We start from the raw sequence: 57,671 nt of genomic DNA, 5'->3' as shown, positions 1-57,671 counted from the left end.
TATAGGCGAGAGCTGGAAGAGAAAATTTACTTATATCCCTTGCAATCTCTTTTGCTTTATTTAACGACTCTCCTCGAGGGGTAATGTAGTTAACCAAGCCTATTTCTTTTGCTTCTTTAGCTGTAATCGATTTTCCTGTGAACATCATCTCTTTTGCTTTCCCTTCTCCAATTAATCTAGGTAAGCGTTGGGTTCCTCCAGCCCCAGGAAATAAACCTAACGTAATTTCCGGTAATCCAATTAAAGACTGTTCCTCTATTATCCTTAAGTCACAAGCAAGTGCTAATTCACATCCACCACCTAGTGCTAACCCATTAACAGCAGCTATAGTCGGTTTAGACAGATTCTCTAGTTGATTAAGAGGTTGGTGCAATTCTAATGATTTCATCTCGGCATATTTTTCACCTTTGCCCATCCAATCTGGAAATTCTTTTATATTCCCTCCTGCTACAAAGGCCTTTTCTCCACTTCCAGTTATAATTACGACTGAAATACCATTATCAATTTCTATTTCCTCTAATACATCTACTAATTGTTGAACTACTTCTAAACTTAAAGTGTTGACTGGTGGATTTTGAATTGTAACGACAGCAATACTTCCTGCTTTATTACAAGTTACTACTCGTTCATTCTTCATAAAAAATCCCCTTTTAAACTACCTAATTTTTCACAACACCAAGCATCTTTACTTCACTCACCATCAGCCTAAATTTCCGGATATGGTTCCGCTTTTAGAAATCCATCAATTTATTGTATGAACTGTAGAAGCATAAAATGAGCAATCCTTTCTTGGCACCATTTTATAATCTCAACATCTTTTTAAATTGTTCTTTTACTATATTAATTGGCTTCATATTTCTTTGGTTTCCGTTACGCAGTTTCTGAAGCTGGGGTGACTCGTAGGAAAAATGAGATAAAGAGACTGATATATGAGGTACATTAAAGGAGAACAATTTAAGCAAGACACTATTTTAGTAACCATTTGTATTTAAGTCTTCCTTAACTAATTTGTTGTAATAACAAATAAATCACTTTATCACTTGTTTGCTCTCTCACTATATACCTAACAGTCACTTCCTTTAAATGACATTCCTTTTTTCACGTTTTGTTTCTGCTTGGATTTCTCCTCTTATTTGTTTTATCTGCTCTTTCAAAAGTAACAATCTTTTTATTTTGTGGGTGAATTGTGGGTGGGTTCGCGGGTGGATTCGTGGGTGCCCCACAAAATAAAACAAACCTAAATAACTTAGGCCTGTTTTATTTTTTCATCTGTTCTTTCCTATTTAAAATATCCTTTTTAAAAAACAACCTATCTCGAACCATCTCTTTAATCGGTACTAACGTCCCCGACTTCACCAACTTATTTAAATTCTGCCTTGAGCATTCTAAAATCTTCAATGCCTCTGAAGTATTCACTATTTCATCATTTACGAATTTTATTAGTTCTTCCTGAGATTCAAATTTATACATTTTTCTTCTCCTTTATATACAAAATAACCATGTTGATTATCATTAGAATTATCGCTAGTATGGTACCGACGATACAGATATAACCCCAAGTGTTTAAATTATTATAATCAAGAATTGGTACAATAAACACTAAAACAATGACTACAGGTAGATTCGTCCAGATAAATTTTTTCATAATAATATGGAATGTGATATAATCTTAAATGCAGGAGAGGTTTCCCTCCCCTGTGTGCTTATTCTGAGTCGTTTCCTTGGTCGGGGCGACTCTTTTGTTTTTCCTCTTTTACCTTGTAGTATGTATCTACGATGTTTTTAACACCTGCGGTTACTTAAGAGAAAACCGTTGCTGTTGTAGCTATACACCTAAGATTATTATCCAATCCACTTTGTTCACCTCCTATTCTTTATACTCTTATAACACACTATAAGTTGACTTAAGTCAACAGTATTCAAGAATATTTTTCCTGTAAATCTAATTTTATCCTATGAAATCGACATATATCTGTTATACTTAATATCGCAATATATTTTAGGAGGAACTAATTTGAAAAAGTATCTATTATTACTTGTCTCTGTATTTTTCTCCCTAGCACTTGTGGCTTGTGGCTCAGAAGAAAAAACAGAAGAAAAGAGTGCGCCTACTGCCTCAGACCAAAAAGGTATTAAAGAAAGCAATTCGAAAACTAATGAAAAAACATTGCTAACTAAAGTTGGAGAAAAGCAAAAATACAATGCTCAGGGCGGAGTTATTGAGCTTATGAAAATTAAAGAAATTAATCAAACTATTGATGTAGCTCCAATTAAAATGACTGTTCAAAACATCAAGCTATTTGAACTATCTGACCTTTCAGAACAAACGTTAAATGCGGCTAAAGAAGTCTATCAAGCTACACCTACTAACGATGGAAAACTACATTATATTCAAGTTATTTATACTGTGGAAAATACCTCAGATGAGAATATTAGCTTCTCTAATTTTGATAAGATAGTGCTAAGTAATGGCGAACAATTAGAAGCAAATCGTAATTTCATTACAGAAAAAAGCACTTCCTTTGATTACTTTGGGAAAGTTAAACAAGAACGTGTCCTAGGTTTGTTCTTTAATGGAGATCCAAAAGATATTACTAATGTCAAATTCATTACAAGTTCAACATACCAGCAAAAGTCGTATGATACGATTACTGATGGTCAACAAGTTCAATTTGATTTATAAAATAGCAAAGCCCTCTCATTCGAGAAGGGCTTTTTTATTTTATGGTACCTCTACATATGTTCAATTAGCTGTAATATAGAAGACACTAATTTTTGAGTTTTTCACTTTATATTGCGGTGAATCATTCACCGCTACCTTATCAATAAAAGATGAAATATTTATATATCTTATTTACGTAATTTATGTTATGGTTTCATATGTTAATTAATTACAATTCTTTCAAAAAGGAGTATACATAATGAAAGCAAAGAAACTAATAACGCTAGCTTTACCTGTTATGTTAATGGCAGGCTGTACTACTGAAACATACGGACTAACGCAATCAGAGTATAAACTGGTAGATAAGCATTTTAAAGCTGATAAATTAATAGAAGATATGAATAGAATGCACTATAGTGATGAACAAATTGAGCAACAACTAAGAGGTGCATTAGCAACAATCAAGTCTGAACAAGAAGAAGCGAAAAAGAAGTCTAAGCCGAAAGAAGAAATCCAATTAGACTCCTATAGTAAAGAAGAGAAATCCGATACAGGCAAATCTAAGAAGGATATAGATAATGTTGAGGGGTATCCTACAGATACGGTAGGTAAGAAAGACGTAAGTACAAAGAAACTATCAGAAAAAGAATATGTCACTCGTTTATTTGAGTTACGTCTGGACTTACAACAAGAATTAGATCGACTAGATAAAGAAATTAAAACAATGTTTGATGATGGTGGAGAACTTACAAAACCTACTATAGATGCGATCACAGATACAAGACTGGTACTAAATGAGTTAGAAGCTGTAAACCCACCTGTGTTCTGCAACTAAAAAGTTGTGCGAAATGCAATTTTTTTTGTTAGCACCCCAACTCATTTTATAAATTCATATAAGAATGTTTTAATCGATAACTTTCCCCTGAAAATGTTAACAAATAACTATGATGAACCAAACGATCTATTATGGCAGTTGTTAATCGTTCATCGTGGAAAATACTATTCCATTTACTAAACTCTAAATTTGTTGTGATAATAATACTTTGTTTTTCATAACAACTGGCAATGACTTGGAAGAGGAGCTGCGCTCCTTCTTGGCTTACCGGTATATATCCCCATTCATCACAGATTAAAACCTCTGTTTTTTCTATTTGATTCATCATTTTATATAGCTTACCTGCATTTTTTGCTTCAATTAATTCGTTTACTAATGCAGCTGTTCGATAAAACTTTACACTTTTCCCTTGATTACAAGCTTCTACACCTATAGCGGTAGCTAAATGTGTCTTACCTGTTCCTACCCCACCATATAATACAAGGTTTTCTTTTCGTGTTGTAAAATCAGTCGATTTAAGGTCTTCTACACTTAATTGTTTTGGTAGTTCCACTTCAGTAAAACTATAATTTTCAAATGTCTTTATCACATCGAATTTTGCTTGTTTTAACAACCTATTCTTTTTCTTAATTTGCCTGTGCTGTACTTCTAGAGCTAACAGTTTCTCCAAAAACTCTTGATGTGTAGCTGCTTGAATAGAAGGATATTGTTCCACTATACGGGTTCCTAACTTTAATTCTCGGCAATAGAATTCAATTGAATTTTTCATGTAGCGTCATCCACCATGAGTTTGTCATAGCGTTTAAAGTCTATTTCAAATACTACTTTTTGTTCAAGTTCCGATGGAACTGGTACATCCACACATTTTGGTAATTTTCCATTTAACCGATACCAAGTTGTTAAAATGCTATCAGAATCTTGACAACCACCTTGTAGTGTTTGAATTAACGCTTCTGTCGCTATCGATGCATCTCCATCTTCATGTATCATCTGAGATAATACATGTATTGCACGCTTTTTCTCTGCTGTTTGCGTTAAATATTCTTTCCATGGATGTGGTAATTCTTCATAAAAAGCTAAATTTTGAATGGACTTAGGACGCTGTACCATTAATTTCAAATAAGGAATCCACTTCATTGATTCTAATCCTTCTCCATACAAACGTGGATGGCTTACAATTTTTTGATAGTTCTCATTTAAAATTTCAATTTGCTTATAAGTAACTTTGAGCCATACTTCTCTTTGAGCAAATTCAGGTGCGGTAGAATAAATGTTTTTTGCATAGCGAACTTTCCCGTATTTATCAGCTTTCGCTTTTTGTAAACGGTGAACATCAAACGCTACCTGTGGTAAAGGGATAAAAGCTTGGTGATCTACCTGAAACAACTTATCGATATGTTCTTTTTTACGATAATGTCGGCGATTCATATCATGATCACAACGTTGTAATAATTCCTGATTATATGCTTCTAAATCTGGAATAGATGGTATCGGAACAAAAAAATTACGACGTATATAACCGACTTTATTTTCTACATGACCTTTCTCATGGCCACTGTTTGGATTACAAAATACATGTTGAAAATTATAATGACATGAAAACTTTTGAAATTGTTCTGTCAGTATACGTTCTCCCTTTTTTGGAATACTTGTTACTGCCGCTGATAAATTATCAAACCAAATTTGATGAGGTACACCTGCGGTGTATTCAAATATTTGCTTTAATCCCTGTAAGAGACATTCTTGGTTTTGTGCTGGCAACACTTGTACATAACTGGCATTGCTATAAGGAAAGGAAACCGCTAGATAGGAACCTTTTGTTTCTATTCCTTTTTCATCTAGATAAACAAGATGGCCAAAATCTGCTTGCGCTTCTCCAGGTGAATGCTGTAAGGGGAGATAACCTTCACAACTCTGATACAATTCTTTCTTTTTCCGAGATACATAATATTGAACAGTCCGTATAGAAACAGAGAGGTCTCCACCATATATTTCAATCAAGCGTTTGTAGACACGAGCTCCGGTATGTCTTTGCTTTACTGGAACCTTTTTATCTTCTTTTAACCATTGATCAATTTGTACTTTGTAAGGATCTAATTTGCTTCCGTGTACTTTTCTTGAGGTTGGAACGGTATTTGGGTTCTCCAGATACGCATATTTTTGCACAGTTTGAAAACTATGCCCTGTTTCTTTTGAAATGGCTCGTAGAGACATCCCTTTATACTGGTGTAAATATTTGATATGATGTTGTTGAATCATTGTAAGCATCCTTTCTCCTCCTTCTAACTGTCTTTTCTCACAATTAGAAGGTTAGTGGAACGAGAGGGGTGCTGACAATGATTTTTTATTTATCAGCCTGTTAACCTTTTATTTTGCATAATGCACTACTTTCATTTTGCACTAAACACCACCTAAGAAGCATGAAGAATTCCATGAGTATGTTATAAAATCGGGTATAAAAGATAGTAGAGAAGGCTTAAACCGAGTAGAAGAAGATGTTAGAAAGTTTATGGTTGGTGGTATTAGTACTGCAAGACTAAAAGAAGTTGTAGAAAAAGGTATGCGTGATATAGACTCTGGACCTGAAATGTGGGAAACATCATTCGAAGATTTTGAAAAAGAATTCCCTGGAGTACAACAGAAAGTAATGGATAAGAAACAGAAAGAAATAAAAGACGCTAATGAAGGAACTGTTAATATCTCCGCAAACGGTAAAGAGTTAGTCGCTGATTGGGGTACATATAGAAATGGTGAATTTAATTTAGGTTTTGACTTAAAGAAAGATGGTACATTCTTAATGTATGAGAGTGAAGACAAAGAAGAGCGTAAACAAACTCATATGTTGGGTGAATGGAAGTACGATGGGATTAAGAAAATAATGACTTTCACGTATAAGAAGTTTATAGAGCATGGTTCAGAGAAAGAAGGTATAGACTTACCACCATATGCGGAATTCAAGATAAAATCCTTTAACGGTGATACATTTGAAATGATGGAATTAGAAAGTGAAGTAGTTATGAAAGCAAGGAAACGCTAAGAAAACAAGTAAGCAGGATAAAGACGTAAACAATAGAGTATAGAGTGAATCTATTAAATAAGAATTAAAGGAGTAGGAGAAATGAAGAACAAGAAACTAATATGTATAGCACTCCCAATCATGTTATCAGGGATAGGTTGTTCAAATAATGACATAGAAAAAGAAAAGAAAACTGATAGCTTACAAGTAGCAGAGTCAGAAAAGAAAACTGAAACAAGATCTGATAAGGATGTTATAAAATCGTTAAATGAAGAAGTAGATAAACTACATAAAGAGAAGGACGAGTTAGAAAAGAAGATACAAGATGAAAAAGCTAGTAAAGAAAAAATAAGTAAAGAGAAAGACGAGTTAGAGAAGAAAATACAAGATGAAGAAGCTAGTAAAAAAGAAGCAAGCAAAGAGAAAGATGTAATTAAAAAGGAAGACAAGATAGAAGACAATACGAGATTCAGTACTATAAAAGAGTATCAAGAGACAGTGTATAAACTTGCTAATAAGTTTGAATCTGAATTACGCGCAACGAAACCAATAATTGAAAAAGATAAAACACTATTGACAAATAAAGACGAATTAAAAGCGCAGTATGATAGAGTACAAGTACAGGCTGACAAGATAAAATCCCTTCACCCACCTCAGGAGTACACAGATTTACAAATCGGACTGATAGATTCCTTAATAGTATATCAAAAGGCAATAGACGGCATGTTTTCAGGTTTAGACGAAAGGGATAAAGAAAAGGTTAAAGGGTATGAACAATCTGTAATGGATGGTTTGGCATACTTTAACGATTCACTAAACGCAATAAAAGAAATAAAGGAATAAGATATGTCCTTTATTTTAGGAGGTACATCTTCATGAAGTTTGTACGCTCTATATTTAACTCATTTCATTTACTGAGTAAAATCATAAATCCAATACTTAAGGCATTATCTAAAAGTAAATTCTAAACATCCTAATAAAAAAAGCCGACTCCTTTAATGAAGTGACCCCCGAAAGTTAGACAGGTCGTTTCATTAGGCAGCCTCTAGGGCATGAGCCCGGTATTGTACTGGGCTCATACCCTTTAATTTTGCCTTAATTCTTTTATGATTATAGTATTCTATATACTTTGCTAATTCTTGTTTGAAATGTGTTATACTTTCAAATTCTTTTCGATACAGAAATTCCGATTTCATGATACCGAAGAAATTTTCAATAACGGCATTGTCATAACAGTTTCCTTTGCGAGACATACTTTGAGTTATGCCACAATTCTTAAGAGAATGACGGTATTGTTTCATTTGATAGTGCCAACCTTGATCAGAGTGAATGAGGAGTTTATCCGGATTGGTTACACAATAAAGGGCTTGGTCCAACATCGTTGAAACAAGGGAATAGGTCGGTCTTGAACCAATTGTATACGTGATAATTTCACCATTAAATAAATCCAACATTGGTGATAGGTATAACTTCTCCCCAAATAACTTAAACTCCGTAATATCTGTAACCCACTTTTCATTTGGTTTTTCAGCTTGGAAGTTGCGATTTAAAATATTTGGCGCAATTTTCCCAACTGTCCCTTTGTAAGAGCGGTATTTTTTCATACGAACCAGACATTTTAACCCTAATTCTTTCATAAGGCGATACACTTTTTTATGATTTACTTTGTGTCCACGATTCATAAGTTCATCACGAATACGACGATAACCATAACACCCATCGTGTTCATTATAAATAGCTTGAATCAGTTCTTTTACCTCCGCATTTGGATCAGGACGATTAAAACGTTTCATCCAGTAATAGTACGTACTACGTGGAATGTTTGCGAGTTGAAGTAACTCCTTGATAGGAAATTCATGCCTTAACTCGTAGATTACTTGCGCTTTGTCTTGTTTGGTGATTTTTCTTTGTTTTGAACTAAGGCATTCAACTTTTTTAAATATGCATTTTCCATACGTAAACGCTCATTTTCCGCTTGTAAGGCTTCGATTGATCCTTCATCTACTGGCTTTATTTTTTTAACTTTCATGGTTGGACGCCCCTTTTTCTTTGATTGTAGGGCATCCAATCCTCCTGTTTCATAAGCTATTTTCCATTTCCGAAGTGTTTCATAAGACGGTATATTGAAAAGTGCCGCTGTTTCTCTGATAGATGTCCCGTGTTCATTCATATAATAAAGTACATCTAGTTTATACTGGGCTGGGTAGAATGTATAGCACTTTTCAAAGGCCTTTTCACCTGAAGACTCATATCGTCTAATCCACTCACGAAGTACGCTAGGGTTAACTCCTATAGATTTAGCAATTGTTTTTCCACTTTCTGTACCATCTAAATATCGTTTCACCGCTTGGATTTTTTCTTTTGAAGAAAATTTAGCCATAAAAAATGCACCTCCAATTGTTAGACTGTGTCTAACAATTGGGGTGCACTTCACTTGTTCATGAGACAGGTCTTTAGACCAGTCTATCCACCCTGCAATTCCACACATAGTGTCTACCTTCTCTCAAATAGTATAGAAACCGACTAAAATCAAATATCAGTCGGTTTTCCGTAAAAAAATCCGACTAAAAACATCTTTTAGTCATGTTTATATAATAAAATGAATTGAATAAAAAATCAAATAATTCAATCGATAAAGAAATCACTCTCCCCTTTCACTTGAATTCTCATCATCCGATTAAAAAATTATTACCTTAAACTTTCATTTTTATCTTAAGTGATACAGTTGCATTCTATTATAGTTATATACTAGAAATAAGAATGGTGTATGTTATTCTATAAGAAGCAACTAGGGGACTTTCTATTAAGTTTAAAAAAATGACAAGTAGAATGATAAAGAATGTAATGAAAGAAAACTTCGCTAAATATTTCAAGGATAGGGTGTAGACAATATAACGATTCTCCTTTACTACTGAGTAATATGTTGTTGTTTCTGAACCTTTACTTATTTATAATAAAAAGCTTATACAATTGCATAAGCTTTTTATTTCTTGCTATATTAGATATAGGGGTATCTAATTAAATTAGATTATTTAGGCACCCTCTTCCGAATCCCATACTTCAATAAATTCAAAACCTTTTAATTCACTTTGTTCAATAAGAGCCTTCAACTCGTCTGAAATAAAGACAACCGTCGGATGAATTTTTCCATTTATGTAAACTTTAAAAATCATTTCATTTTGAACTATATTAAAATCAAATGCGAACTTTTCACAGCCTACTATAAGGCCTGTAATCAGTTTTTTAAAGATTGCTTTATCTCCATCAATTGCATCTAGTACATTCAACACGTGGACCAAGTAATATACCTCACTAGTTGAATTGCGTAAGAGTGGTAAAAATTCAACATTATCACCAATTAAAGGTTCAAGTACTTGCTTGGCTTTTTCACTAATCATTGGTGTACCAGTTCCTCCCCAAAATTTAGGTAAATCACTATGATTATCTCCTTCAATACACTCTATATATATTTTTCCCCATGAATTTGTTAAATGAGTTATCGAATTTATTTTTCCATCAATATATTTTTTGTGGTCTTCTTCAAAATTTAATAACTGGAAAGACTCATAGTTATCTAATACACTCTTTAATACCCATATTTTCATGCTTATTCCCCTTAACTATTCTTTTATCTTCTAAAGTAAAATAGAATATTACGTAACAAAAAATCGGTTACTACTATTTACTTTGTGATTCTAAAATATATCTTGAATATAAATTACCATCACTTTCTATACTTATTCATAATAAAAAGCTTATACAAGTGCATAAGCTTCTTATTTTTTACTCTATTAGATATGGATTCACATTACTAATCTAATTAAATTAGATTAAATTTCTTTACGCACCCTCTTCTGAATCCCACACTTCAGTAAATTGAAAACCTTCTAATTCACTGTCTAAAATTGCATTTTTGAATTGATCTGATACTAAAAGATAGTTAGGATGTACCTTCCCATTTATATTCAATTTAAAAATCGGTTCGTGCTGGACAACATAAGGAATAAATACAAATTTTTTACATCCTATTATTAAACCTGAACTTAACTTATCAAAGATTGTTTTATTAGTATCAAGTGCTTCCAACACCCTTAAAACATGCATAGCATAGTATTTTTTGTTTGTTTGTTTATGAATTAATGGTAAAAATTCAATATTATCTCCTACCATAGGTTCTAAAACATTCTTGGCTTTTTCACTAATTATTTGTACACCAGACTTTCCCCAAAAAATAGGAGAATCGCTTGATTTCCCTTCATCTGTTACCTCAATAAACTTAGGCGTCCACGAATCTGACAAACTTACCATAGAATTAAAACCAGTTTTAAAATATTTTTTATCCTCTTCATAGTTCAATAATTGAAAGGTTTCATAATCATCAGTCGAGCTTTTTAATTGCCAAATCTTCATATATATTCTCCTTTATTATTGCCATTTATATAGTTATTTCTTGGGTTCATTTAATCGCAAATTACCCTCTAATAAATCTCTTCTTATCCCATGTAACACTTCAGCTATATCAGCTTGAGTACCACCCATTTCTATAACAGAATTCAACCTTTCTGTTACTTCTCTTATATACTCTTTTGAGTGGCTACCTATATGTAAAACTTCAGTAGTTACATAATCATTTATTTTATATGGTAAAAACACCCCATTGACCGCAGCATCATAACTTATCCCTATCTCTTGTAATAATTCCTGAGCTTCCACAGCCCTAATATCATTCCAAGGTACTATGTGATGTGCCGCATTAGGATATGGAGGTGTGTCAACTCCTGCATCTTTAAGTTCTGCACGTAATTTTTGAGATGCTGTATAAGAATCAGGATATTCGTTTTTCACCTCTACTCTATCAAGAACCTTATCTGCATATTCCTGAATTACTTCTTGAACATCTTTAACTTTACTTCTTGCACTAGTTTTGGAAAACATAAATGTTTCACGAGCTTTGCGTAAAACTTCAAATGTTTTTATTTGATTGCTTCCAAATCCACTTGCACCTGCAAATGCCAACCGATCCGTCAGTGGCAATTTATTTACGAAAGAAGACATTCCTGTAGAGAATTTTGCTCCTTTTGCTAATGTAGTGACTTTACTTATCCCCTTATCACCAATAAGTCCAAGTCCAATTTGTGTAAAAGCATAACTTCCCCACTTAGCACGACTTTCAGCGTCTCCATTTATTACATCATTAATAAACGAATCTGATAATGTGTTCCACATAGCAGGTAAGGTTTCATTTAAATGCGTAACAGCGTACCCCATGTTCTCCCATGTTTCCCATTTACCAAGTGCCACAACACCATCTATTGTATCTTCAACTGCTTGACCCGTACCTTCTAAAATACCATCTATAATTTTTTCAGAAGTAGATTTTTCAGGAGGTTTCTTGCACACCGCTTCCTCTTCCATTGATCCTTCCTTTAAAAGATTATCAACTTGACGTTTTCTTTCATCAGCAATTTCTTGGATCGAAATGGTCCAATCCATATTTAATCCTTGTGTACTAAACGTACCACTTACAGGACTAAAGCCTTTTCCACTTTGGACTTCAGCAAGGCCGGCAGTAATACTAGCCACTAGTTGAAGAGCTGTGTTGTAGTTATTACTGGACGTATAGTTAAATTCATATAGATGCTCTAATTTTTCTTGCAGTTTTTTTCTCATCTCCACTAAAACAATAACCATAGCATCTATTCCAGGCAACACTGTAGCAATACTAATCGATTCTATACTTGAGATCATTCGATTAATTTCTTGAATTTGCTCTCTTATTTCTTGTTCAATGACATCTGTGGAAGCAACTTGTGATTGAAAATCGCTTGGAAATGCATCATTTTGACGGATTAATTCTTCACATAAATAAATGATACCTTGTGCTAAAGGACGAAAAGTTTGGACAAAAAATATTTTTGCACTACTATATGTTTGCCCTTGTAAAACTGTATCAGTTGCAAAGGTATCAATTGATTGGATTGCTTGCTCCATAGCTTGGATAGTAGCGACACATACAGCATTCATGCTTTGGGTTTGATTTTGTACTTCCCCTAAATACATATTTAAACTCATGCTTTATCCTCCCTTTTTAATCGCTGTTGCCGATAGATAAGGTCGGTTTCTAAATCAATAAGATTGCGTCTTTCTTTAAGTAATGTTTCTTTTTGATTTTCCAATTCCAATGTTAATTTCCGCTCAATATGTTGCGACTCTTGAAGCTTATTCATAAAAAAATGAGAAACATCTTTATCACCATGCCATGTTTCTAAAACCCTATTAAATAAACGGGTTTTTTGATTTCTCAATTCGTGAAAGTCCATTTCTGCTTGTCCCTGGATTTGAATCTCTGTTTGATTTCGATCCTGTTTTTCAAATACTATCCGTAATTCATGATTAAGTTCATTTATTTGCTTTTCCACATCTTGACTCATCTTATTCTTCCTACCCTTCTCCCTTTACCGTAGGTTGCCACATTAGCGAAATGTCTTTTGTAGTTCGTTATCCATTCTTTCAAAATCCTTAGCTACTAAATGAATATTATCAATTGCTTGTTGAAAGGCCCCACAAAATTGTCTAGTCAAATCTAGCATTTGTTGATTCGCTTCTTGCGCCTGAGCATTAACAGATAGTGTAGTACGGCTCGCCTTTGTTATAGAACGATTTGTCGCACCTTGAATTGTATCCGATGCATTTTTCATTTGTGTAGCAATTTGTGTAGCCGTTTGAAAATTACTTTGAAAGTTTCCCATCATTTAAACCCCTTCTAGTTCCAAAATCATCAAGAAAATTATACCATGTAAGAATATTTCAATGTATCAAATATTTCTAGTAAGGAATTGATAGCTCTTAATGATAAGAATGAAGCTTTTCATACCGAATTTCAATTAAGGATCGCTTCAACAGATGTAGTTGAACTAGAACTATTAGAACAAATTGAAGAGATTGACCGAATCAGAACAAATACTGAAGTTACAAAGCAAGTTATGCCACTAGCAGGTATGGGTGCAATGAGGAACAAATATTTTTATGGAGTTTGGTTTAGGATGGATTGGAGATAAAGGAGCAGGCCAAATTGGAAAAGTAACTTCCCTTGGAGACTCTGTAAAGTTAACGAAATTTTCAGGTGATACACCTTATATTTCAAGCCACTTACCATTAAAAGATCGATTTGCTTTTGCTGGTGGAGATGGTTTGCGATCTAGATTTGACACACCAGACTTTAAACAAGCTGAAGAAAAACTCTCTACCTATCAATTTGCTAGTAGTGGAAGAATTAATAGTAGCAGAACTAATGGTGGCAATGTTCCGTATAGTTTTGATTCATCACTTATGGAGCACCTTTTTCATGGGGAACTAAAACAAAAATGGTGGGGACTAAAAGCTGTTGGATATCACCATGAAAGTATGATGGGTGGAGGAGAAATAGTTAGAATTACCCATGCACCAAATTCTGCGGGAGTATATAGAGCAAAAGTAAAAGTAGACGGTGAAACAAAAAACGCGCTTTCTTCATTTTTCCCTAAGGATTGGGATAGAGTACAGGTACTTGATTCTATCAAAGAAGCATACGATAATAAGATTCAAGTCGATACAGTTAGATATGTAGGACAAACATCCCACGGATTTAAAGTAGAAATGATTATACAAAATAATGAGATAATAACAGCATATCCTGTTTATACTAGGAGGCAAAAAATGAAATATACATACGAATTTTATCGTGATGGACTTGGCGGATTAAGAATACGTTTGCCAAAAGAAATTTCTATAATTTCTCATTTCTTGGAAGATATTTTAGATGATGAAGCAGATGAGTATATACAAATTTTAGATAAAGTAGTAGACCAAAAAGTTCCGCAATATGAAATAGAAGGGAACGTAGCAGCAGTCTACATTGAACCTAATTACACCAGTGCTATTAACTTATTTATGAGTGCTCCAAATAACCAATGTAAAATTGAGACCTCTGAATTTAGAAAACTACTTGTGTTGTGGCGAGATACATTGGTAGCAGAAGGGAAAGATATAGAAGTATAAAAGAAAACTACCTTCTGTGATATTTAGATCATAGATGCTAAACTCAATAAAATCAAAGGTAGGAATATATTAAATATATTCCTACCTTTTTATTATGTGGCGAGACTCCACATCCATTAACTTAAAAATTTTTTATTTAACAGGAATTGTACTTGCAGGAATATAAAAGATTTTACAATTAAGATGGCTTCCTGCCATCTCTTGTTCGAGGCCAATTCATCTCCCACCTACTCACTGGACTGTGACCCTTCACGCTCCTTGAGGAAGGAGTCTTCTTGGCTAAAATGATAAAATGTTAAAAACAGTTTTAAAATGAGTTTCTTTTTCACCTTGTAAGCTGTAGAGCTTTCATATATTCCCCTTTTCTTTCAAGGGCCTTTTTTGCATCCTTAGCCGTTAATGCAAAATCTACTGCAATGTTCTGTAATAACTCCTTATTAGCTTACCTGAAGAAATCTCTTAGTTGTTGATTTGCTAACCTTTCTTGTTTACTATCAATCAATTAAAAAAAGAATTTTTTTGTTTAAGGGCTACTTTAAAATCTTAAGTTGATGGATGTGTGAACGAACCGCTACTAAAATTCTTGCTTTTAAATCATTATTACTGTATTATATTTACATAGAAATATAAGGATTATAGTATATAAAAAGCGATCAAATCTATAAGTAAGATTTAAATCCTTTTCCAAGTCAAAAAGACTTTGCCAAAATCTAATATAATTTATGCTTGTCTTTTTAATATGTATCTAGTAATAACATATTTTTTATCAATAGAATTCTGTTTTCAATGATAGGAATTAGTGTTCTAAACAAGGAACCATACAAAGTGATCTGAAAAACCTGAGAGATATTGTATGTAGTTTGCTCATCTCCCGGTACTACAATAAAAGAGCCTTACCTCTCTAGGCAAGACTCTACTAGTTTAGTTGTATAATATTTACGTAATAACTAAGAAACAGAAAACATATAACACCAAATAGCAGCACCCTATTACTCCTCCTACAGCTAATACCTGTTTAACCCAACTCTTAAATTTTTGATTACTGTAAATCGCTTGCACTCTTTCCATATTTCCTCCTATTAAGGACAACCCTTATAGACTCTCACCTTGCTATGGTAACATTAAAAAATGGCTAATAGAGGCCTAATGTATAAATATGCAATATTGCATACATAAATGTATTGTTATAATTGTAAACGCTTACTATAATAAAGTTATAAAGATTCACCAAATCTTAATACGAAAAAAGGGGAGCAAATAATATGGAAATCGCAATGGCAGTTTTAAAATTTCTAGGTGGAACAATCCCATTAATTCAAGAACTTCTAAAGGCATTTATGTAAATTCACTATTTAGCAATTATTTATAAAAATTATCATACAAATGATCTGTATATCAAAAATGAATTGATTTACAGATCATTTGCGTGAGCAAGTTCCCTTTAACATGACTAAGGGACTTTTTTAATTTTTAAATATGACTAATGTCTCCCATTTTATCGTACTGATTACCTATACGAGGTTTTAAAAGAACCACCTTGACTAAAATGATAAAACAAGAAATCGAAATGAGCCCCTTTTTTATTTTGTAAGCAGTAAAGCTTCCATATAATGCTCTTTTCTCTCAAGAGCTTTTTTTGCATCATCAGCTGTTAATATATAATCTACTGCAATGCTCTGTAATAGCTCCTTATCCGCATTTGGCAACTGAATCGTTATCTCTTCCACACTACTCTTATTATTTCCATTTATCTTATTAAATTCTTGAATACTTCTTGCCAGCTCTGCTAATTTTTCCATATGCACAGGATTGTTTACATCCAAAAATATATTACTTCTAAAAACTGCCGTAACGTATTTCTTTACATTTTTCTTTTCTTTTTCTGCTTCTTCTTTTTTATCAAAAACAATATTTCCCATATACATTTGTTCAAACGTAAATATATCGTTATTCTCTTTTCCAACATAATATGTATTGAACTTTTCTTTTACATCATTCGCTTCTTTTTTGATTTTATAATTATCACTATCTACTTTTGGAGAGATTCGTCCATCCAAAGCTAGCTGAAACTGCAAATACGGTTCATTTACTTGCTGTACATGAGCTATCCGTACATCTGGCCCCAGTAAATCTTTATAATTCCCCGGTATTTCAACTTCATTTAGTTTAATAGAAAAACCATACTGCGATTTTGTATAACTTTGAGCTTTTTGTTCAATTTCTTTATCCGATATATCACATGATGTTAATAGTATTAAACTAAACATCATATTACATGTTATTTTTGTTATTTTCATATGGTATCTCCTTTTATGCCTACTTCATATGCAGAAATACTAATATAGATTTCCGATAAAGTCACGAAGTTTAACAAAAAGAAGAGCAGTTTTAAATTGCTATGTTTATACAATTTTATATGAACCAGAGTTAAAATTAAAGGAACTAAATCGTGCGTTTTCTCTTTATTCAACCATTTAACTTACTAACACTTTTCATAAGGTATTTACACACTGCATTTAGGTAAAGAAATACAGAAATGTGTTTTTTTCTTTGTACTATCTAAATTTATGCTCCCTCCATGTTTTTCTACTATATGCTTAGCAATAGTTAATCCAAGACCTGATCCCCCATTATTTTCTCGAGAATCATCTACTCGAACAAATGCATCAAAAATACTTTGTTTCATATCCTCAGGTATTCCAATTCCATTATCTATAATGTTTATATATACTTTGCTTTCATCCTCAATTAACGATACAAACACGGTCGTACCTGCCGTATTATACTGTAGAGCATTAGATATTATATTAGAGATAGCACGGTATAGTAACCTGTTGTTAATTGGAGCAATCATTTCTTTAGAGGGTATTTGATATTGAAGGATTAAGCGCTTCGCTTGAAATAAATCATAATATTCTACAAGCAATTCACGAATAAACTCAGATACATCAGTTGGATGTACTTCAAAAGGATAATCAGAATGCTCTAATTTAGACAGTTCAAAAATATCTTCAGTTAATACCGCAATGATTCGAATCTTATTATATATTACATTCAAAGTTCTTTCTCTTTCACCTTTTTCTGTAATGATCCCTAGTTGTAATGCTTCAACATAACCTTGAACGGTTGTAATTGGTGTCCTTAAATCATGAGACAAATCTACAAGCATCTTCTGCTTGGTTTCTTCCAACCTCTTCTTCTCTTTCTCTATTTTATCGAGTTTTTCCGACATAACATTAAACGAATCCTGTATTTGCATTAACTCAAAATATGTTTCATAGTTTAACCTTTTATCATATTTCCCACTAGCAATTTCCTCAAATCCAGTTGCTAGTTTATCCAATGGCCTGGTTATTTTCCTAGCAATTTGCCTACTAAATATATATACATTCATAGAGAAAAATACAAAAAATAAAACGATTGTAGAAAGTAATATCTTATAAAAAACATATACGTATTCCTCATTTTTATCAGAAAACGTATATTCATACTTTATTGCTTTTTTAGGAACCTTAACAAGGCAATATAATGTTTCACCTTTTTTCGTTACAAATGTTGCTACAGATGAATAATAAGGAAGTTGATCATTATCAAAAAATAAAGTAGTAAATTCTCTTTGTGAATATGATAAAAGCTTATCCTTCTTTTCCCCTTTGGTATAGATAACTTGTAAATTTTCATTAAGAATTTCTACCCAACCACCAAATGATTCTATTGATTCTGAATTAATAGTTTTAAAGTTTTCACGCACTACTTCACTTGCTTTTAAATTATTTAGCTCTCCTAGTTGCTTTTCTGTTTGGTACATCAAAAATATAAATAAGGTTATCACCGTGAAACCTATTGCTAGTGCAAATATAACGTAATTTTTAATTAAGATATATAAAACTTTATTTTTCATAAAGTTCTTCCTTCCTAGCAAATCTATACCCAAGTCCCCGTATCGTTTTTATATAAACTGGATTCTTAGGAGAATCCTCTAATTTCTCTCGCAGTCTACTAATATGAACCATAATCGTATTATCATCTGCACAGTAATAATCCGACCATACATTTTCAAAAATTTGTTTTTTAGTAAATATTCTCCCTGGTTCTTCCATAAAAAGTGTTAAGATTTTATATTCCGTAGCACTGAGAGAAATGGATTCGCTTGATTTATAGAGTGTACAAGAATGATGATCTAATACTAAATCACCCATATGAATTTGCTTCTCCTTACCTTCTACAGCCCTATCATTAAATTCATAGGACCTTCTAAGATGAGCTTGAACTCTAGCTATAATTTCTAAAGCACTAAATGGCTTTGTAATGAAGTCATCTGCTCCAATCCCTAAACCTATAATTTTATCTACTTCTTGAGATTTGGCTGACAATATAAGTATTGGAAATTGTAACGTCTCACGAATTTTTTTGATTAATTGGTAACCATCCATTTTAGGCATCATAATATCAACAATAGCTAAATCAATATGATTTTCTTCTAGACACTTTAAGGCAACTTCACCATTTGAAGCCTCTACAACAAAAAAATTTTCCATTTCTAAAAAAAGCTTTAAAAGATCAATAATATCTTTGTCATCATCAACAATTAATATATTTTTTTCATACTCTCCCTCGCATCAGTCGGAATTTTCAAAAATCTATTTAAGGTTATTGTAAGATAAATGAAAGTGACATGAAAGACTAACCGTTTAATATACAGATATGAATTAAAAAAGGAGGCATTATCACATGAAAAAACTTGTTGGAATTGCGTTAGCAGCTACCATTGGAATTGGAGGTTTAGGAACTTTTGCTACTACTAAAACTCACGCTGCAGTAAACAATCCAGAATCAACAAAATCGGTTTATCAAGTATCTGATGTGCAAGGTGAATTTATACACATTAAAGTGGGGAAACCTTGGTCAATGACGCCAAGCGGAAATCAATACAAATATGTCTTATTTAGTGAAAATAAAATTTATGTCAACCCTAAAACTGGTGTAGTAACAGCATATGAAGAAGGAGCAGCTGAAGGCAGAGTACTCGATAAAAATGGAAATGTTGTTGCTATTTGGTATATTACAGCTTTTAAATAATGAAGGGTTAATTTTACAAGGTTGAAAAGAGCATCTTTAAGTTTATTATGAAAGTAGTAAAAGAATTTCAAAACTTCTAATTACACTAAAATAAAAAAGCTTATCCTTTAACACGTAATGATAAGCTTTTTTATTATTGTTTTCATTTTTTGTTTTAGGAAGTATTTCTTTAAGTTGATAGCAATGCGGTGCTATCCCATCACTATAAAGCTAAAACTTTATAGTGCCCCCAAAACAGAAACAACGGGTTGCATTTATATAAATAGCTTTTAAAAAATTAATAATTTTGTTTAGGGATACTTTAAGTTTTTAGCTTGAATGACATATAGTGTTAACTCATACTGAGTGATTAGACTATTAAACTTAAAAGTGTTGTTTTTAGCATTCTAAATAATCGGGTTCAATGTATTTTTCTGTTTCAGGAGAGCTTTTAATTTCTATTGGATATTTCTTAAAAGCTACAACAGTGATCCTATCTTCTTGAACTAAACTTCTGGATTCATTTATAGAAGAGAAACCTGTTCGCGTTAAAAAATTGTATAGAGAGGATTTTGTCATCCAAAAACTAGTAACGTTATCTAATGATGCCCATTTTGATTTTAAACGTTCTTCTATTGATGAGTTAGCAGAGTGTTCTAGCATTGTGTGTCCCTTATATTCATAATTTTTATAAAGTACTGATACATTAGGAGTACAAGTGATATGAGTATCAATTATTACAAACCTTTTGCATACTTCATACACTTTTTCTAAAAAGGGGAATACATCTGGGCAGTCTAAATGATATAAAATACCAGAGCATAAAACAATATCAAATTGACCATATTTTTCAGCACTTAAATTTCTTACATCATCTTGATAAAAGGTTAAGTTTTCCAAACTTAATAAATCTTTAGCAAATATAGCTTTTTGTATGTTTGATTCTCTTCCTTCTATCCCTACAACAGTTGCTCCTTGCATAGCAAACTCAATAGCGTAATGCCCCTCTAAACAAGCTAAATCTAAGATTCGAAGATTTTTAAAATCACATTGTGTGATATCTTGAATCATTGTCACAATTTTTTTTAATGCAGGATTTGGTTGTCGAATATCTCTTGTATATAGAGTATCCGTTAATTTAATATCATAAGCGGTCCATTCACCATATTTACGAATAATGTTTTCTTTTTCGAGAACAAAATCTTTCATGATACGATTCGCCACCTTTAACATAATATTATGTGTAATATATATCTTTATAAGATCAATATATGCGTGTATAACTTGTATTTAGACGAAGGTAAACATTTTAATCCAAACAAGAGAAGATGATTCATGTGAAACAATTTACTAAATTTCCTCTGACATTTTTAGTTATGTTCCTAGCCAATTTAGCGAACTATTATTTTATCCTATTTATGTAATAATAAAGGCCTTCCTAATTATAGGAAGGCAACGTTCTAAAATGAAAACCTATATTTGATTACTAATTAAATTACCTCAAACTGATAATATACACTTTTCCCATTCTCCCTAGTTACTTTAATTTCAGCAAATCCTTTACCAATGACATCCATTCTAACCTTTCCATTGCCCTGTACTGTATATTTGACAACTTTTTCTCCATCTATTGTTGTATACTTTGCTGCAACTCCATCTTCTGTTCTAGATTGACCAACACGCCAACAGTCACTGCACTTTTTTGTGCTCTTAGATATCATTTCATTTTTTACATGTACGCTGTTAGTAGATGCATCAGCAATACCATTTGTACTCAACAAAATTATGGAAGTTACTAAACCTATTCCCAGTTTCTTTAACATTATTTCATCCCTCCTGTGATAATTCATAATTTTATATTAAACTGAGATTCTTTCAGGTAACTTTCATTTACCTTACAATAACCTTAAATCCCTTTCTGTAGATATCGAATTCTTTGGAAGAAAGAATTCACATAGTTTATATTGATTTTTTAAACATGGCCATGTTCAGGTAAAGGTTTGAATATGTTTTCAATGTGGATTGGCCCTACATTATTAGCTATATGTACCTTTCCGTTCATTTTCTGCCATTAGTTCATGTGTTAAATAGAAGCAACTTTTCCAAAGTGAAAAAATAGAGAAATAACAGGTGTCCAATTTATGGATTTACTTGAAATAAAGAAATATACTTTCTATAAAACACTGAAAGAATATAAAGAAAACAAAGTAGCAGCTAACTTATAACGAATTGGAGCTGAAAGTTTCTTATATTCTATGTACTAACAGTTTAGTGTAAATAGAAAATCCTATTTTATAAGATGTGTTTATGCATATATCAAGGGATGATACGAGTAAATTTATATTAATAAGCTTCGTTTAACGCAGATGAAGACAAATAAGAAGCGTCTCTTTTCTTTCAATTATCCTAATTTTAAAAACTTTAAATTGGATTCAATCTTATTTATTTGATTTATAAAATAAACATAGTTTTTGTTACATCTTTTTTTTGAGTTCTAAACTAGATTGTATTAAATTTAGATATAACCATATACTGTGTCAAAAATAAATTATCACAATATAAATCCTCTACTAAACTTAATAAAAAATTCTCTTCAAATATTTGAAGAGAATTTTTTATTAATATTGCATTTCTTAACGATTTCTAGAAAATTATATCATATTTTGTTTTTTTACAATATCTTGTTATTGGGTTGATTTATAATTTCCTTTCACATATATTATTTTCACAATGACCAACAGGAACAATCATACGTCTTTTTGCAATAAAATCATAAGTTCGCTGGCCAATACCCATAAATTTCCCTAAATACAGAAAGATAAGTATTCCCCACATAATCGGAACCCTTTTACAAATTTGTATTATTGAATCAATACCTGACACGTATTTTTCCTCTTTTAATTTTCTAGAATGCATACGTTTTTCTAACGTTGTAAGAGGTATTCCAATTTCAGCTTTTGAATTAGAATATTCCCGAAAAGATTTAAACATAAGTAAGTTAAATATATCGCCCTTTTTTAACTTAGTAACAACGTTTTTACACATAGGACAATACCCGTCGTAAAGTACTATAATTTTTTGGCTTTTTATCATTGTATTTTATTGTAGTTTTTGTATTCGTTTATTAAATATATCCTTAATTTTATTATTTACATTAATTAATTTATCTTTTAATTTAATGTAAGACTTATCATCAAATAATATTAAATCTATTGTAATCATTGCTAATCCAAACGCAACTAAGCCCATTAATACCGCTATCATTATATGAAACATAATAGAACATATAGCCATTAGCCACTTTGTTCTTTTATTCCAAATTAAAAAAGGAAAAGCTAGCTGAAAGATCACTGTGGCATATGTACCTACTGTAAAAATTATAGGATTTTCATAAATTAAAGGGGCAATGCTTGGTAAACTATATTCTTTGACTTGTGTTACATAGTATAGTGCTGTACCATGTACCCACATCTTACCTTGAACTTTAAACAAACCAGAAGCAAAGTATAAGACCATTAATTGTACAATACATGCAAGCACACCGAAATTATGAAGTAAAGCTAAATAACGATTATTTTTTTCTTTTGCTACATTGTTACTTTTCATTGCATCATACGAAAAATATGCAATAGTATTTACAAATAAAAGATAAAATAAACAAATTATTAATATATTGTTTCCTCCATCAAGAGCATACGGATTTCTTTCATATAGTGACCATATCCATATAAAATTTAAGATTCCAATGAATCTAGTTTTATATCCGATAAGATATAAAACCCCTATTAAAATTCCAGTGAAAAATATAATATTAAAATAGACAGGTGAATTAGATAATGAATAAATTGAAAAGTTATCTATTTTTATATCCTGGCTAAAAACCTCCCATGGATAAACTCCATTGGCTCCCCATAAAAAATCCTTTTGAAATATCTGTAGAACATAAAAATATAATATATGTATCCCAAAACCTATCCTAACTAAACTAGCACCAATAAGGTGTTGTTCATTGCTAAATGATTTCAAAAAACCATTAAATTTCTCTGAAAAACTAACAGATTTCTCCATTAAACAATCCTCCTTTTAAAAAGACACTACCTTTGTATACGGTAAGGTTGGTATATCTAAATAAAGTACATTTCCTTCTTTTCCTTCTTTTCCTTCTTTTCCTTCTTTTTTCTCTTTTTTACTTTCTTCATCATTTATTCCAGTAAATTCTTTAAAGCTACTTATCACTATCCTATTTTCTACATTTACAAATTTAGCATCTGGATAAGATTTTTTTAATGCATCACAGGCGATCCTATGAAGAATTAAAAGATCTGATGGTAATTTATTCAAATCAGATTTACTTATATTAATATCCTTTTTATATTCTTCAGGGTCCCTATTATATTTATTTACTACTTGTCCAATAACTGAAGAGTTTGTGGCTGATATTAATCTCATTGGGGTAAATCTATTTTTATGTACCGCTGTTATTAAAGGTTCACTCACATTTACCCAGTCCGTAAAACTTTTCTCTCCCTGTTCGTTTATTATTTCACCTCTTGTCCATAGATGTTGGTTGCTACTAATTGGATTAGGTGCAAATAGCCTCCAATTTTGTTTAAAAAGCGGATTCATATAATTATTAATTTGTGAAAAATACATTTGTTTTATTGGTGTTTCAGGAGCATTATAAAAAAAGTGATTGTAAAATGTACTATAAAAATTGCAGACAATAAGAAAAACCAGCTGGTAAAAACAATGTTTTTTTTAACCATATTCATTATTAACCTCCTTTAACTATTTCGAGAAAAAAACCATTAAACATTATATTTGTAATGTTTAATGGTCTTCAGATTAACTTTTATCTTCCGAATGCTTCTTGGAAATTTTCTCTATCTAATTTACTCATCCCAAATTTATAACTAGTATCTACACCTGCTCCTTTGTTTCTCGCAGCACCTTCTTTAACGTTATCAACAGCCCAATCAAGCGCTTTCCCTACACCCCAACATGCTACTGCTTCTCCAGCAAATCGTCCAATTTGAGCCCAGCTTCTTTCTTCAATGTCGCCTGATTTTTCGACAGTAGCTGATTCCATGTTTTTAGGTGTATATGAAACATCCGAATTTGCCGACACTGCAGTCGCTGATAATAAACCTAACGCCATAGTAGTTGTTAAAATAATACCTTTTTTCAATTTAATTCCTCCAATTACTTTTTTTGTTTTTAACACATTTCATATATTACCATATTTTAAAATATTTGCAATATTTTTTATTTAGATAACATTTTATATATATTTAACGTTCCATTTCCGTATAAGCTAGTATCACCTCTTTTATTAACCCCATATTTATAAAGAAATCTAGTAGATTTATTAGGTTGTTTTTTTAAATGATACTTGTCAATAATCAATGCTAATGCTCCCGAGACCTTCGCAGATGCTATTGAATTACCAGAAGTAAAAAAATAATCATTATCTGGCCATGTACTCAAAATTTGTTCCTTCTTAAATAACCCATATTTGTTATAATCATCAAGGTTGTTTTCCTTTAACAACCTAAAATCTCCACCTGGAGCAGCAATATCTATAAAACCTAAGCCATAATTAGAAAAAAGAGATAATTCATCGGATGGACCCACAGAGGCTACTGTGATTACCTTAGATAAGGCAGCAGGAACATCTAATATTTCACCTATATAATTTACATTATCTTTCTTCATTTTTTGTTGTAAAAAGCTTGTCATTTGAATTTTATCCTTTACATTGAGAGCATCATTACCAGCTGCAGCTACAATAACACTTCCTTTTTTATGCGCAAAATTTATTGCTTTTTGGTATGCCTGTATCTCTGCTAAATCCCCAGTTTGTTTTTTTCCATCAATAACTTTAGCACCTTTAACCAGATATTCTCCGAAACTTAAGTTTATAACATCATTATTGTCCTTTGCTGCTTCTACAATTGCTTTAATAACCCAAATTAGTTCTGAGGATTTTTTACCAAAAATTCTATAAGATTTTATTCCAATTCCTGGAGCAACACCTTTAACGATACCATTTGCTGCAATTTGACCTGCCACATGCGTACCATGACCTAAATTATCATTTAAATAATCAGGATCTCCAGTTTCATAGGGTTCGGCTCCTTGAAATCCGCCCATAGGAACTAAGTTTTTAGATCCTGTAACTATATTGTTTTGTAAATCTCGATGATTTACATCTATTCCTGAATCAATGATACCTACAGTCACATTTTTAGTACCTGAAAATAATTTGTAGCTTTCTCCATTATTAGTTATTTGTTTCATGTCCCACTGTAAATCCCAAGCTGAACGTTCTTCAGGTTTTTTTGAAACGGTTACATTTTTCTCGGTTTCTAATTCCTTTAATCTTAAAGAAGGATTATATGTTTCAACTAGTGGACTCTGAGCAATCTGGGCTACAGTTTTTGACGAAGCTTCTATTTGAAAAAGCCCAAGTTCCCTTACTTCGTAAATGATTCTCCCATTGGTATTATCTATTAGTCTCTTAATATCACTAAAGTTTTTTTCATCTTTTAATAAAAAAGTATAATATTGATGTTCTGTCGCATTAACAACCTTATATGGAAAATAAGTTATGAATAAAAATACTAAAATTATAGATAAACATAATTTTTTCATATTTCTCTCCTTCGTCTTCTATTAGAAATATATAAATTTTAGGTATTATGTGTATTAATTTAATGTATAATAAAGTTAAAATATTGAAATTTCAGGAGGTTTCTTAATGAATATACTTTTGGTTTTATTTTTTATAATTTTATTTATAGTCGCTTTACTCAATTTACTAAAAGAGTTCAAAAAAAAGAAAGCTAATACAGCATTGATTGTATTTGAAATTATAGTTATGATTGGTGCTCTATGGTGGTTGATTAAAACTTTTAAATAATCAGAAAACAGATGATAGAGAGTGTCCTAAAGATAAAAGCTATATTGTTAACAAGATTAAATATTTACTTATACAACATTCCTCCTTTCAAAGATTGTGAATTGTTTTGTAAGAAACTAGTAATAATTATATTATACTTTTACATTTAATTACATATTTAATTTGGAAAATATATAAATTTTAGTTTTTTTTGGGATTTTTTCTCTTTAGTATATTAAAATTTTAATTACCTAATTTATACGGTTTTTAAAATAAGAGATATTTGAATTGAAGAAAAACAAAAAAATGCCTCCTGTATAAATACAGGAGGCATTTTTCATTAATTGCTTAAAGCGCATATCAAAATTCTCTAGTTTACTTCAAATTTATTTTATACTTTCAACTTTTTTAGTAAACATATGACATTTCCTATTGAACTACCCCCACTTTCACTTCGTTTAGAAGTGAGGGATTCCTAAGTAAAGAGTTCTATCGAACTCTAATTGATTAGGCTAACCCCGCAGTCCTTGCGGTTAGAAGCCTTATCCCTTCATTCTTTAGATTGATACTTGCGTTAATATCCCTATCATGGTGTGTACGACAAGAAGGACAGTCCCATTCACGTAGGTTTAGATTTTTAACGTCTTTATTTTGATATCCACAACAAGAACATAATTGGCTGGAAGCAAATGTTTTCGATACGACAATGACTTGTTTGCCATACCATTTTGCTTTGTATTCTAACATTGATCGAAATTACGACCAAGATACATCACTAATTGCTTTTGCTAACTTATGATTCTTTAACATATTCGATACTTGCAAATCCTCTATACCGATAACATCGTGGTTTTTGATGATTTCAGTTGAAATTTTGTCCAAGTAATCTTTTCTAGCATTTGATATGTATTCATGAATTCTAGCTACCTTTACTCGTTATTTATTCCAGCAAGAAGATCCTTTCATTCTTCTAAAAAGAACACGCTGTGCTTTCGCCAACTTATCTTCTAATGATTGAATCCTTATATTCAATCTATATATTTTTAAATTATAAAAATATATAGAAAATTCCCTATTGAAAGATAAAGTAAAAAATGGTATTATTTACATGAAGGTAGGTGAATAGTTCACATGAATAAAATCGATATTGAAAGAATTGATCAAAGATCAGGTTTTTGGGATTGGATTTTTGGAGGTACTACTGGAGGAACATAAGATTTAAAAAAGGTGTTTTAGAATTTAATTCTTAAAGCACCTTTTTTAAATCTTATATATTGAGGTGGTTTTTATCATGTTTTATAAAATAAAAGATATACATCCTGTCACTTATATAAGTGATACAGAAATTATTATTGGTAAAGATCGAAATTTTATGAGTGTATTGAAAGATAGCGATGGTTTTCTTAAAGAACTTCTTAATTTATTAGATGGAAATAAGAGCGTGACAGAAATTTTTAAAATATTACACTCTAAATTCCCTTCATTAACCAAACAAGATGTATGGGATACTATCAAAGAATTAAATAATTACGGTCATATAGAACAGTGCTTACCTAATCCTATTATAGATAATAATCGACATTTAACAAATCTTCATTTCTTTTCAAACTTTTCTTCTATGGATAATTCAGCAGGGAACATTTTAAAAGAATTACAAGAATTAAAAATTGGGATTATTGGTCTTGGGGGACTGGGAAGTAATTTATTGTTACAATTGGCAGGGTTAGGCGTAAATACTATTTATGTAGTAGATCCTGATAAAATTGAATATAAAGTGCGCCCATAAGGGCCTTGTAAACTCTGATTTAGTAAATCAGCGGGTGAAGTGAAACAAGATAACAACCCGACACCGGTAGCCTTATCCGTAATCGAAAGTGAGCGGGGAGTGTAGCATGGCTGCAACGGGATAAGTCACTCTAATGTCATGAGTGCGACTGAATTTCTAGGTGTACCGTGGTAAACAAGGTTGAATGCTAAACTGCGTGAAGGATAAATCAAGGGGTCTTATCGACGACCATATCGAAATAGACATTGAAACGATATGTCTCTAGTTCAGCTCATCTATTTTTTGTGGAGAGAGGTGTGTTTCACACTAGAGAACCAACTAAAGTACATTAGTAAAGATTGAAAGTCCCAACCGACATTACTACAAACTATTTACAAGGTACTAAATGGGGATTACCTAAGTGGAAGCGCCATTTATGGCTATAGAGGATGATTTCAAGGTAAAAACCAAGAAATGTGGCTCTTGAATATTCCATATGGTAACGGAGCCTTCGTAGTAGTCAGAGATAGGGAAAGCCTATCACACTAACGTATGACAAATTACGTTAGGTCATGGTTGTGAAATCAGGATGGCGAAGGAAGGTAGTCAATTAGTTCATGATGATAATAAACAGGAAGGAAGCGAGATGCTGATGAGAAATCCAGTTTATGTATTGAACACCTTGTCGAAGAATACTATTAAAGAAAACTATAAGTTCAAAAGATTATATAGAAATCTTTATAATCCAGAATTCTACTATAAAGGTTATCAAGAAATATATGCCAATCCAGGTAATATGACCAGAGGAACCATAAATAAAACTGTTGATGGCTTCTCAAAAAATAGAGTATCTAAAATCATCAACAACATTAAAAATGGTAACTATAAACCTACTCCTGTTAAGCGAGTATATATTGATAAAAAAGGGAGTAAGAAAAAACGTCCTCTTGGGGTACCGACATTTGACGATAAACTTGTCCAATTAGTAATAAAGTATATCTTAGAAGCAATTTATGAACCAAACTTCTCTGAGAACTCACATGGATTCAGGAAAAATAGGGGTTGTCATACAGCTTTGAAACAAATTAAAAAGAGTGGTAATGGAACTAAATGGTTTATTGAAGGTGATATTCAAGGTTTCTTTGACAATATCGACCACCATATCCTAATTAACCTACTAAGAAAACGTATCAATGACGAAACACTCATCGGATTAATATGGAAGTTCCTAAGAGCTGGGTACATGGAGGATTGGCAATTCCACAAAACATTCAGTGGAACACCACAAGGAGGGATTCTCAGTCCTCTTCTTGCCAACATATATCTAAACGAACTAGATATATACATGGAAAAATACGCTGAAAAGTTCGGAAAAGGTCAACCAAAAGACAGAGAAGTTGATAAAAGATATCAATACTTACACCTCAAAATAAAAAGAGGGCGTAAGAAAGCAGACTTACTAAGAGAACAAGGTAAACACAATGAAGCTCAGGAATTAATCGAGCAAGTCAACGAATGGGTTAAGGAAAGGGGACAACGTCCCTACTACAATCCAATGTCGGATAAATTTAAGTCACTAAAATATGTTAGATATGCTGATGACTTTATTGTAATGATAATCGGCAGTAAAGATGATGCCAAAGCCATTAAATCTGATATAGCTCAATTTCTCAATGAAGAATTAAAATTAACTTTATCAGAAGAAAAAACACTTATCACCCACTCTAGCAAGAAAGCAACATTTCTTGGGTACAACGTCAATATCACTAGAAACGAGTTATTTACCAAATACTCGGTGAAAGGTGCAAAAAGAAGACATCACAATCTAAAAGTAAGACTTGAAATCCCCCATGAAACATGGCGAAATAAATTACTTGCCCTGAATGTTTTAGAAATGAAGTATGTGAATGGGAAAGAAACTTGGAAACCAAAGCATAGACCGGAAATGGCACACCTAGATGATTTGGAAATACTACATAATTATGTATTACAGATCAGAGGGATGTACAACTACTACAAATATGCAGTTAATTCAACGGTACTCCAAAAATTCAGTTACGTTCTAGAATACAGCATGTATAAAACATTCGCCAATAAATATAAAAGCTCAATCGGAAAAATTAAGGGGAAATATTGCAAAAACGGTGTATTCATAGTCAATTACAAAGATAAAAAAGGCAAACAACACTCTCATTCTTTCTACAGGGAAGGATTTAGAACGGTTGATATAACTAAGATGAAAACACAAGAAAATAACATCGACAACTTGTTAGCCTCAAGAGTTCATATGTCAACAACTAGTCTTATGGATAGGTTGTCAGCCAACAAATGTGAACATTGTGGTAAAACCGATTCTAACTTAGTAATGCACCATGTCCGAAAAATGAAAGATGTTGAGAAAGGCAAAGCCAAATGGCAAAAATTAATGATTGCCCGTAGACGCAAAACATTAGCCGTATGTGAGGATTGCCATAATGAAATTCACTATGATATGAGAGTAGAACTTATAGCGAAAAACAGAAAAAAATAACTTTGACAAGCAATTGATGGAGAGCCGTATACTCTGAGAGGAGTACGTACGGTTCGGTGAGGGGTTTTGAGAAACCTATCATAGCAATATGACAAGGCGCTCGCTTCCTACTCTACAATTTGAATAGGCAATTTTTATATAAATTATCTGATATAGGTGAATATAAAGTGAAATCAGCTATAAATAATATCAAAGATTTCAATGATGAGATTTCTATAACAGGTTTCACAAAACGCATAAATAGTGTAGAAGATTTATTAGAGATATTCCCTGAGGACATTGATATCTTAGTTTGTGCAGCAGATTCCCCCCCTATATATATTCAATTATGGTCTAATTTATTTTCACAGATAAGGAATATTCCTCTTATAACAGGTGGATTAGGGTGTGTGACAGGTCAAATTTTAACTAGCATTCCTAATCAGACACCTTGTTTAGAATGTTTTTATCACGATTTATTAGAAAACAATTCCTTGAAAAAAGATAAATTATTAGAGTTAGAATCTAAAACAATTACTACTGCCATAGGTCCATACATTAGTTTAATAGCCAATCTTATTTGCACTGAAATTATTAATTATTCTTTAAAACACCCTTTGGCATCTAGTGGAAAAAAATTATCAATTAACTATTTAACATTGGAAATTACCCATGAAAAAGAATGGCTTCCAAATATAAATTGTATTTGTAAAACTAAGAAATTCGACTCTAATAAAATATTACTTGAGCGATTCTAAAAAAGATACTATTAAATATGTTTTGGGGATTGCTACCCTGTTTCTTAACATACAGGGTATCGTAATGAACTATAAATTAACAAAAGAGATAAAAATGTAGAATAAAATGTGATATTCAATTTAAAAAAGGAGGATTATATTTATATGTTAAAAAAATTTGTGGTAAGTGCATTAACATTAGGTGGATTAGTTATAGGGGGAATCTCATCACATGCTGATGAACATGATCAATACTTCGGAAACTGTAAAAATGTCACGCAGAATGTAGAAGCAAATGAATACGTAAAAAACTGTGTTAAAATATTCCCGAACTCCCCCTTCGGTCCAAATGTAATAAAAATACCTAAATCTTTTTCATATGATGATGGCACTTATCAAGGAGTACTCTATCTAGTTTCTCAAAAAAATACTCTGTATTCTATCGTTGCTAATTATGAAGGCACTTTAAAAAAATACAAATGAAATATAAAAGATAAATTCTTTTTATATTAATTGAAATGTTATGACTAAAAATATCAGTCTTAATGTCTCTTCAAACATTCTATATGAATACTTATCAAAAATCTAAGGAATTATATATAGTTAAATAAAAGTAATGGCTGAGGTTTTTAAGATAGGATTACAAATTGCTTTATTTTCAAAAATTGATGGAATTGAGTGGGCTGATCAAATCATTGAAACATTAAATATTCCTTCTAATGAAATTATAGAAGTATCTCTATTCAGTAATGATAAGTTAGTTGACATTGCATTTAAATTTAAAAACATAAAGAAAATATATGATAAAAAGTTACCCGTAAAAATTATATTGGGACTGTTTTGTGAGAAATTTATTATGAATGAAGAAAATGCATTGAAAATAAAACCATTTATATCTAATTTGATACATAATAATTACTGTGAGAGATTCAGTTATGTAGATGTACAGCTATATCATTCTAATGAGAAAATTAATTTAGCCGCATATACTATATACGGGACCTAAAAGATATTAGTCAAGAATTAAAAAGCTTTTTATCTTCTTATAAGGATTTTAGTCAGTACTTTTGTTTTGGAGATACTACAAAAATATTAAATTGATGGAAATTAAAAATTTGGGAGTAGATTCTCATAAAAGAAGACTATCTAATTTAAGTACTGGAAAATAGAAGTTAAAGTGGAAGAAGGCGTTGTATTATTAAAAGAATTCATTCTGCTAGCTAATAATGAGTTAATTTAGAGAAAATAATATAGCTAAATGAGATGCTGCTAAACAGCGGCGTCTCATTTGTATTTTTATTAAATTACAAAATAGATGAATAGAAATTAAAATTTTTATAACTTATATATCAAGAAAAGTTATACACCGAAAACAAGATCATAAAATTTATTTTCTATGTTTTCATAGAACTACTCTTCACTAAAAATTATTATTGTTTTTGAGCATTCACTATTCCTTCTTCTAATCCTTTTTCTAATTCTTTCTCTAATCCTTTTTCTACTTCTTTCTCCGATTCTTCAATCTTCTTATTGTGCCCCTCTACAAATCCCACTAATATTTCTGTTATTATCGACATAGGTACACCTTTATCCAATAACATTTTAAGAAATTCAAATATAGAGAGACCTTGTGAGTTAATTGAATTATATTTGTTATTAATATATTGTTCTATATTTTTTTCAGAAAGTTGATTATTCCCAGTCTTATTTTCAGGAATGTATTTTTGATTATTGTTCACCAAATATGAAGCTGTAGTACTTGGACCTGTTCCCTTTAAAACTCTAGTATTTAAAGGATAAAGCCTGTTATTTATGCTTGAACTGATTTTCATCGCTCATTTTCTTGTAAAATGTCGCTTTCTTCATGCCAGCCTTGTCCATGAACTCAACAGCTTTAATCTTTCGCTTTCCATTCCTTGCTTGTTATCCTCTTTCATGTACCAAGCATTAGAATTGAAACCTTTGAGATTACTGTTTCCTTAACCGCAAAGAAAACGCTAAACTTCATATATACTTTTGAGGATGTTATGTAATACTAATTGGTTTTTATGATAATTATTCATAAGTAGATAATTCACTACGCGCCTCGCCTATTGTATCCCTAGCAATTCTTAATGATTTTAAACATTTACCTAGTTTCGCTAAATCTGTTTGGCTCGCAGCATCTCCATAGTTGTCTATAACAAATTGCAAGTTATCCATCGCCTTTAAAATAGATGAATGTAGACCCTTTAATTCTGTTGGGGGTTCTACATATCGTATACTTGAGATGAGATAAGACATTTTATAGAAAACATCGCCTACATCTGAAACCCATGATTTGTTTATAGTACCCTTAATTTCTGCATCAGCCTCTAAAATGCTAAATCGGTTTGCCACATCAGATAGGTCCTTTAAATAATCATCCATTACCCACGCATAATGCTGCTTGTCTAAATGTTTATAATTACTTGTTTCGGCTCCTTGCTTTACTTCTTTTTGATTTCCTATATTTTTTTCATCTGCGGTTAATTCCTCAACTGCTGCTGTAATGGCTTTTATACCTTTTTTGCTACCAACAAGAGCGTCGATAGTTAAAATACTACAGATAAAAATCACAAACAAGGCAATCCACTTAGCCCATTTCGGCATAAAAAAACTCCTTACTTGATATATTTCTCCTAAATTATAATACAGGATTAACGCTCGTTATAAACACTATGTCTCTTTACCTAATACCTTACCTTCTGTTTTCCCAAAATCGACATCTTGAAATAAATCTATAGCATGTCAAAAATCCATTTTAAAATAATACATCATTAAATTTTAATATAACACTATATTATTTTTCTATCAAGAATATTTTTTCCAAACCAAAAATCATTCATAGCCTCCTCTTTTCACCATTAAACCTAATTTATATATGATAAATAAAAAAGAGGATCTCCCCATAGTAGAGCAGATCCTCACTTTTACTTCACATACACATAGGCTTCGTTTGCTGTAATATAATATGTTTTACCTTTACTATTGTGCACTCTATATTGTGGTGAATTATTTACAATTACCTTTGTATCAATAATGAATCCTAAACCCATATCTACAGTACCGGCAACATCTTTATCCTGCCAAGATGGAGAATCATAGAAACGTATATTATTTACTTTTGAAATAACTCTTTTACCAATTACTGTAGCAGGCTCATTACCTTGGTAACGAATATATGAAGAATCATAATAAATCCATTGATTACCACCAAGATGTAACCAGTTTCCTAATTTACCCCATACTTTATAAGCCTCACCTTTTTGTAGCTTACGAATAATACTATTTTCTGTTGATGGTCCAAAGCGGAGATTTACATTGTATCCTTCAATATATGCAATACCATTCGACTCTACTGTACCAGATATTTCATTTGTTTTTTGTGGTTTGGTATCCACTGTAACCGTGCTCCCGTTATAAACCTTTAACACGTCTGCTCGGAACTTAGCCTCAGATACGCCATAACTACGAAGATAATCTAGTGGATCTTCATGGTCTGTCCCACCTAATTTATACGTAATATCCCTATGTGTCCATAATCCTTTAGAGGGATGAATATTTCGTTCTCGCAAGATTTCCCCAATTAATTCTATATATTTTTCATATGAACGTTTAAATTTCAATGGATCACTTGTCTCACACAATTCAACATGAACAAATCTAGCATTTGCTGCTGGACCTGCCCCCCATGCCTGATGTTTTGTAGATGCAATTTGAATCTTTTCATTCCAATCCACTGCGTAGTGAACAAACGCTGAACGCCATGTATGAGACTCATATTTTTGAATATTAATTGCTGGCGCCTCTGGGGTAGCTGTAGAATGTGCCACAACACCTTCATAAGCTCCTACACCATAACGGTATGGTTGTTTTGGTAAATCAGGAATAAGTAGCGTTCTATCAGCAAGTGCGTTTGTTCCAATTGATACTACTAAAATCATTGCAACAACTATAGATAAAATATGCTTATATTTCTTTTTCATTTTCTATCGGCATCCCTTTTTATAATTTTTGTATGGTCAAATAATCCACTAGCTGACAATCCGATAATCATTCCTTGAAATAAATTCATTTTAATATCTTGAGACAAAAATAAAACACCTAGCGTAATGCCAAGTGTTAAATTAAATAACGGAATATATTTTGTTTGCAGTCCAGTTGTTTTTGCAATTTGTGAAATTCCTACAACAACCCCAATCATTGCTGTAATTTCAATCATTACATACCTCCTCCTTTCAAAAAGAAGGTAAGAGCAGCTCCAATTAGTCCACCAATAATAAGGCGTAGGATCCAAGTTGTATTAGCACTGATTTTGTCTAATTGCTTATTAATATTAATAATGTCCTTTTCATTACCTGTCGTCCGCATTTCTAAACTTCTAATCTCTAATCGTATATCCTTAATATCTTGCCTTATTTCCAGAATATCACTTTTCACCTCTTGTAAACTATCCATTTTGCCACCTCTTTCCCACTTCTTATTTGATTCAACATAAAAAAGCCTACATTACATACGCTTTGCTTTACATCTCATTATTTTTTTGTTTATCAGCTGTATACATATACTTCAATAAAATTTCCTGCATTTAATAAATTTTTTACAAAGTTATTAACTTTCATAAATTAATTATCATTACCTGGTGTCATATCTTTATTTGGAGCCGGATTTTGAATGAATTGCATAACTAACTTCTCTAGGGCTAATATGGTTTAATTTGATTAATAATTTGGTTCTGTAATTGATTGTTTCCTGAATTTGTATTCTGTGTTTGTATTGGAGTTTGATTTGTCATTCTGTTATCTCTCCTTGTAAACAACCGAAAACAAACCCGCCTATGTTTGCTACGTTTTCTCTTTCTTCTCAGTTGTTAATTGCACTTTAGAAATCGTCCTTTTATACCTTCTACTCTTTAATTTTATTCTTTTTTGTTAATACAATGTCTTTATTAATCTGATCAATCGTTTATTTACTGCTTATAATTCAGGAATAAAAAGCTACTTACATGTACCATTCCATGGCGTTAATAAGACAAGCTCACCATTACTGATTTTTTATTTAAATCATATCACCTTTGGCAAACCAATATATAAATTACTAATCTAAAATCTTGAATGATTATTTCTTTGGTGACTCTCATTCTTTAACCTTATCTCACATCAAAATGTTCTTCTTTTACCCATGCATTATTTCCAATCGCCAAATAACCATCTTTTCGTGCCAAAATTCTATATGGAACAGACCCGTCTACAAAACCTGTATAATTACCGTTAGGACCATCATATGTGTTAATACCACCGCCTGGGGGATATTTTGAATAAGCACTAAACCATTGCACATCAAAATGTTCCAGAGCAGCCCATGCCTCGTTTCCTAGACAAATCATAGGATTTTCATACCACGCTGCATCTATAATAAGATACGGTGTTTTATCATAAATTACCCTCGTAAAATATCCTCCTTGCGGTTGGCTATATAGATTAATCCCTCCATTATTCGGATATTTATTTACAGCAATCCCCAGACCTACTGGCTGTATTGGTTTATTATTATTGTTGTTAAATGCTTTATTTACCTTCTCAATGAATTGATCCAATCTTCCCTCGTCAAGCATACGGTGTGGACAATGTTTCCCACTCCACGATTTATGTGTACGTACATTACTAATTGGAATGTTGAATTGTTTCATTAATTGAGCTATAACAATTGCTGCATTATCTTCCGCCTTATAATATCTATCCCCACCGCTTAAAGAATAGCAAATTTCCACTCCGATGGATTTACGATTACCATTTCCGTTACCATCACCAGCATGCCAAGCATTACGATCAAACGGAATACCTTGTACTGCTTCTTTGTCATCTACTGCAACATGGAACGAAACTGCATTATTATTTCCAATCATATAAGAAATTTCATTTTCAGCTGATGCATCATTGTACGTATTATGTACTGTGATAAATTCTGGCTTCATTGCATTGGGACATTTTATACCATATTTACTTGAATCCACTAATTTTTTTCTAATCTCCATTACTGAACATCTCCTTTTTATTCTCTCGTTTTTATTACTTAAAATTCTCACTGCATTATTTAGTACATCTAGTAACCTAATCTCCATACGGCCAGCATTTTCTCTAATAAATTCCTTGTCTTCACCTGCTAAAAAAGAAAAAGAGCAACTGTTTATCAGTTGCTCTTCCTTTAATTCCTCTCTACACTCCTACACCATCGTTTTAAACGAATTCATAAAAAAGTATCACACTGCTTCTTCCATTTAATTTGATATTTATAGATTTCAAAATACTATCTCACATTAAAGTGTTCTTCTTTTACCCATGCATTATTTCCAATATCAATATAACCATTTAGTCGTCCAAAAACTCTATATGGAACAGATCCATCTACAAAACCTGTATAATTTCCGTTAGGACCATCATATGTGTTAATACCACCGCCTGGGGGATATTTTGAATAAGCATTAAACCATTGCACATCGAAGTGTTCCAAGGCAGCCCATGCCTCGTTTCCTAGACAAATCATAGGATTTTCATACCACGCTGCATCTATAATAAGATAAGGTGTTTTATCATAAATTACCCTCGTAAAATGTCCTCCTTGTGGTTGGCTATATAGATTAATCCCCCCGTTATTCGGATATTTATTTACAGCAATCCCCAGACCTACTGGTTGAATTGGTTTATCAGTATTGTTACCACCACCATCTTTCCCCAAGTGATCTAACGGATTCACAGCATTACTCTTACTCACATTCCAACGCCCTTTATGCAATTCAAAATGTAAGTGTTGGCCACTAGAATCCCCCGTGTTTCCCATAACTCCAATAGTTTGTCCTTGTGAAACATAATCACCTTCTTTTACTGTTCGAGAACCACTACGCATATGAGCGTATACAGTTTCCCATGTAATTCCATCAATTGTATGCACAATCATAATACATTCACCATAACTAGATGAAAAATAAGAACGACTAACTTGACCGCTAGCCGCTGCATAAATAGGGTGATAACCTGCTTCAGCAAGGTCTACCCCATGATGATCTGGTCTGCTGCCTCTAAAACCACTTGTTACTCTCGTTGTATCTGTAGGATAAATAAATTTTGTCATATTAGTCTCCCTTTCTATTTTTACACCATTTAAAAAAGGTACTTAAATGAGCACCTTCGTTCACTGTCTATATTTATTATTTTTTGGATATATTTTAGTTGTTCAAATTTTAAGATGAACAGAACGAAAAGCTATCCTTCATTATTTAACATTAAAATGTTCTTCTTTTACCCATGTATTATTTCCAATATCTATATAACCATTTAATCGTCCAAAAACTCTATATGGAGCAGATCCATCTACAAAACCTGTATAATTTCCGTTAGGACCATCATATGTGTTAATACCACCGCCTGGGGGATATTTTGAATAAGCACTAAACCATTGCACATCAAAATGTTCCAGAGCAGCCCATGCCTCTTTTCCTAGACAAATCATAGGATTTTCATACCACGCTGCATCTATAATAAGGTACGGTGTTTTATCATAAATTACCCTCGTAAAATATCCTCCTTGTGGTTGGCTATATAGATTAATCCCACCGTTATTCGGATATTTATTTACAGCAATCCCCAAGCCCACCGGTTGTATTGGTTTATTGTTATTACCAGCTTCATCAAAATCTACATATTGCTTAACAATTTCAGAGTAGAAGAAATTCCCTCCATTTTTATATCGGTAGCCACCATTGTATGCAATGGCAATAGGCTGACTATACTTGACCATAGCACCAGTTGTATTACCAAGTGATGGCGCAACAACCGTTTTAGAATACTGATCTGCCACCGGTAATGAATGTTGTTTATTGTTAGAAGCTAACCAGCGAAGGTAAGCTCGTCCAAAATTATATGATTGAACAATGGCACTTAAATCTGTAATGCCATTTTTCTTTGCATCATCAAAAGCTCCTTTTAGATGCTTTACTCCATAATAAATTGAATCTTTAGGATTTTTAATTGTATTCATCGCCCAACCTTGTGATTCACTGGACTGCATAATATCAGGTGTTGTTTCAGAGTTTCCTCCACTCTCCACCATAATAATCCCAAGTACATAGGGAACTAATTCAGACACACCTTGTGCTGAACATTCACTTTCTACCATTGATTGCCAACGTAACACTTGTTGTGGCAGATTCTTTGTTTTAACTGAAGCAGCTAATATACTCATTACTAAATCTCTCCTTATTTTCCTATTATTTTTTCTATAAAACTCTTAATCTACTAAGTACCTCTAACACTTAAATGAAAATTATTTTTTAAAATTACTTCATGTTGCTCACCTTCTTTCACAACAAAAAGAGCAACCATAAAAATAGTTGCCCTTTCGTCGAAATCTTATATTACTACTATAAATCACTTTTTCAATACTTTCTGTACACTGCATGTATCCTACAAAAAGGTAACATTAAAACCCATCTACAAACTTGACAATCTTTCTTATTTCAGCATGTTTTCGTCGGATATAGCCTGTACTATAATGCAAGTCAAACGCTATTTGTTCTAAGGTCATTCCATCAATATACTTCATTTTGAGTATTTGATGATCTAATCCTGTAAACTTATTAATTAAAATCTTTAAATCAAATACTTCATTCATCTTATGTCCTAATTCATATTCAATAGCTTCAATCCGATCTTCTACTTTAGCCCCTTCCGATTCAGCAGTTAATCGTATATTTTGCAAGTCCCCACTAGTCCAGCGCTTTAATTCTGCTTTTGATTTGTCTAAGTTATATTCTAAATATGCAATTTCTTCTTCTAGTTTCTGATAATCTTTGAGCCAGTCAAACATATAATAATCCCCCTACTTTTCTTTATTTAAATGCTGCTTTTATTTTTATCACCAAAGATAATCTAACCTTATTATCAATTTAATAAAATTTATAAATATTAATTATGATTTATATTTTTTTAATAAAGTTTTTAATCTCTCACGCTCTTCTTCAATAGTTAACTCATTATTTTTTATAGGCTGCTCTTCTGGAATATCTTCTTTTTCATGTAACCATTCTGGTACCATTTCATTTCGATTGGTATTCCCTGACCCAAATTTTTTTTTATTCTTACCAAGATCAAACTGTGCATCTAGCATAGCTACATCCTTGAGTGTTTTTACCTTTTTGGCTTCCCAATTTTTAAGAATCCCACGTACATATCTCCACTTTGGTACATTTTCATCAATTGATCTATTTACTGCTTCCCCAATTAGTTCACTACCTAATGATTCACAAAATGCACCAAGCTCTATAATTGCTATTTCACTTAATGAAATTCTATTCTTCATCAAAAATTGATGACTTATTTTAAAATCTTCATTTGTTAATTTTTTTGAGAGTAAACTTTGTTTATTATCATGAATATGATTTATATTTTGTATATTAGTATTTAGTTCTTTCGTACTTTGTATATTAGTATTTAGTAGCTTGTGATTATCCACCGGTAGGTTACCAGCAACAGGTTTTCCAGCAGGTGGGTTTGCCACTGGTGGATAATCATCCACTGGGATTTCGTAAATAATTGTCTCCCATCTAACAATTTTGTTTTTTTCATCTCTAACAGGAAATCTTCTAATATATCCGTACTCTTTTAATTCTTGCATTCCAGCTCTTAAGCTATTAATACCGTCTTTTGCATGTTGCGATAATTCTTCTCTATAAAACACCCAATCATCTGGAAGTGTAAGTATGTAAGCTAATATTCCTTTCGCCTTCCAAGAAAGCCTCTTATCCTTTAGACCGGTATTATTAATAACGGAATAATTATTATCTTTTTTTACTCGGAAAATCCCCATATTATCTACCTCTCATATTTTCAAACCTTTTTTACTTACTTATTGCAACTCTTAACTTCTCCATGACAAAATCTACTTTCCACACTTTTTAAACCAAAGTGCGGTTAAAAAGAACTTAAAGTTCGATTTATTACTAAAAAAAATATCATCTACACTCTTATCAAAAAACTGTGCAATCTTCCTAGCTGTCTCCATTGATGGCGTTCTTTCTTTTTGATCAATCATTCGAATATAGCGTTCAGTTACTCCGCAATAGCTAGCAATTTCTTTATATAAGTTTTTTTTCGAATCGTACATTTTATTTCCCATTATCACACCTCCATAAGAACAATTAGTTCTAAATACAGATTAAAGAACTAATTGTTCTTTGTCAATGCATAAAAGAATTTTTTGTGCTAAAATGAATTCAAAGAGAACAATTAGTTCAATTAGAGAGGTGAACGATGTGATAGGACTTAGAATAAAATCCTTACGAAAAAAAGAGAATTTAACTCAAAAACAACTGGCAGAAAAAATCGGCGTATCCCAAAGAATGATAGGTTACTACGAATCAGAAGAGAGGTTCCCTCCACATGATGTTTTAACTAAATTAGCTGATTGCTTTTCAGTTTCAGCTGACTATTTACTTGGTCGATCTGTTACAGGCGAACCAAACGAACAAGTAACGCCAAAAGATGAGAAAGATATAGCAAAAAGAATGGAAGAAATAAAGAAAGATCTACAAGGCGAAGATGGCTTAATGTTCTCTGGTGAACCTATGAGTCAAGAAGCGGTAGAGTCATTATTAGATGCGATGGAGTACATTGTAAAACAAACAAAAGTAATCAATAAAAAATACGTGCCTAAGAAATATCGTAATCCAGACGATAACTGATGCAAGCTTAGGAGGGAAAACATTGAAATTCGTCATTAGAGATCTAGTCCAACAACTTTGCACCAAATACAACACGAAAAACCCCTATGAGCTTGCAGATTACTTAAAAATACATGTACTAACATGGGATTTACATGAAGAAATAAATGGTTTTTATAAATATGAAAAAAGAAATCGTTTCATTGTTATTAATACTAATTTATCTCCATCTATGCAGAGAACTGTTTGTGCCCATGAATTAGGACACGCGGTTCTACATACTCATGCAAATACACCTTTTCTGCGTAAGAATACATTCTTTTCCGTTGATAAATTAGAGATAGAGGCAAATACGTTTGCTGCGCTTTTGTTAATTGACCAAAAGACCATTCAGCGTGGTGATACAAAAGCATGTATAGCATACAAAAATAATATTCCTGTTGAACTTTTGGAATTTTACAAGCCTTGCTAAAGGAATTAAGATGTTTTAATTGTTGGTTCAAACGCTGACGAGAAAAAGAGAGTGCTCCATCTTTAAAGCAAAAGAAATGAAATAGTATCTATTGTTTAAAAAATCTATACAGTTAAAGCAAATAAAAAAATGCACCTCTAATTGTTAATTATGTGTCTAACAATTGGGGTGCACTTCAATAACAGTAGGTCTGTTTCAAAAAATCAATAAGCCCTAATATTGTCTATCCTTCACTGTACGAAAATCAATACACTACTTAAATATTACTTTCCTTGTACAGAAATTCCTAATACATAGTAATCTGGATGTAGAGTAACTACAGACTCCCCAGGTTTTACCCACTGTAGAGGACTTACATTTAATTCTACGCTATGATTATCTTTTTCAAAACGATTGATATAATCCTTATCATTTTTTACAAAACTATCAATTTCTTTTTTTAATTCTGGATTTGGATTTACTAATCTATTAATCTCTTTATCAAGAGTGAAATTCGGATTTATCATATACATCCAGTTTTTCGCTAACTCAACAGTTGATTTGTCAACGACAAACATGAAATAGAAGTTATCTTCATCCTTCCCAACAAACGAAAATGAACCATGAGAGTCAATCATTCTTGGTAAATTAGGAGTATATAGATCAATTTCTGATGCTACATATCTATATCTGAAATTCGCATTATATTTCTTATTTACTTCAGTAACAAGATTTTGACCTTGTTTAGAAATAGATCGCTCTCTTACAGATGAAATTTCAATTGAATATCTATCAAAGAAAAAATCATCTGTCACTAACGCATTGGGAATACCTATTGGCGTTACCCCTGGTTTTGGCTCTGGTTTTGTTTCTTTTTCAACTGCATTAATAGAGTTATATAAGAACTGACTATACGCTTCACGTGTTACAAACATTTTTGGAGAATACATATTACCTCCAGTACCAATTGTAACCCCATTTTCCTCTAATGCACTAATTGCACCGTAAGACCAAGAATTTTTATCAACATCTGAAAATTTTGTTGTTTTCGTTGCCTTAAATTTAAAAGCATTTGTAAGTGCTTGTGCCATTTGTTCACGAGTTAAAATATCATCTGGACCATACTTCCCATCACCAAATCCATTTACAAATCCTGCTTTAGCAAGTGCTAAGATTTCTTTTTCAAACAAATGTCCTTTAATATCAGTAAAAGGATTTTTGAAGCTAGCATCTGCATCTGCTGATTTTAGGTACATATAAATCATTCGAGCAACTTGCCCACGAGTTACATTGTCACCAAAGCCAAAGATATTATTTCCGTACCCTTGCACTACTTTACGATTTGTTAAATCATAAATTGCTTTTGTAGACCAGTGATTTGCTGGAACATCTTTAAATGTTGTATCTGCCTGTACATTTGATAAAGATGTTAAAGTTGTTGCTGCAAGTACTACACCTGTTAAAATTATTTTTTTCATTTTCATGCTATTTCCCCTTCTTCTCCTAATTATTTTTACGAATGAAAATATACTTTATTTTCCAACGTAATCATAATAACACAAATACATTATATTTATATATATTTATTTATTGTTTTTAATGATAAAAATACTAATCCCCCCAGAACACTATAGACTAAAAAAACTCTTCTTGCCTATAGAAGAGTTTTTACTACATTTTTACTGTTAAATAGCATTTTCCTTTATTTTAAGTAAATGTCTGCTGTATTCTTTTTAAACTAGCCGAGATATTGTTTTAGTATTTCTAGCCCTATTTTCAACTCTTCTAATGAGTTTGTAGAGGATAGAGCAACTCGTAAATACTGATTAGGCATGGTTTGTGCCGTAATAAAGCGCTCGGAATGAAAAACCCGAATGCCGTGCCTCTCCAAATCTGTTTCTAATTGAAATGCATCATAATGATTTTGAATAGGTAGCCAACGGTAAAAACTAAAAGGATGCCCTACAGGCTTGTTGGAAGAAAAATATCCTGAATAAATTTCGTTTGCAGACTCCGCTAAAAATTTCTTCTGCTTAACAATTTCATGAGCTTTTCCTGATAACACTAGCTCTGTTATCACCTCTACGTCTAAAGAAGATGTTTTAACATTGACATTAAATATAGCCTTTAAAATATCCTTACGTAAGGCATCCCCGAATACCATATAAGCAACCCTTAATCCTGAACAAATGCACTTAGAAGTTCCACTAATATAAACACTTTGTTCTGGAAGTAAATTAAACATTGGTTGCTCATAATCAGAAATAACCCCTGCTGTCAAAAATGCATGAATATCATCCTCAATCAAAATTATTTGATGCTTTCGAATGATTGCTGCTAACTCTTTTTTTCGAAAATCTGAAATCATAATCGTAGTAGGATTAGAGCAAGAAGGCATTAAAAAAATACCATGAATATCTAATTGACTACATTGCTTATCGAGTTCACTTGGGAGCATTCCAAATTCATCCCCTTGAATGGGTACTAATTGAATATGTAGCATTTTTGCCAATTCGATAAAATTTGAATAGGTGTATATATCAGTTGCAATTCGGTTTCCAGGTTTAAACAACGCTGTCAATGTAATTGCTAAAGCATTTTGTGCCCCCGAAACTATTGCTATATGGTCCTGATCCACATTAATGCCGAAAGACTTCATCCAATTGAGACCTGCCGTTTTTTGGTGCGGAAGACCAGTTGGATCATTGTAATTTAATAGTTGCTCTAAATACTTTTTATCTACGACCTTTTGAATAGTCTCTGCGACAATACTATTAGTTTGCTCAAATGATGCTACTAATCCAAGATCAATACAGTTTCTGATTTCCTCTGTAGAAATAGTAATGGAACGAGTTGCATTAGGAGCTACAAAAGTTCCACTCCCTGTGATTGCATAAATTAGGCCTTTAACTTCACATAGTTTGTAAGCTCGGGTAATTGTTGTAAAGTTTAAATCTAAAAAATCTGCTAATTCTCGTTGTGGAGGCAATTTTGTTCCTGGAGCTAAAAAACCATTTACAATATCATGTTCAAGTAGTGCTGCAATAGAGGAATAAAACGGACGCTTTAATAGTTCCTTATTAGGTTTCCAAGACATAGAGTAATTTTCAAATGAATTTACTGGCATGTTTCACCTCTACGATTAAATTTTTATAGGATAAATTTTAATAGTTAAAATTAAGATTTATAAACTTTGAAAAGTATTACAAGGATAAAAACTCATCATTATTTTAAAGTTAGAATAACACACTTCCTCTAAAGAAAATTGTAATCCATACAATTTTCTTATTCATTGTATGGATTTTATGTGTTAAATTTGTATGCAATAAAGCTCTTGATTAAGGATGTGAATAATATGAAAAATAGAAATCAAATAAGAATCGCATTCCGTGCAGCTTTCCCTTATACAATACCTATTTTTGCTGGTTTTGTATTTTTAGGAATTGCTTATGGAATCTACATGAACTCTCTGGGTTTCAGTGCAATATATCCAATTCTAATGAGTTTAATCATATTCGCAGGATCAATGGAATTTATTGCAGCTAATTTATTACTGGTTGCTTTTAATCCAATTCATGCACTTTTTCTTACTTTAATGGTGAATGCACGGCATTTATTTTATGGTATTTCTATGCTAGAGAAGTATAAAGGAACTGGAAAGAAAAAGTTTTATCTTATTTTTGGACTATGTGATGAATCTTTTTCTATTAATTCTACTGTTGATATTCCGAAAGGTGTTGATAAGGGTTGGTTTATGTTCTTCGTGACACTGCTTAATCATTTGTATTGGGGTATAGGAGCAGCAATTGGTGGTATTTTTGGCTCCTTTGTACACTTCAATACAAAAGGACTAGATTTCGTTATGACAGCACTTTTCGTTGTGATTTTTGTTGAACAGTGGATGAGGGAGAAAAAGCATTATAGCGCTCTTGTAGGACTGGGATTATCGATATTTAGCCTAATTATTTTTGGTGGAAACAATTTCATAATTCCTGCAATGATTATGATTTTATTAGTACTTACTATCCTAAAAAAACCAATAGAGAACGTAGAGGAGGTTTCCGTGTGACAATGAGTTTACTGCAACAAGTTATAACAGTGGGTATAGTGGTTTTAGGCACAATGATTACAAGGTTCCTTCCCTTCTTAGTGTTCCCATCAGATAAACCTACTCCGCAATATGTCCAGTATCTCGGTAGGGTACTACCTTCAGCTGTCATAAGTCTTTTAGTTATTTATGCTTTTAAGGATCTAAACTTATTATCCGGCAATCATGGTGCTCCAGAATTAATTTCAGTAGGAGTAGTAATAATGCTTCACATATGGAAGAGACAAATGCTTCTCTCCATAGCAGGTGGAACAATTATCTACATGCTGTTAGTACAATTGTTTTTTAATTAAATTTATAATGACAAGTAATTGATCCTATCATCCTTCTATTTTAGAAATAGGATCATTATATTCAATAAACTAAAGAATAAGCAATGAATGCATTAGCATGCGCAATTCTTTTCGATAATACAGTGAGCTTCGAGAAAGATTACTATTAGACTAGTTATAACGCACCAGTGGGCTAAATCTAATTATCAATGTTGTCTCTACTTCTGTAATATTTTGTATTTAAATCCAGCTACAAAAAGTATGAAGAAGGTTGGCAAATATCTTACCTCTTAGTTCAAAGCATATTAATTTTCCTAGGTAAATACAACTTTATTGTTAGGAATTCTCTTTCGTTTTGTCCTTTAAGGGAATCAGAACCTTAGCTCTTCCCAAATTCTCTTAGCGTACGAAATTTGCGTTTTGATGGCGCTACCCTATCGCTATCAAGCTAACAAGACAAAATACTCTCTAAAATGAAAAAGGCGTTATTCTTTCTGAGAAATCATAGGAAAGAATAACGTCTTTATATTAATATTGCAACCCGTATCTAAAACCGCAATAGCTATGTCCTTTCCTTTTTCTCCCATACTAACGGAGAAAACTCATCTCTTAACCTTAGGAACTACAGGGATAGCATAATCAATCAAAATCCACGAGGTTTCCGTACTTAGAAATCTCCCACTTAACGATCTTACAGCCTATAAGAATTGAAAGTAGTTTAATTCTCTAACATGGATTGTGGAACAACTTTTTTTCCCACTACTTTAAATTCAATTTCCCCTTTTTCTCCATATATTAGTTCTATAATTGGAATAGTTACCATTAATTTTCCCTTCTTTTTTCTTTCTGTCTCTAAATCAATTATTTTCATGTCACAATCCCCTTTATTTATTATAAACAAGGAGAAAGCACTCATTTGAGTGCTTTCTCCTTGTTTATAAGTGGACCTTGTAGGACTCGAACCTACGACCGAACGGTTATGAGCCGTTTGCTCTAACCAGCTGAGCTAAAGATCCAAAGCATAAAATTTACTTCATAAGACGTTTTCATATATATCATTTTACCATATAATGTATCAATCCACTTTACTTTTTATTTAATATGCATATTTACATCGTGTTAATAATGTTTATATTCTGCAATCCTAACCTTTTGTAATTAGTACTATCTTTTAATACCTTTATAGAGGCCTGATTAACAGTAAAAAATTCATATATCAATCATATTAAAAATGATATAGTTACAACATTGAATTGTTTATATTTTCAAATGCTTTTATGCCATATTTCTTTATATCAGAAATTGTAACTAAATTATATGCCTGTTTCATTGTATTAAAGCAATTATCTATCTCTTCTTTTTCCATAATAGGTTTACCGGGATCATTATCTTCTAATTCTAGATGCGCAACTTCCCATGGTAAGTCAAATAGAATCATTTTTTCTAAACTCTTCCCACTATAACAACCTAAAGTATTGATTACACAGTCTAATATTTCCTTTTCTATTTGAGTTAATTGATTTGTACTATCATAATTAACTTCAAGATTGTCGTACTGATATACTTTATATTTATTAAAAATAACTCGATATACCGGGCCATGACTTCCTACTTCACAATCATCTTCAAATAAATATGTCCCAGTAAGCACCTTACAAAATCCTTGCGCATAGTATAACAGCTTTTGAAGAGCTAAAGGAGTAATATCATCATTTTTATATAGCAAATAGTTAGCAACTTCCTCGATTTTCGTAGTCTGCGTAGAAGGAATATCATCATTTTCCTGTAGCTTTGCGATTGCTTCTTTAGAGACTCTATATGCTTTTTGAGTAATTAAATCTTTATTTCTTTCCAAAATATCTAGCATAAAAGATTGATCTCTACCTAATCTTTTCAATATATCCGAGTACTGCTTCGTCGGAATATCTCCATTTACATACCTTGTTAGGGTAACCTCTCCCCAACCTAAAAGTAAAGACAATGGACGTTTTCCAATCTTATATTTTTCTAAAACCTCTCTTATTTCAGAAATAGTAACTAACTGTTCCTGTTGTCTATAGGCATGATCTAATTGTTCTAAATTATAATCATGAATGTTAGGAACAAATATTTCAGATTTACACTCCTCGCAATTTGCTTCTTTACCTACATAATGATATTGCTTCCCTCTAATGACTGTCACTTTTGAAACATCTTTAGTAGAATACTTTACCATATCTCGACAAAACTCACATAAAACCAACATAAAAATCCTCCCTCATTCTAAAACCATTAGTCACTTATCTTTACCTAAAAAGATAAGTGACTGGTTTATTCCTTTTATGAAAAGAAACAACAATCATGTATTTGTTCCTGTCCTTATTTTCAATTAGATTCATCTTAATATATATGTCTACCGACTTCTTTTGTCCCCAATTATCTAACTCATATTGTGGACAAAAGATATACAATTTTTCATGAGCAAAATTTGGATTTTTATTATCAACTGCATAACAAAAATCACGTACTCCTATATTAAGAAGAATCTCTTTCACTTTACTAGCGTTAATCTTATTAGCCTCTAAAAATTCACTATTCTCTTTCCTTTTTTCATTTCGAGAAACCGTAAATCGATTATTTTTAATTAATTTTTTAAACTCTAATATGTACTGCTCAATCTCCCCAATTGTAAAATTAGTGTGCTTTTTTGTCTCCCTATTTTGAAAGCTAATATGCATTAAAATTCTTTCCCCTTTCAAATCGTACCTCATATTTACTAGAATTACAATAAAAACGTATCAATTGATACGTTTTTTTAAAAATTCACAGTAAAATTCTATTCACCCTTCTTATAATGAGTACATTTATGTCGTCTACAAAACTTCTATATAATTATTTTTGCTGCGATTCGTAAATCTATTATGTATCTATTTTACAACCACAGTTTCATATATCCGTGTATACATTTAACGTAAAAAAACTACATATCCCTCCAATTTCCCTGATAAACAAATCAATTACTCATATGTTTTCTCCCCCTATATAAATTTCCTATCTTAATCTGTTGTTTTATACAGAAATATATATTTATACCTGTTTAAACCCAAACAAAAAAGGCCTCCTCAAGTCGATTAATTGTGCATAGCAAAATAAGCTAATTACACTAATCGGCTCAAAGAAGCCCTTTCAAAATTAAAGTAAGAAAAAAACTTACTTCTACAACTCAACCACAACACATAAGGTGTGGGAATGAACGGAATCAAATAAACTAACAATATACCTATATATTACAAAATACATAGGTTTATATCAAGATATTTTAAAATATTTCCAAATGCTGATTTTCATTCTTTATTTTCTTCCAAATAAAAAAGCATATATATACTTTATTCTTTCCAAAACTGTTCCAATAGAATGACAATCACGGTACCCACGAGCAATCCATTCCTTAAAACATATTGTAAGGAAGAAGGAATGCCACTAAATGCGCTTTCTGGAAGAAACATTATTCCTAAACTGATTAATAATGTAATTCCTAATATAGTTAATCGGCGTTGATTTAATTCTTCGCTTAAAATCGATTGAAATGAAATGCCTATTACTTGGACAAATGTTGCTAAAAGTGCAGCATTGGCAATAGGGCCTGGAAGCAAGGATATAAAGCTTACGATTGAGGGAACAAAAGAAATTCCTGTTAATATAAGACTTGCTATAAGGAACGACTTCAACTTTCTTTGTCCTGTTAATTGAATAAATCCTGCTGATGCAGGTAATGGTACAATACCAATTGTAGAAAACAACGACGAGATAATATGTGATATACCTCCGACCCATACACCACGGTTCAATGTTTGCTTTTCATTTTCTTTAGATAAGGGAGCTACTTGTTTTACAGCTGAAATAGCAGCAATTGTATTTGCAACTAAAAGAAATGTAAATAAAGTTGCAGTTAGGGTCATTCCAATATCCAATCTAGGTGTGCCCCAAGCAAATATCTCTGGTAACTTAACTAGCGTTGTATGTGTAGGCATATAAGATGATTCTCCTAAAAGAGTATACAAAAGCCAACCACATGAAATTCCAAGTAACACAGCGTACCTTTTCATCCATCCTGTCCCTTTAATTGATAAGAAAGTAATAAGTGCAAAAACAAAGAGCGCAATAATAGCTGTTGGATAATCAGGATGAGTTGCAGATCCTTGTAATCCCATCATTCCTTTTAGTAACACACCACTAAGTTGAAGTGCTAAAATTAAAAGAAATGTCCCTGTAACTAAAGGAGTAAATAAACGTAAGATTCGATGAACAAGCCCTGTTATACCAAGAACGAAGAGTAATATACCTGCAATAATTAACCCACCTTCTAAAAGTTGCAACACGTCTTTTGCACTTTGCCCCTGATGCATAGCAACTTGTCCCAGTATGACAAATATACTTACCCATGAACCGGCTGGACCATCCGCTATGGGATAGCGATGCCCAAACCATGCTTGTATAAATGAACTTATTCCCACGACTAAAAAAGTTCGCTGCATTAATGTTGAAATATCTTCTACTGATAAATGGAATATGCCACCAATAATGATAGGCAATGCAATTGCATTTGCTAATAGAAACACAAACCACTGTAGAATACTAAAGCTTGTATTAAAGTATTTTTTATTCATATTATTCTCCTTTACTGAAAAAGAATCTCATAGTAAAAATCCATCCTTTCTACACAGTTAGATTAAAAAGGATGGATTTTGTAAATCTGTAAAATCAATTTAATTGTATAGATAGATTTTTAATTAATTACCATGCACGAAATGGTAAGAATTTCCCATTAAGTGTAATAACGATACGAGGATCGCCACCTTTTGGATCTTCTTGTGTATCCACACCTAAATTGAAGTTAATTGCACTCATTACACCTTCACCAGCTTTTTCTAAGATTAATTCTCTAAGAGTTGGTGCGTATTGTAACATCATTTCATATAATCGATATAAGATTGGGTCAGTAGGAGGCATTTGCATTACTTGACCTCTAAGTGGAACTACTGTTAATGCCTGAACTACTTCTTCATCTAATTCTAATAGTTTACCGATTTTTTCTGCCTCCGGACGTGTCATTGTAGCCTGCCCTAATAATGCTGTTACAACCCAAGTCTCAGAGTTTTCACTTACTTTTGAAATTTCTTCCCATGTTAAACCTTTTGCGATTTTTGCTTCCTTAATTTTTTGCGTAGCTTCTTGTCTATTCATATTTAATAACTTCCCTTCATTTAAGTAATGATTAATGTTTCATACCATTTAATGTTTTATATCCATCAACTACTACATCTAATTTACCTGTGTGAGGATCAATAACTAAACCATGTACAGGAACATCTTTTGGAATAAGTGGATGATTTCTTACTAAATCAACATTAGCTTGAGTCGAATCACAGATATCATCGAATCCAAATAGCCATTTTTCAAGGTCAACACCAGCATATTCAATTGCTGCTAAAATTTCTGGTGAAGCTACTCCACGATCTAATATTTTTTGAAGTGTTCCTTTGGGATTAGTTTGGCTTGCACCACATCTATGGTGTCCGATAAGAAAGATTTCATCTGCATTTAGATCATATACTGATGCTACAACACTTTGCATAACACTATCGAAAGGAGAAGCAATCTTACCACCTGCATTTCTGATAACTTTTGCATCTCCATCGTGTATATCTAAAGCTTTTGGAAGTAGCTCAATTAAACGAGCATCCATGCAAGAAACAACAACCATACGTTTCTTAGGCATTTTTGTTGCTTCACGGGGGGCGTATTTCTTATTTTCTACAAATTTTTCATTGAACGATAAAATATCTTGTAATAACATATTTGTAACCTCCTTTAAATCTAGATGTATTTTTTTGTTGCGTCCTCTGTGTTATAAGTAAATATAACTAATAAACAATGCGATGTAAGAGGATAAACTTAGTATAGTGAATTGTATCGATAAGCTGAATAAGTTGGCGAAACACTTTCTGCTTTTCTACTTTCACGATGAAAGGATTGGTTTATATTATTGATCAAACAGATTTTGAGATACTGAAATTATTAGGAGAAAACTCAAGAATACAATGGAAAGAACTAGGTCAAAAAATACATATGACTGGGCAGGCTGTAGGAAATCGAATTAGGAGATTAGAGGATTTAGGGATTATTGAACAATATACAATCGCTATAAACCGAATCAAACTAGGACAAACCGTGACTGCATTTGTTACTTTGTTTGTCACATCAGCTAATCATCAAGAATTTATGGATTTCTTTCAAAAAGAAGAAGAAATATCTGAAGTACATCGTGTAAGTGGTGAAGGATGTTATTTATTAAAAACACATTTTTCTTCTAATGAAGAATTGGATAACTTTCTAGGTCGACTATTAAAATATGGGAATTATCGTGTTAACCTATCAATAGGGAAGTTAAAATAAAGTCTTTTTTCTTCCGAGGGGATAAGTTATTTTCTAATCCTTATTTCTATAGAGATAATAAGAGCCTTACTACAATTTATGTGTAGTAAGGCTCTTTAAATACTTATTAAATGCTATCTAATTGGCAGGGACTACCACATTAAAGGTAACCCCTTTTCATAATTATTGACTTACTTTTGCTATCTCCTTTAAATATCTTTGCATATTTTGATTTACTGCATAGACATAACATCCATTTATTCCGCGAGATAATAATACATAATAAATACGTTTAATATAGGATGTTAACTCCTCATTATTTATATCTGTTCCCTTAATTGGAAGACCGTTTCGATCTTTATATTCTTTTGGATTCACTACAATCTTAGCCTTATTTAAATCATAGTCTCCATTTTCTTCACCTGCGTAATCACAATCAATTTCAGCTCCTAAAATCACTCCAACATAATTTAAATCCGCACCTTGTGTAGTATGTATACATCCTATTTCCTCTATACTATTCTCAAAGTTAATCCACCCTTTTACCTTTGAGTTCCATTTGAATGTCTCACCTGTAACGGGATCTTTTATATCATAGTGATTTTTATCCTTTTGTGTAATCCATTTCCAAGAATATCCTGCGACTACGCGACATAATTCATGTTTTTTATTTAATATTTTCATAGATTCATTCAATTCTGTAATAGAATCCATTACCTTAAAGTCATATCCCTGTAATAACCCTTCTTCATACACTCCAACATTATTTGCTATTTGTAAATATTTACGAAGCCATGCTAAATATTGATCTCCAGATTTTAAACGGAATTGTTTATGTAAAGGATGCCTCTTATAATTCGCTGTCAACTGCTGGAATACATCTGTATCTATATCTGCTGGTCGAATTGTTTGGTATGGATCATAAACCACAGTTAAGTGATACGCAAATGTTTCTATTAATTCCAACTCAGTTGTATAACCATTATCGGTGACTAAATGTTTTAAATCACGTGCTTGTTTACCAAAATATTGTTTTAGACGATGTGCTTCGTCCACAAAAACATATTTATATTTTGTGCCCCTACTTTTTGCCTGCTTAATAAATTGTGAAGGTGACAGTACTGTAATACTTTGTAGACCTAGTTTGTTCATCAAGCTCTTATATAAATTTAATGAGTGATTTTGTGGAACAACAAGTGCTATATCCTTATAATTCAATCCCTCTCTCGCTTTACCAGTTTCACTGTCATAAGCAAGCGCATATAAGATGTTTGTTAATACAATTGTTTTACCAGTACCCGGGTCCCCTGTAATCAAATGTCGACTATTTGATGTAGTAAGCATTGTATTAAAAATGTCTTTACAAACCTCAATTTGATTAGCCGATAACTCTTTAAACGGTGAATATTTATAAATAAATTTATTATGTATCTCACCTAAATTCTCACTTGTTACCCCTTCTTTAATTAACCCATTCCAAATTTCTTTAAACATACTTTGAACATCTTCAATGCCGTTATAAGAATGAATCTTTTGGCCCCTTACTTTATTCAGTAAGTTAAATTTATCATCTGTAGATAAATATTCAATTAACAATGTTTCAATATGCTTAATTGAACTTTCATTAAATAATTCACTTTTTATTACAATAACTTCATTGAATGTTTTAGCTTCATCACTTATATGTGCAACAAAACGCTCATATATATCTGTAGACTTACCTACATATAAATTCTTCTTATCCCGCTGAATATAGACTACTGGTATTCCATCTATTTTAGGATCTCTGATACAACCTTGCTCAAACTCTTTTCGCTTCTTTTTAATTATGTAAAATGAAGATAATTTTGCTGCAAATGATAGCATTTGAATAACTCCCTACTTTTTAATTTTAAGAATACTTAAGGATGTGTGGATTTCATACTTTTGAAATACAATCCGTACATCCAAATCATGATCTCAACCATCTGCTTTCTCATAACCATTTTAAAAAACTGTAAAACGATTTTCGCTTTACAGTTCGTTATATTTTTTATTACTCCCAAATGCTTTTTCTACAGGATATTTCTCTGCATTCTTTTCCAACTTAGCATGTACTACTTCTTCTAGATCGATATCTAATTTATCACTTAGCATAAGTAAATAGATCATTACATCGGCCATTTCTTCTTTTATTTCCTGCATTTTCGTCTCTGTTGCTTCTTCACTAGACTTCCATTGAAAAGTCTCAAGCAACTCTGATGCTTCTAAATTTAAGGAAATTGCTAGATCCTTCGCATTATGAAATTGCCCCCAATTTCTCTCATCTCGAAATTTTATTACTGCCTTTTGCAAATCTTCCATCACTATTAATCTCCTCTCAATTACTTATTATCTCTTTAAAACAAAATTCATTACATCTGGAATTCCATCTAATTAACCTTAATCCAAATATAATTATCTTCATATTTAACATTTAATTTTCATCCAATTCCCTTCATATAGTCCTCTAATTGTCTTTTGACACTCCCACGGCTAAAGCCGCAAGTCCTATACCTTACGGTGTAACGGATGGGATTCTTGAATGACTAAGCATTCACAGTCCATTTCTGTTTTGAACAGCCTTCAAGATGAGGGTGTGCCATCACCCCTCCTAAGACAGACCATATAGGTTCTTAGGCTGATTGACTATTACCGCCAACCACAGTTGCGTAGCGAATATTCATCGCCCCAACAATATCACGATGTTTCTCAAACCCACATTGGCACTTGTATTTTCTGTCTTGCGCCTTGTTCTTTCCAGAACATTTCGGACATGTTTGACTTGTATAAGAAGGGTTCACATATTCGACCTTTATGCCAACTAATGTCGCTTTGTACTCGATGAATTGTGCTAAACGATGGAATGACCAAATGTGTAGATTTTTTTCGTTTTTACGGCTTGTTCGTGCCGTCTGTCTAATGTTCGTTAGTTGCTCTAATCGAATGACAGAAATATTATTATCCGTTGCAAAATCAACGATTCCACGACTTACTTTGTGGTCTTGGTCTTGCATCCATCTTTGTTCTTTATCATCAAGTTGACGAAGGGCATTCAGTTTCTTAGCTTCTCCTAATTTCTTGCGAACACTGCGAAACTTACGTTTCATAAATTTATTTTGCCTACCGTTCCCGAAGAAACGAACTTTATCATCATCTGTGATAGCTACCGCAGGAACTTTGAGACCTAAGTCTACTCCTAAAATCTTTGTTCCCGTTTTTTCGTTTGTAGGAATCGTGACAGATATTTGAGCAATCCATTTAGCAGATTTCTTCGTGATACGAAGTGTGCCTAACTTGTGCTTCAACAATTCGAAATTGCGATTATATTTGTCGATTAATAAAGCGCGAACCTTTAAACGAGTTGACTTTCCGTTTACCATAAACGGAATTGAAATGTGTGTGAAGTCAAATGAATAGTTTTGGTTATTCCATACACAAACAGGTCTTTTTAGAATCGGAACGATTTTGTATTTACTCTTTTTCACCTTTGTAGAAAACACACTTTTCGCATCTTTAATTGCTTGATTTTTCACCGCACTTGGGATATTGGCCTCAATATCCTTTGTACTTTTCTTCGTGCTTTTCTTTGCTTCAACCATTTCAGATACAAGAGCATTAATGACTTTTATATACTCGTGGCTACTTTGTTCCAATAGCATGATTCGTTCTTTTGTTGGAAGCAATTTAACTTTAACCGTGATGGTTTGTGGCACAAGTTTCACCCCCTCTTTTTTTGATTTTCAACATAATGTTTTATTGTCTCACTTGATACACTTCCAGCAGTAGAAACAAAATAAGAACGCGTCCATAGGCTCGGCAAGTGTTGAAGATGTGGAAACTCTTCTCTCAAACGTTTTGATGTCACTCCTTTAATTTTTGCCATTGTATCAGCAGGACTAAGTGTTGGTGGTGTATTTAAGAACAAGTGAACGTGGTCTTTGTCGCATTCCATTGCAACAATAGAAACATCCAATTCTCCGCATATTTCTTGAACCAACTCCTTGAAACGTTCTTCTAATTTTGTATTAAGAAAAATCTTTCTTCTGTATCGCGGGCAAAACACAAAATGATAGTTAATTAATGACACGGTTGTTTTGGTTCTTCTATAATCATTCATCATGTTCGCATTGTATCAGTTAGATTATAAAAC

Annotated in this window: 60 protein-coding genes, 1 tRNA gene and 5 pseudogenes (1 of these 66 only partly in view); 20 read left to right on the top strand and 46 right to left on the bottom strand. The window is 32.2% G+C overall.

Translation table 11 applies throughout. From position 1 onward, the window contains the following. Both QCI79_RS28595 and QCI79_RS28590 read right to left on the bottom strand, forming a co-directional pair. Window positions 1-637, bottom strand: partial view of an enoyl-CoA hydratase gene (locus QCI79_RS28595; RefSeq protein ID WP_021728602.1) — the 5' portion only. It extends 155 nt beyond the left edge of the window; the window shows 637 of its 792 coding nt (coding positions 1-637); the start codon lies at window positions 635-637; its stop codon lies off the left edge, out of view. 620 nt (window positions 638-1,257) lie between these two features. Next, window positions 1,258-1,470 (bottom strand): hypothetical protein, encoded by a 213-nt coding sequence (locus QCI79_RS28590; protein WP_021728601.1) that lies wholly within the window; start codon window positions 1,468-1,470, stop codon window positions 1,258-1,260. Between the two features lie 544 nt (window positions 1,471-2,014). Between QCI79_RS28590 and QCI79_RS28585 the strand changes: the two genes are divergently transcribed. Both QCI79_RS28585 and QCI79_RS28580 read left to right on the top strand, forming a co-directional pair. Continuing rightward, entirely contained in the window at window positions 2,015-2,683 is a 669-nt protein-coding gene (locus QCI79_RS28585; RefSeq protein WP_021728600.1) for a hypothetical protein, read from the top strand. Between the two features lie 238 nt (window positions 2,684-2,921). Further along, window positions 2,922-3,482: pseudogene (locus tag QCI79_RS28580) on the top strand (DUF3994 domain-containing protein); the annotation flags it as partial. A gap of 61 nt (window positions 3,483-3,543) precedes the next feature. Here QCI79_RS28580 and istB read toward each other — a convergent pair. Both istB and istA read right to left on the bottom strand, forming a co-directional pair. Then, the gene (istB, locus tag QCI79_RS28575) at window positions 3,544-4,266 is read right to left on the bottom strand and encodes an IS21-like element helper ATPase IstB (RefSeq protein WP_021727480.1); all 723 of its coding nucleotides are present in this window, start codon (window positions 4,264-4,266) and stop codon (window positions 3,544-3,546) included. Beyond that, window positions 4,263-5,765, bottom strand: a complete 1,503-nt coding sequence (gene istA / locus QCI79_RS28570) for an IS21 family transposase (protein WP_021727481.1) — start codon at window positions 5,763-5,765, stop codon at window positions 4,263-4,265. The genes istB and istA overlap by 4 nt, the downstream gene beginning before the upstream one ends. A gap of 241 nt (window positions 5,766-6,006) precedes the next feature. On the opposite strand from istA, the gene QCI79_RS28565 reads away from it, so the two are divergent. Then, window positions 6,007-6,534, top strand: a complete 528-nt coding sequence (locus QCI79_RS28565) for a DUF3994 domain-containing protein (RefSeq protein ID WP_021728823.1) — start codon at window positions 6,007-6,009, stop codon at window positions 6,532-6,534. An 81-nt stretch (window positions 6,535-6,615) separates the two neighbouring features. After that, window positions 6,616-7,356, top strand: a complete 741-nt coding sequence (locus QCI79_RS28560) for a DUF7018 domain-containing (lipo)protein (RefSeq protein ID WP_021728824.1) — start codon at window positions 6,616-6,618, stop codon at window positions 7,354-7,356. 191 nt (window positions 7,357-7,547) lie between these two features. Here the strand turns inward: QCI79_RS28560 and QCI79_RS28555 are convergent. The 6 genes from QCI79_RS28555 to QCI79_RS28530 form a co-directional block, all read right to left on the bottom strand. After that, window positions 7,548-8,893, bottom strand: a protein-coding gene (locus QCI79_RS28555) for an IS3-like element ISBth10 family transposase (RefSeq protein ID WP_209291797.1) whose coding sequence is annotated in 2 segments (ribosomal slippage) — window positions 7,548-8,452 and window positions 8,452-8,893 — 1,347 coding nt in all. Because the reading frame shifts where the segments join, the coding sequence is not laid out codon by codon here. Between the two features lie 652 nt (window positions 8,894-9,545). After that, a complete protein-coding gene (locus QCI79_RS28550) occupies window positions 9,546-10,118 on the bottom strand; it encodes an imm11 family protein (RefSeq protein ID WP_021728532.1) in 573 nt (190 codons plus the stop codon). A 235-nt stretch (window positions 10,119-10,353) separates the two neighbouring features. Then, window positions 10,354-10,923, bottom strand: a complete 570-nt coding sequence (locus tag QCI79_RS28545) for an imm11 family protein (protein WP_021728533.1) — start codon at window positions 10,921-10,923, stop codon at window positions 10,354-10,356. Window positions 10,924-10,956: 33 nt separating this feature from the next. Then, the gene (locus QCI79_RS28540) at window positions 10,957-12,585 is read right to left on the bottom strand and encodes an AHH domain-containing protein (protein WP_021728534.1); all 1,629 of its coding nucleotides are present in this window, start codon (window positions 12,583-12,585) and stop codon (window positions 10,957-10,959) included. After that, window positions 12,582-12,944 (bottom strand): DUF3958 family protein, encoded by a 363-nt coding sequence (locus QCI79_RS28535; protein WP_021728535.1) that lies wholly within the window; start codon window positions 12,942-12,944, stop codon window positions 12,582-12,584. The genes QCI79_RS28540 and QCI79_RS28535 overlap by 4 nt, the downstream gene beginning before the upstream one ends. A 42-nt stretch (window positions 12,945-12,986) precedes the next feature. Then, window positions 12,987-13,265, bottom strand: a complete 279-nt coding sequence (locus QCI79_RS28530; RefSeq protein ID WP_000971917.1) for a TIGR04197 family type VII secretion effector — start codon at window positions 13,263-13,265, stop codon at window positions 12,987-12,989. 84 nt (window positions 13,266-13,349) lie between these two features. On the opposite strand from QCI79_RS28530, the gene QCI79_RS28525 reads away from it, so the two are divergent. The 3 genes and pseudogenes from QCI79_RS28525 (at window position 13,350) to QCI79_RS28515 (ending at window position 14,550) form a co-directional block, all read left to right on the top strand. Then, window positions 13,350-13,571 carry a hypothetical protein gene (locus QCI79_RS28525; protein WP_021728537.1) on the top strand — a complete coding sequence of 74 codons (222 nt, stop codon included), beginning with the start codon at window positions 13,350-13,352 and terminating at the stop codon, window positions 13,569-13,571. Next, window positions 13,525-14,202: pseudogene (locus tag QCI79_RS28520) on the top strand (EndoU domain-containing protein); the annotation flags it as partial. The gene QCI79_RS28525 and the pseudogene QCI79_RS28520, both read left to right, overlap by 47 nt. Before the next feature lie 6 nt (window positions 14,203-14,208). Then, the gene (locus QCI79_RS28515; RefSeq protein ID WP_031303279.1) at window positions 14,209-14,550 is read left to right on the top strand and encodes a hypothetical protein; all 342 of its coding nucleotides are present in this window, start codon (window positions 14,209-14,211) and stop codon (window positions 14,548-14,550) included. 936 nt (window positions 14,551-15,486) lie between these two features. Here the strand turns inward: QCI79_RS28515 and QCI79_RS28510 are convergent. Then, the gene (locus tag QCI79_RS28510; protein ID WP_000442766.1) at window positions 15,487-15,618 is read right to left on the bottom strand and encodes a hypothetical protein; all 132 of its coding nucleotides are present in this window, start codon (window positions 15,616-15,618) and stop codon (window positions 15,487-15,489) included. Between the two features lie 88 nt (window positions 15,619-15,706). Here QCI79_RS28510 and QCI79_RS28505 point away from each other — a divergent pair. Beyond that, window positions 15,707-15,893 (top strand): annotated as a pseudogene (locus tag QCI79_RS28505) (hypothetical protein). 237 nt (window positions 15,894-16,130) lie between these two features. On the opposite strand, the gene QCI79_RS28500 reads toward QCI79_RS28505, so the two are convergent. From QCI79_RS28500 to QCI79_RS28490, 3 genes are all read right to left on the bottom strand, one after another. Further along, window positions 16,131-16,847 (bottom strand): hypothetical protein, encoded by a 717-nt coding sequence (locus QCI79_RS28500; protein WP_021728540.1) that lies wholly within the window; start codon window positions 16,845-16,847, stop codon window positions 16,131-16,133. 206 nt (window positions 16,848-17,053) lie between these two features. Then, the gene (locus QCI79_RS28495; RefSeq protein ID WP_021728541.1) at window positions 17,054-18,451 is read right to left on the bottom strand and encodes a sensor histidine kinase; all 1,398 of its coding nucleotides are present in this window, start codon (window positions 18,449-18,451) and stop codon (window positions 17,054-17,056) included. Further along, complete coding sequence (locus QCI79_RS28490; protein ID WP_031303277.1) at window positions 18,441-19,145, bottom strand: response regulator transcription factor; 705 nt, start codon at window positions 19,143-19,145, stop codon at window positions 18,441-18,443. The genes QCI79_RS28495 and QCI79_RS28490 overlap by 11 nt, the downstream gene beginning before the upstream one ends. A 136-nt stretch (window positions 19,146-19,281) precedes the next feature. Between QCI79_RS28490 and QCI79_RS28485 the strand changes: the two genes are divergently transcribed. Then, a complete protein-coding gene (locus QCI79_RS28485; RefSeq protein WP_021728543.1) occupies window positions 19,282-19,629 on the top strand; it encodes a hypothetical protein in 348 nt (115 codons plus the stop codon). A gap of 378 nt (window positions 19,630-20,007) precedes the next feature. Here QCI79_RS28485 and QCI79_RS28480 read toward each other — a convergent pair whose 3' ends face one another. The 7 genes from QCI79_RS28480 to QCI79_RS28445 form a co-directional block, all read right to left on the bottom strand. Continuing rightward, a complete protein-coding gene (locus tag QCI79_RS28480) occupies window positions 20,008-20,817 on the bottom strand; it encodes a class I SAM-dependent methyltransferase (RefSeq protein ID WP_000651401.1) in 810 nt (269 codons plus the stop codon). A 281-nt stretch (window positions 20,818-21,098) separates the two neighbouring features. Beyond that, a complete protein-coding gene (locus QCI79_RS28475; RefSeq protein ID WP_021728544.1) occupies window positions 21,099-21,431 on the bottom strand; it encodes a hypothetical protein in 333 nt (110 codons plus the stop codon). Between the two features lie 874 nt (window positions 21,432-22,305). Then, window positions 22,306-22,701, bottom strand: coding sequence for a thiol-disulfide oxidoreductase DCC family protein (locus tag QCI79_RS28465; protein WP_228220160.1), 396 nt, complete (start codon window positions 22,699-22,701; stop codon window positions 22,306-22,308). Window positions 22,702-22,707: 6 nt separating this feature from the next. Then, the gene (locus tag QCI79_RS28460; protein WP_023901211.1) at window positions 22,708-23,676 is read right to left on the bottom strand and encodes an HTTM domain-containing protein; all 969 of its coding nucleotides are present in this window, start codon (window positions 23,674-23,676) and stop codon (window positions 22,708-22,710) included. A 15-nt stretch (window positions 23,677-23,691) separates the two neighbouring features. Further along, window positions 23,692-24,234: a DUF5819 family protein gene (locus tag QCI79_RS28455; protein ID WP_021728545.1), complete on the bottom strand. Its 543-nt coding sequence runs from the start codon at window positions 24,232-24,234 to the stop codon at window positions 23,692-23,694. Between the two features lie 226 nt (window positions 24,235-24,460). Then, window positions 24,461-24,796: a hypothetical protein gene (locus QCI79_RS28450; protein ID WP_023901209.1), complete on the bottom strand. Its 336-nt coding sequence runs from the start codon at window positions 24,794-24,796 to the stop codon at window positions 24,461-24,463. Between the two features lie 77 nt (window positions 24,797-24,873). Next, on the bottom strand, window positions 24,874-26,262 hold the full coding sequence (locus QCI79_RS28445) for a S8 family peptidase (protein WP_021728548.1): 1,389 nt from the start codon (window positions 26,260-26,262) through the stop codon (window positions 24,874-24,876). Between the two features lie 106 nt (window positions 26,263-26,368). Between QCI79_RS28445 and QCI79_RS28440 the strand changes: the two genes are divergently transcribed. Next, window positions 26,369-26,530, top strand: coding sequence for a hypothetical protein (locus tag QCI79_RS28440; RefSeq protein ID WP_021728549.1), 162 nt, complete (start codon window positions 26,369-26,371; stop codon window positions 26,528-26,530). Between the two features lie 486 nt (window positions 26,531-27,016). On the opposite strand, the pseudogene QCI79_RS28435 reads toward QCI79_RS28440, so the two are convergent. After that, window positions 27,017-27,523 (bottom strand): annotated as a pseudogene (locus QCI79_RS28435) (RNA-guided endonuclease TnpB family protein); the annotation flags it as partial. Window positions 27,524-27,800: 277 nt separating this feature from the next. Between QCI79_RS28435 and QCI79_RS28430 the strand changes: the two are divergent. The 5 genes and pseudogenes from QCI79_RS28430 (at window position 27,801) to QCI79_RS28410 (ending at window position 32,621) form a co-directional block, all read left to right on the top strand. Next, window positions 27,801-28,295, top strand: coding sequence for a ThiF family adenylyltransferase (locus QCI79_RS28430; protein ID WP_021728587.1), 495 nt, complete (start codon window positions 27,801-27,803; stop codon window positions 28,293-28,295). Window positions 28,296-28,926: 631 nt separating this feature from the next. Then, a complete protein-coding gene (locus tag QCI79_RS28425; protein WP_031310562.1) occupies window positions 28,927-30,804 on the top strand; it encodes a reverse transcriptase domain-containing protein in 1,878 nt (625 codons plus the stop codon). A gap of 119 nt (window positions 30,805-30,923) precedes the next feature. Next, window positions 30,924-31,541 carry a ThiF family adenylyltransferase gene (locus QCI79_RS28420; RefSeq protein ID WP_023901306.1) on the top strand — a complete coding sequence of 206 codons (618 nt, stop codon included), beginning with the start codon at window positions 30,924-30,926 and terminating at the stop codon, window positions 31,539-31,541. A 144-nt stretch (window positions 31,542-31,685) separates the two neighbouring features. Further along, the gene (locus QCI79_RS28415) at window positions 31,686-32,003 is read left to right on the top strand and encodes a hypothetical protein (RefSeq protein WP_021728078.1); all 318 of its coding nucleotides are present in this window, start codon (window positions 31,686-31,688) and stop codon (window positions 32,001-32,003) included. A 133-nt stretch (window positions 32,004-32,136) separates the two neighbouring features. Next, window positions 32,137-32,621, top strand: a pseudogene (locus tag QCI79_RS28410) (hypothetical protein). A 329-nt stretch (window positions 32,622-32,950) separates the two neighbouring features. Here the strand turns inward: QCI79_RS28410 and QCI79_RS28405 are convergent. The 11 genes from QCI79_RS28405 to QCI79_RS28355 all read right to left on the bottom strand — a co-directional run bounded on the left by QCI79_RS28405 (window position 32,951) and on the right by QCI79_RS28355 (window position 41,711). Beyond that, window positions 32,951-33,352: a hypothetical protein gene (locus tag QCI79_RS28405; protein ID WP_021728080.1), complete on the bottom strand. Its 402-nt coding sequence runs from the start codon at window positions 33,350-33,352 to the stop codon at window positions 32,951-32,953. Between the two features lie 223 nt (window positions 33,353-33,575). Next, on the bottom strand, window positions 33,576-34,151 hold the full coding sequence (locus QCI79_RS28400) for a hypothetical protein (protein ID WP_021728081.1): 576 nt from the start codon (window positions 34,149-34,151) through the stop codon (window positions 33,576-33,578). A gap of 320 nt (window positions 34,152-34,471) precedes the next feature. Next, complete coding sequence (locus tag QCI79_RS28395) at window positions 34,472-35,527, bottom strand: N-acetylmuramoyl-L-alanine amidase (protein ID WP_021728082.1); 1,056 nt, start codon at window positions 35,525-35,527, stop codon at window positions 34,472-34,474. Beyond that, window positions 35,524-35,763, bottom strand: coding sequence for a hypothetical protein (locus QCI79_RS28390; RefSeq protein ID WP_000570185.1), 240 nt, complete (start codon window positions 35,761-35,763; stop codon window positions 35,524-35,526). The genes QCI79_RS28395 and QCI79_RS28390 overlap by 4 nt, the downstream gene beginning before the upstream one ends. After that, entirely contained in the window at window positions 35,763-35,999 is a 237-nt protein-coding gene (locus QCI79_RS28385) for a hemolysin XhlA family protein (protein ID WP_021728083.1), read from the bottom strand. Before QCI79_RS28385 ends, QCI79_RS28390 begins: the two co-directional genes overlap by 1 nt. A 691-nt stretch (window positions 36,000-36,690) precedes the next feature. After that, complete coding sequence (locus QCI79_RS28380; protein ID WP_042991635.1) at window positions 36,691-37,575, bottom strand: peptidoglycan recognition protein family protein; 885 nt, start codon at window positions 37,573-37,575, stop codon at window positions 36,691-36,693. A 272-nt stretch (window positions 37,576-37,847) separates the two neighbouring features. Beyond that, window positions 37,848-38,669 (bottom strand): M23 family metallopeptidase, encoded by an 822-nt coding sequence (locus QCI79_RS28375; protein ID WP_042991636.1) that lies wholly within the window; start codon window positions 38,667-38,669, stop codon window positions 37,848-37,850. 141 nt (window positions 38,670-38,810) lie between these two features. Further along, window positions 38,811-39,779, bottom strand: coding sequence for a lysozyme family protein (locus QCI79_RS28370; RefSeq protein WP_042991637.1), 969 nt, complete (start codon window positions 39,777-39,779; stop codon window positions 38,811-38,813). A gap of 237 nt (window positions 39,780-40,016) precedes the next feature. After that, window positions 40,017-40,403 (bottom strand): hypothetical protein, encoded by a 387-nt coding sequence (locus QCI79_RS28365; protein ID WP_000460733.1) that lies wholly within the window; start codon window positions 40,401-40,403, stop codon window positions 40,017-40,019. A 102-nt stretch (window positions 40,404-40,505) separates the two neighbouring features. Next, window positions 40,506-41,402 carry a DnaD domain protein gene (locus tag QCI79_RS28360; protein ID WP_021728781.1) on the bottom strand — a complete coding sequence of 299 codons (897 nt, stop codon included), beginning with the start codon at window positions 41,400-41,402 and terminating at the stop codon, window positions 40,506-40,508. Window positions 41,403-41,474: 72 nt separating this feature from the next. Continuing rightward, entirely contained in the window at window positions 41,475-41,711 is a 237-nt protein-coding gene (locus QCI79_RS28355; protein ID WP_021728780.1) for a helix-turn-helix transcriptional regulator, read from the bottom strand. Window positions 41,712-41,847: 136 nt separating this feature from the next. On the opposite strand from QCI79_RS28355, the gene QCI79_RS28350 reads away from it, so the two are divergent. Both QCI79_RS28350 and QCI79_RS28345 read left to right on the top strand, forming a co-directional pair. Continuing rightward, a complete protein-coding gene (locus QCI79_RS28350) occupies window positions 41,848-42,276 on the top strand; it encodes a helix-turn-helix domain-containing protein (RefSeq protein ID WP_000579788.1) in 429 nt (142 codons plus the stop codon). A gap of 22 nt (window positions 42,277-42,298) precedes the next feature. Next, the gene (locus QCI79_RS28345) at window positions 42,299-42,727 is read left to right on the top strand and encodes an ImmA/IrrE family metallo-endopeptidase (protein WP_000673778.1); all 429 of its coding nucleotides are present in this window, start codon (window positions 42,299-42,301) and stop codon (window positions 42,725-42,727) included. 263 nt (window positions 42,728-42,990) lie between these two features. Here QCI79_RS28345 and QCI79_RS28340 read toward each other — a convergent pair whose 3' ends face one another. Both QCI79_RS28340 and QCI79_RS28335 read right to left on the bottom strand, forming a co-directional pair. Continuing rightward, on the bottom strand, window positions 42,991-44,190 hold the full coding sequence (locus tag QCI79_RS28340; protein ID WP_042991638.1) for an S-layer homology domain-containing protein: 1,200 nt from the start codon (window positions 44,188-44,190) through the stop codon (window positions 42,991-42,993). Window positions 44,191-44,444: 254 nt separating this feature from the next. Then, window positions 44,445-45,833 (bottom strand): aminotransferase-like domain-containing protein, encoded by a 1,389-nt coding sequence (locus QCI79_RS28335; protein ID WP_021728778.1) that lies wholly within the window; start codon window positions 45,831-45,833, stop codon window positions 44,445-44,447. A 228-nt stretch (window positions 45,834-46,061) separates the two neighbouring features. Here QCI79_RS28335 and azlC point away from each other — a divergent pair, with 228 nt between their 5' ends. Then, the gene (azlC, locus tag QCI79_RS28330; protein ID WP_021728777.1) at window positions 46,062-46,775 is read left to right on the top strand and encodes an azaleucine resistance protein AzlC; all 714 of its coding nucleotides are present in this window, start codon (window positions 46,062-46,064) and stop codon (window positions 46,773-46,775) included. Beyond that, window positions 46,772-47,107, top strand: coding sequence for a branched-chain amino acid transporter permease (locus QCI79_RS28325; RefSeq protein WP_023901309.1), 336 nt, complete (start codon window positions 46,772-46,774; stop codon window positions 47,105-47,107). Before azlC ends, QCI79_RS28325 begins: the two co-directional genes overlap by 4 nt. Before the next feature lie 697 nt (window positions 47,108-47,804). On the opposite strand, the gene QCI79_RS28320 is transcribed toward QCI79_RS28325, so the two are convergent. The 7 genes from QCI79_RS28320 to QCI79_RS28290 form a co-directional block, all read right to left on the bottom strand. Beyond that, window positions 47,805-47,957: a hypothetical protein gene (locus tag QCI79_RS28320; RefSeq protein WP_000691090.1), complete on the bottom strand. Its 153-nt coding sequence runs from the start codon at window positions 47,955-47,957 to the stop codon at window positions 47,805-47,807. Between the two features lie 71 nt (window positions 47,958-48,028). Then, a tRNA-Ile gene (locus QCI79_RS28315) sits at window positions 48,029-48,102 on the bottom strand. Window positions 48,103-48,326: 224 nt separating this feature from the next. Then, window positions 48,327-49,331, bottom strand: a complete 1,005-nt coding sequence (locus QCI79_RS28310) for a type II toxin-antitoxin system antitoxin SocA domain-containing protein (RefSeq protein ID WP_000960611.1) — start codon at window positions 49,329-49,331, stop codon at window positions 48,327-48,329. Between the two features lie 40 nt (window positions 49,332-49,371). Continuing rightward, entirely contained in the window at window positions 49,372-49,803 is a 432-nt protein-coding gene (locus QCI79_RS28305; RefSeq protein ID WP_000548170.1) for a hypothetical protein, read from the bottom strand. 648 nt (window positions 49,804-50,451) lie between these two features. Beyond that, window positions 50,452-51,732, bottom strand: coding sequence for a purine/pyrimidine permease (locus QCI79_RS28300; protein WP_021728775.1), 1,281 nt, complete (start codon window positions 51,730-51,732; stop codon window positions 50,452-50,454). A 127-nt stretch (window positions 51,733-51,859) separates the two neighbouring features. Beyond that, window positions 51,860-52,309 (bottom strand): cyanase, encoded by a 450-nt coding sequence (gene cynS, locus QCI79_RS28295; RefSeq protein WP_021728774.1) that lies wholly within the window; start codon window positions 52,307-52,309, stop codon window positions 51,860-51,862. 31 nt (window positions 52,310-52,340) lie between these two features. Then, window positions 52,341-52,922 (bottom strand): beta-class carbonic anhydrase, encoded by a 582-nt coding sequence (locus QCI79_RS28290; protein WP_000926479.1) that lies wholly within the window; start codon window positions 52,920-52,922, stop codon window positions 52,341-52,343. A 167-nt stretch (window positions 52,923-53,089) separates the two neighbouring features. On the opposite strand from QCI79_RS28290, the gene QCI79_RS28285 reads away from it, so the two are divergent. Continuing rightward, entirely contained in the window at window positions 53,090-53,521 is a 432-nt protein-coding gene (locus QCI79_RS28285; protein WP_000677474.1) for an Lrp/AsnC family transcriptional regulator, read from the top strand. 162 nt (window positions 53,522-53,683) lie between these two features. Here the strand turns inward: QCI79_RS28285 and QCI79_RS28280 are convergent, their stop codons facing one another. From QCI79_RS28280 to tnpA, 4 genes are all read right to left on the bottom strand, one after another. Continuing rightward, window positions 53,684-55,366, bottom strand: coding sequence for a DUF2075 domain-containing protein (locus tag QCI79_RS28280; RefSeq protein WP_021728772.1), 1,683 nt, complete (start codon window positions 55,364-55,366; stop codon window positions 53,684-53,686). Window positions 55,367-55,513: 147 nt separating this feature from the next. Further along, window positions 55,514-55,843 (bottom strand): nucleotide pyrophosphohydrolase, encoded by a 330-nt coding sequence (locus QCI79_RS28275; protein WP_000389841.1) that lies wholly within the window; start codon window positions 55,841-55,843, stop codon window positions 55,514-55,516. A 311-nt stretch (window positions 55,844-56,154) separates the two neighbouring features. Next, complete coding sequence (locus tag QCI79_RS28270; protein ID WP_087988248.1) at window positions 56,155-57,234, bottom strand: RNA-guided endonuclease InsQ/TnpB family protein; 1,080 nt, start codon at window positions 57,232-57,234, stop codon at window positions 56,155-56,157. 5 nt (window positions 57,235-57,239) lie between these two features. After that, window positions 57,240-57,641, bottom strand: a complete 402-nt coding sequence (gene tnpA, locus QCI79_RS28265) for an IS200/IS605 family transposase (protein ID WP_021727988.1) — start codon at window positions 57,639-57,641, stop codon at window positions 57,240-57,242. Between the last annotated feature and the right edge of the window lie 30 nt (window positions 57,642-57,671).

This window comes from Bacillus cereus group sp. MG1, from assembly GCF_040460035.1.
GTDB classification, from domain to species: Bacteria; Bacillota; Bacilli; order Bacillales; family Bacillaceae_G; genus Bacillus_A; species Bacillus_A cereus.
Note: the sequence above shows the minus strand (reverse complement) of the source record. Positions and strands in the feature narration are given on the sequence as shown.

Excerpts from the sequence above, each read along its gene's own strand:
- QCI79_RS28590 (WP_021728601.1), bottom strand. The coding sequence starts at position 1,470 with ATGTATAAATTTGAATCTCAGGAAGAACTAATAAAATTCGTAAATGAT.
- istB (WP_021727480.1), bottom strand. The coding sequence starts at position 4,266 with ATGAAAAATTCAATTGAATTCTATTGCCGAGAATTAAAGTTAGGAACC.
- istA (WP_021727481.1), bottom strand. The coding sequence starts at position 5,765 with ATGCTTACAATGATTCAACAACATCATATCAAATATTTACACCAGTAT.
- QCI79_RS28565 (WP_021728823.1), top strand. The coding sequence starts at position 6,007 with ATGGTTGGTGGTATTAGTACTGCAAGACTAAAAGAAGTTGTAGAAAAA.
- QCI79_RS28560 (WP_021728824.1), top strand. The coding sequence starts at position 6,616 with ATGAAGAACAAGAAACTAATATGTATAGCACTCCCAATCATGTTATCA.
- QCI79_RS28550 (WP_021728532.1), bottom strand. The coding sequence starts at position 10,118 with ATGAAAATATGGGTATTAAAGAGTGTATTAGATAACTATGAGTCTTTC.
- QCI79_RS28545 (WP_021728533.1), bottom strand. The coding sequence starts at position 10,923 with ATGAAGATTTGGCAATTAAAAAGCTCGACTGATGATTATGAAACCTTT.
- QCI79_RS28540 (WP_021728534.1), bottom strand. The coding sequence starts at position 12,585 with ATGAGTTTAAATATGTATTTAGGGGAAGTACAAAATCAAACCCAAAGC.
- QCI79_RS28535 (WP_021728535.1), bottom strand. The coding sequence starts at position 12,944 with ATGAGTCAAGATGTGGAAAAGCAAATAAATGAACTTAATCATGAATTA.
- QCI79_RS28530 (WP_000971917.1), bottom strand. The coding sequence starts at position 13,265 with ATGATGGGAAACTTTCAAAGTAATTTTCAAACGGCTACACAAATTGCT.
- QCI79_RS28515 (WP_031303279.1), top strand. The coding sequence starts at position 14,209 with ATGAAATATACATACGAATTTTATCGTGATGGACTTGGCGGATTAAGA.
- QCI79_RS28510 (WP_000442766.1), bottom strand. The coding sequence starts at position 15,618 with ATGGAAAGAGTGCAAGCGATTTACAGTAATCAAAAATTTAAGAGTTGG.
- QCI79_RS28500 (WP_021728540.1), bottom strand. The coding sequence starts at position 16,847 with ATGAAAATAACAAAAATAACATGTAATATGATGTTTAGTTTAATACTA.
- QCI79_RS28495 (WP_021728541.1), bottom strand. The coding sequence starts at position 18,451 with ATGAAAAATAAAGTTTTATATATCTTAATTAAAAATTACGTTATATTT.
- QCI79_RS28485 (WP_021728543.1), top strand. The coding sequence starts at position 19,282 with ATGAAAAAACTTGTTGGAATTGCGTTAGCAGCTACCATTGGAATTGGA.
- QCI79_RS28480 (WP_000651401.1), bottom strand. The coding sequence starts at position 20,817 with ATGAAAGATTTTGTTCTCGAAAAAGAAAACATTATTCGTAAATATGGT.
- QCI79_RS28475 (WP_021728544.1), bottom strand. The coding sequence starts at position 21,431 with ATGTTAAAGAAACTGGGAATAGGTTTAGTAACTTCCATAATTTTGTTG.
- QCI79_RS28465 (WP_228220160.1), bottom strand. The coding sequence starts at position 22,701 with ATGATAAAAAGCCAAAAAATTATAGTACTTTACGACGGGTATTGTCCT.
- QCI79_RS28460 (WP_023901211.1), bottom strand. The coding sequence starts at position 23,676 with ATGGAGAAATCTGTTAGTTTTTCAGAGAAATTTAATGGTTTTTTGAAA.
- QCI79_RS28455 (WP_021728545.1), bottom strand. The coding sequence starts at position 24,234 with ATGAATCCGCTTTTTAAACAAAATTGGAGGCTATTTGCACCTAATCCA.
- QCI79_RS28445 (WP_021728548.1), bottom strand. The coding sequence starts at position 26,262 with ATGAAAAAATTATGTTTATCTATAATTTTAGTATTTTTATTCATAACT.
- QCI79_RS28440 (WP_021728549.1), top strand. The coding sequence starts at position 26,369 with ATGAATATACTTTTGGTTTTATTTTTTATAATTTTATTTATAGTCGCT.
- QCI79_RS28430 (WP_021728587.1), top strand. The coding sequence starts at position 27,801 with ATGTTTTATAAAATAAAAGATATACATCCTGTCACTTATATAAGTGAT.
- QCI79_RS28425 (WP_031310562.1), top strand. The coding sequence starts at position 28,927 with ATGAGAAATCCAGTTTATGTATTGAACACCTTGTCGAAGAATACTATT.
- QCI79_RS28415 (WP_021728078.1), top strand. The coding sequence starts at position 31,686 with ATGTTAAAAAAATTTGTGGTAAGTGCATTAACATTAGGTGGATTAGTT.
- QCI79_RS28405 (WP_021728080.1), bottom strand. The coding sequence starts at position 33,352 with ATGAAAATCAGTTCAAGCATAAATAACAGGCTTTATCCTTTAAATACT.
- QCI79_RS28400 (WP_021728081.1), bottom strand. The coding sequence starts at position 34,151 with ATGCCGAAATGGGCTAAGTGGATTGCCTTGTTTGTGATTTTTATCTGT.
- QCI79_RS28395 (WP_021728082.1), bottom strand. The coding sequence starts at position 35,527 with ATGAAAAAGAAATATAAGCATATTTTATCTATAGTTGTTGCAATGATT.
- QCI79_RS28390 (WP_000570185.1), bottom strand. The coding sequence starts at position 35,763 with ATGATTGAAATTACAGCAATGATTGGGGTTGTTGTAGGAATTTCACAA.
- QCI79_RS28385 (WP_021728083.1), bottom strand. The coding sequence starts at position 35,999 with ATGGATAGTTTACAAGAGGTGAAAAGTGATATTCTGGAAATAAGGCAA.
- QCI79_RS28380 (WP_042991635.1), bottom strand. The coding sequence starts at position 37,575 with ATGGAGATTAGAAAAAAATTAGTGGATTCAAGTAAATATGGTATAAAA.
- QCI79_RS28375 (WP_042991636.1), bottom strand. The coding sequence starts at position 38,669 with ATGACAAAATTTATTTATCCTACAGATACAACGAGAGTAACAAGTGGT.
- QCI79_RS28370 (WP_042991637.1), bottom strand. The coding sequence starts at position 39,779 with ATGAGTATATTAGCTGCTTCAGTTAAAACAAAGAATCTGCCACAACAA.
- QCI79_RS28365 (WP_000460733.1), bottom strand. The coding sequence starts at position 40,403 with ATGTTTGACTGGCTCAAAGATTATCAGAAACTAGAAGAAGAAATTGCA.
- QCI79_RS28360 (WP_021728781.1), bottom strand. The coding sequence starts at position 41,402 with ATGGGGATTTTCCGAGTAAAAAAAGATAATAATTATTCCGTTATTAAT.
- QCI79_RS28355 (WP_021728780.1), bottom strand. The coding sequence starts at position 41,711 with ATGGGAAATAAAATGTACGATTCGAAAAAAAACTTATATAAAGAAATT.
- QCI79_RS28340 (WP_042991638.1), bottom strand. The coding sequence starts at position 44,190 with ATGAAAATGAAAAAAATAATTTTAACAGGTGTAGTACTTGCAGCAACA.
- QCI79_RS28335 (WP_021728778.1), bottom strand. The coding sequence starts at position 45,833 with ATGCCAGTAAATTCATTTGAAAATTACTCTATGTCTTGGAAACCTAAT.
- azlC (WP_021728777.1), top strand. The coding sequence starts at position 46,062 with ATGAAAAATAGAAATCAAATAAGAATCGCATTCCGTGCAGCTTTCCCT.
- QCI79_RS28320 (WP_000691090.1), bottom strand. The coding sequence starts at position 47,957 with ATGAAAATAATTGATTTAGAGACAGAAAGAAAAAAGAAGGGAAAATTA.
- QCI79_RS28310 (WP_000960611.1), bottom strand. The coding sequence starts at position 49,331 with ATGTTGGTTTTATGTGAGTTTTGTCGAGATATGGTAAAGTATTCTACT.
- QCI79_RS28305 (WP_000548170.1), bottom strand. The coding sequence starts at position 49,803 with ATGCATATTAGCTTTCAAAATAGGGAGACAAAAAAGCACACTAATTTT.
- QCI79_RS28300 (WP_021728775.1), bottom strand. The coding sequence starts at position 51,732 with ATGAATAAAAAATACTTTAATACAAGCTTTAGTATTCTACAGTGGTTT.
- cynS (WP_021728774.1), bottom strand. The coding sequence starts at position 52,309 with ATGAATAGACAAGAAGCTACGCAAAAAATTAAGGAAGCAAAAATCGCA.
- QCI79_RS28290 (WP_000926479.1), bottom strand. The coding sequence starts at position 52,922 with ATGTTATTACAAGATATTTTATCGTTCAATGAAAAATTTGTAGAAAAT.
- QCI79_RS28285 (WP_000677474.1), top strand. The coding sequence starts at position 53,090 with ATGAAAGGATTGGTTTATATTATTGATCAAACAGATTTTGAGATACTG.
- QCI79_RS28280 (WP_021728772.1), bottom strand. The coding sequence starts at position 55,366 with ATGCTATCATTTGCAGCAAAATTATCTTCATTTTACATAATTAAAAAG.
- QCI79_RS28275 (WP_000389841.1), bottom strand. The coding sequence starts at position 55,843 with ATGGAAGATTTGCAAAAGGCAGTAATAAAATTTCGAGATGAGAGAAAT.
- tnpA (WP_021727988.1), bottom strand. The coding sequence starts at position 57,641 with ATGATGAATGATTATAGAAGAACCAAAACAACCGTGTCATTAATTAAC.